Origin of the sequence: Catenulispora sp. MAP12-49 (genome assembly GCF_041262705.1) — a bacterium.
Lineage (GTDB): Bacteria > Actinomycetota > Actinomycetes > Streptomycetales > Catenulisporaceae > Catenulispora.
In genome coordinates this window covers 1-54965 of sequence record NZ_JBGCCP010000053.1, presented here as the reverse complement: position 1 = coordinate 54965, position 54965 = coordinate 1, and the positions used below count along the sequence as shown (strand labels likewise).

Below are 54965 nucleotides of genomic sequence, written 5' to 3'. Positions count from 1 at the left end.
TTTCGTTCGGCTGGACACCGCCCAGGCCGGGATGGTTGTGCAAGCACCGCCGAAGCGACGGGGAATCCGGGACAACCCCGGTCTGTGGTGTGGACGGGGTCCACTCGGTGAGGCACAGCGGCGGCCGGGCGGTGTGTGCGTGTGGTGTGGGAACTGTTCCCACAGGTGGGTTTGTCCCGGATTCCCCGTCGCGTCGGCGGGCGTAGCCAAGCAGGCCGGGCCGGTGGTGTCAAGTCGCTGATACCCGGCCACCAGCTGGGCGATCCGACTTGATACCACCGGACCGGTCTGCTTCCGTAAGGCGACGATGCGACGGGGAATCCGGGACAGAGGCGACCACAAGCAACAACCGGCAGCCGACTACGCGGCCCCCACTCCCCGGAGCGAGGCCGCTCGCCGCGCAGGCGCCGCCGGAGGCGCCCTTCAAGCCCTTGACCTTGCCCTTGACCTTCGCAGTTGCCCTTGACTGTCGCAGTAGACCCCACCACCTACCCACACCACCGCCGCCCCGCGAAACCAGCACCACCCCCGACCCGCGCCACCAACGGATCCCGCAAACCCTGCGCGAAGCCGTATAAAAAGCCTCTAAAACCCACCACCCAACCGCACCAACACCCCCACCCCGACCCACACAAAAGCCAGGGGCGCCTGTTATGGGGAACCATCCGCCGCCTGGGCCACCACGAGGGTGTCGATGGCCGGCTGCGGGGCGCGGTCGGTCTGCCGGTGGACGCGCTCGGCGCGGGCGATCTTCAGATCGCTGAAGTGCTCCAGGGCGCCGGTGACGCGCTCGGGCGTGTAAAGGATCGCAGGGTCCTGCGGGCCGCCCACGCCGTCGGCGATGTTGGTGACGTCGTGGCCGACGACGACCAGCGTGCCGCCGGGCGCCAGCGCCTTCGCGGCGTCGCGGAGGACGGCGGCCAAGGGTTCGGCGTCGAGGTGCAGGTAGGCGATCACGACGGCGTCGTAGGCGCCGTCCGGGGGCCGGTGGTCCAGCACGTCGGCGAGGACCCACTCGACGTCCAGGCCGTGCTCGGCGGCCTGGGCCCGGCCGCGCGCCAGGGCGTTCTCGGCGAAGTCGACGGCGGTGGCGTGCCAGCCCAGGCCCGCGAGCCACAGCGCGTTGCGTCCCTCCCCGGCGGCCAGGTCCAGCGCCCGGCCGGCGGGCAGCGGGCCGAGGACCTCGGCCACGAAGCGGTTCGGAGCCCAGCCCCACACGGACTGGGACTGGTCGTAGTACCGCTCCCACGTGTCGCGGTCCTCGGCGGCGGTCATCAGACGGCGGCGCTCTCGGCGTCGGCGCTCTCGGCGGCAGCGCCGGCGTCCGCACCCTCGGCGGCCCGCTCGGCCAGGGCCTTGCGCACCTCGTCCATGTCCAGGGCGCGGGCCTGGGCGATCAGGTCCTCCAGCGCCGACTCCGGCAGCGCGCCGGGGTGCTGGTAGAGGGTGACGCCGTCGCGCACGATCATCAGCGTCGGGATCGAGCGGATGTCGAACGCCATCGCCAGCTCCTGCTCGGCCTCGGTGTCGACCTTGGCGAAGACGATGTCCTCGTGCTTGTCGGCGGCCTTCTTGTACACCGGCGCGAACGACCGACACGGCCCGCACCACTCGGCCCAGAAGTCCACGAGCTTGATGCCTTCGCCCTCGATCGTCTCGGTGAAGGTGTCCTTGGTCAGTTCCACGACGGCCACAGCCGTGCCTCCTCGCTGCTCGACGGGGTCTCGGTCGGATACCCCGCAGGGTATAACCGGACGGGGGTGGGGAGTATTCCGGCGCGCCGCCGTCGCCGGAAGCGCCACGTCCGCCACAGTGAAAACGCCGAGCCGCGGACTCCCGAGGTGGGAATCCGCGGCTCGACGACCGGACCGTCTAGCTCTGGTGGTCCAACTCCAGCAGCATCGCCGCCGACCAGCTGAACCCGCGCGAGTTCATCGCCGAGCCGTCCGCCGGGTTGTAGTTCTCCATCAGCGGCCCGTCGCCCATCATGCCCTCGGCGTTGCCACGCAGCTTCGCCGCCAGCGCCGTCGCGTCGGCCGTGTAGCCGTAGCGCTTCAGGCCCTCCAGGGCGAAGTACGCCTGGTCCAGCCACACCGCGCCGCGCCAGTAGCCCGTCGGGTCGTAGTACGGCGAGCTCGCCCCGACCGTCGGGAACGGCAGCCGCGTGTCGAACTCGGTCGGCGACACCAGCTTCGCCCGTACCGCCGCCGCCTGCGCCGGGGTCGCGATGCCCGCCCACAGCGGGATCGCGCCCTCGATGCCCCGGCCGCGCGCGGTCAGGGGCTGGCCGGTGGTGAGGGAGGCGTCGTAGAACCAGCCGGTGGCCGGGTCGTACATCTTCTGCCGCACGGCCGCCCCGACCTGCTTCTCCGAAGCCTGATAGCGCGCGGCGTCTGCGGGGTGTCCCAGACGTGCGGCCATCTGCGCGAGGATGCCGTCCTCGGCGGCCAGGTAGGAGTTCAGGTCCACCGACTCCTGCGTCAGCGAGTAGCCGACCACCTTCCCGGCCGCGTCGGTGTTGTCCACCACACCGGCGCCAAGGGCGGCGTCGAAGCGCGGCGCGTTGTCCATGCCGCTCTCCCAGGCCGCGGCTTGGCGTTTGTCCTCCCCGGTCACGTTCTGCGGGTCGACCGTCGCGCCGTACTCCGCGAGGCCGTCGTTGTTGTGGTCGCGGTCGCGGTACCACCAGTCGTGGTACGCCACCAGCTTCGGATACATCTCCTTCAGGAAGCTGACGTCCCCGCTCTCCTCGTACACCGACCACACCGCCCACGCGGCCAGCGGCGGCTTGGAGTTGCGCTCGTTCCAGTTGCCGCCGCCTTGGGCCGGGTCGTTGTAGAAGATGCAGTCCGGGATCATGCCGGCGTCCTGGGGACGGTCCGCCGAGGCGCTGGTGACCTGGTAGTCGAACATCGACCGGATCTGCGACTCGGCCAGGGCCGGGTCGAAGACCGCCGTGCCGACCGCCTGTTTCCAGGTGTCCCAGGCCCAGAATCCGCTGAACCACTTGTTGGAGATCGACGGGGTGACTCCGTCGTGCTGCAACGCCCCGGCGGCGCTGCGCCAGTTCGTCGTCAGCGTCTCCACCGACTTCACCGCCAGCGCCTGGCGCGCGGCCGGGACGCCGCGGACCGCGGAGGCCACGTAGCCGCGCCAGCGCTGCTCGTCGGCCGCCACGACCGCGCCGGGGGAGCGCAGCGTCCTGGCGATCACCGGCTGCTCGGCGGCGTAGTCGGCGCCGGTGAAGGTGTAGGACTCGGTCCAGGTCAGCGTCTGCCGGCCGTGCGGGCCCAGCTTCAGCGGGGCGTCCAGCGCCGTGGTGTACGCGTCGCCGGCCACCGAGGTGGTCACCGGCTCGGCGTGCGTCACCTGGAACTTCTCAGTCCCGTCGGTCAGGTAGTCCCAGGTCTGCCGCACCTTCGCGAAGCCCACCGAGACGCCGGTGGACGTCGCGTGCAGCGAGGGCGCGCTCTTCATCGGCTCGGTGTCCGGGCGCAGCAGCGAGCCGGTCCAGCCCGCGCCGACCTTCCGGGCGTGGCCGCTGGTGTTCTCCACGAACGCCTGCACCAGCGCGGTCCGGTCGCTCGCGTAGCGCAGCTGCATCACCACGTGCAGGCCGTCCACGTCGAAGCTCTGCTGCAACATCCCCGGCAGCGAGGTGAACACCGGGTCCGTCGCCGAGGCCAGGTCGATGGCGCGGCCGTTCTCCGAGAGCGTCAGGTGGCTGATCCCCTTGCTCAGCCACCACGGGTACTCCTGGGCGATGTACAGCGGACCGGTGAAGGCCCCGTACGAGGACGTGTCCCCGGCCTTCGGCAGGGCGTAGGCGTGCCACGCGCCGCGGTCGGCGAACACGCCGATCGGGTTGACGTCGGTCGCCGGATCCCCGGGCAGCGCCACGCTCGGCACGCCCTGGAGGTCCAGCACGTTGGCGAAGGACCCAGGGGAATCGGGTTTCTGCGGCGGCCCGGCCGAGGCCGCGGTCACGGGAAGTACGAGACCCACGCCGAGCACCAGCCCGGCCAGGGCCCGCAGCGAACGGGACATGATCACCTTCCTACCTTCAGGACCGCGACACCCTGTGCGGCCAGATGGGCGGGACGACTGCCGGTCAGCAGGTTCACCGCGCCGAACGGCACGGCGGAGCCCAGGTCGACCTGCTTGTCGCCGTGGTTGAGAAGGAAGTAGTAGTGGTGCGACTCCGAGCTGCGGCAGACCACCTCGACCCCGCTGAACGCCAGCGACGAGGCCAGGGACGGCCACACCACGGCCGGGCGCACGGCCTCGGCGAGGACCTTCTCGATGTCCCCGCCCAGATCGCAGCTGACGTACCACGCCCGGCCCTCGCCGAAGTCGTTGCAGGTGACCGCCGGGCGGCCCTTCAGCGCGCCCTCGGTGTAGTGCGCGACGGCCCGGGCCGTGGTCGCGCCGATCCACTCGCTCCAGCGCACCGCCGAGGGCGTGCGGTGGTACCCGATGCTGTAGCTGTGCTTGTGTTTCTTCTTCGCCTGCGAGGATTCCTCGTCGGCGACGAAGGAGACCTCGACCGAGCGCCCGTCCGGGATCGGCCACCACTCGTCCACGGCCACCCCGAGCACGTCCTTCAGCGGCCCGGGGTATCCGCCGCCGGTTCCGTCGACACCCTGGTGGATGTGGTCGAGCTCGTCGACGATCCCGCTGAAGTAGCCGACGACGAGATACCCTCCGCCGTACACGTAGTCGGACAGCCGGGAAGCGTTCTCGGTGCTCACCGAATACAGGTTCGGCGCCAGCACCACCTTGTAAGGGCTCAGATCCGCGTCCGGCGGCACGAAGTCGACGACGTGGTTCCACCGGTGCAGCAGCGAGTACCAGCTCAGGATCTGCTCCTTGAGCCGTACCCGCGCCGAGGGGTGGTCCTCGGCCTCCAGCGCCCACCACGAGTTCCAGTCCAGGACGATCGCGACCGTGCTCTCGATCCGGCTCCCGGCGACCTCCGTCAGCTTCGCCAGCTCCTCGCCGAACTTGACCGTCTCGCGCCATCCCCGCGACTGCGTGCCGCCGTGCGGGAGCAGGGCGCTGTGGAACTTCTCCGCGCCGGCGCGCGAGGCCCGCCACTGGAAGTGCATGACGCCGTCCGCGCCGCGCGCCACGGTCTGCAACGACCACAGCCGCCGCTGGTCCGGGGTCTTCGGCACGTTCACCGCGCGCCAGCTCACCGCCGAGGGCGCCTGCTCCATCAGGAGCCAGGGCTTGCCGCCGCCGAGCGAGCGCATCAGGTCGTAGTTCATCGCCGCCTGGACGTGGGCGGAGGAGTCCGCCGGGTCGGGGTAGGCGTCGTCGGAGACCACGTCCTCGTGCGCGGCCCACTTCCAGTAGTCGAGGTCCTTCATCATCGACATGAAGTTGGTGGTGACCGGGATCTCCGGCGTCACCTCCTTCAGGACCGTGCGCTCGGCGAGGAAGCAGGCCAGCAGGGCGTCGGAGCTGAACCGGCGCCAGTCCAGCAGCTGCCCCGGATTGACCGGCCCCGGGGCCGTGCGCGGCGGCTCGATCTGCGCGAAGTCCGAGTACCGCTGGGACCAGAACTCCGCGCCCCAGGCGAAGTTCAGCTGCGCGATGTCGTCGCCGTAGCGCTCCCGCAGCCAGCGGCGGAAGTCCGCGGCCGACACGTCGCAGAAGCACTCGGTGACGTGGTCGCCGTACTCGTTGTGGATGTGCCACAGGGCCAGCGCCGGGTGCTCGCCGTACCGCTCGGCGATCGCGCGGGCCAGCTTGGTCGCCGCCTCGCGGTAGACCGGGGACGAGGGGCAGTAGTGCTGCCGCGAGCCGAACTCCAGGCGCACGCCGTCGGCGGTGACCGGCAGCGTCTCCGGGTACTGGCGCACGAACCAGGCCGGCGGCGAGGCGGTGGCCGTGGCCAGGTCCACCGCGATGCCCCGGCTGTCGAACAGGTCCATCAGCCGGTCCAGCCAGGCGAAGTCCCACTCGTTCTCGGCGGGCTGCAGCCGGGCCCAGGAGAACACCCCGAGCGTCACCATCGTGACGCCGGCGTCCCGCATCAGGTTGGCGTCCTGCTTCCAGACGGACTCCGGCCACTGCTCCGGGTTGTAGTCCGCTCCATACAAAAGACCTTCTACACGCGTGATCATTCCTTGACCGCTCCTCCCAACAAGCCGGATACGAACTGCTTCTGGAAGATAAAGAAAATGAGCATCAGAGGGAGGGTTGCCAGGAAACTGCCGAGGATCAGGCCCGAATAGTCCACATGCGTCCCGCCGACCAAGGTGTAGAGGGCGACCGGTGCGGTGTATTTGTCCTGGGAATCCAGCATCAGCAGCGGCCACAGGAAGGCGTTCCACTGGCTCATGAAGGTGAAGATCGCCAGGGCCCCGAGTTGTGGCTTCACCACAGGGAGCACGATCCGGTAGAAGGTGCGGATGTCGCCGGAGCCGTCGATGCGCGCCGACTCGATCAGCTCGTCGGGGAAGTCCAGGAAGGCCTGGCGCATCAGGAAGATGCCGAACGAGTTGGCCAGGAACGGCACGATCACCGCCTGGTAGCTGTTGACCCAGCCCAGGTTCGACATCATCTGGAACAGCGGGACCAGCAGCACCTGGAACGGCACCATCATGGTGGTCAGCACCAGGCCCAGGAGCAGCCCGCGGCCCCGGAAGCGGTACTTGGCCAGGCCGTAGCCGGCCATCGCCGAGATCAGGCCGCTGGCCAGCGTGTAGACGACGGCGATGCCGACGCTGTTCAGCATCACCCGGCTGAAGCCGATCGAGTGCTCCAGGGCCTTGATGTTGCTGATGAAGTGCCCGCCGGGGACGAACGGCGGCGGGGAGTGGAAGAGCTCGTCGTTGCTGTGGGTGGCGGCGACCACCATCCAGTAGAACGGCAGGATGCTGACCAGCGCGCCGACCGTCAGCAGCAGCAGGATGAACCAGCGGCGCAGGAGCTTCGGATCGACCGTCATCCCCGCCTCCTTTCCGACCTGGCCGTGCTCGCGGCGCGGTCCGACTGCCCGAAGAACCTGAACTGGAGCACCGACAACACACCGATGATCAGCACCACGGCCCAGGCGATGGCGGAGGCGTAGCTGAAGTCCATCTGGTCGAAGCCGACCTTGTAGAGGTAGAGGACCGGCGTCATGGTGGCGTTGTCCGGGCCGCCCTTGGTCAGGACGAAGTTCTCGTCGAACAGCTGGAGCGTGCCGATGGTCGAGGTGATGGAGCAGAACAGGATCACCGGCCGCAGCTGCGGTATCACGATCTTGCGGAACGTAGTCACGGCGCCCGCGCCGTCGATCGCGGCGGCCTCGTACTGCTCCTTGGGGATGGCTTGCAGCCCGGCGAGCAGGATCACCGCGTTGTAGCCGGTCCAGCGCCAGGTGATGGTGCCGATCAGCGCCACCCGCGCCCACACCGGGTTGTTCAGCCAGTCCACCGGGCTCACCCCGAACCAGCCGAGGGCCTGGTTGACCATGCCGCCGTCGGTCTTGAGCAGGACCCGGAAGACGACGGCGTAGGCGACCAGCATCGTGACCGAGGGCAGGAAGAAGGCGATGCGCCAGGTCCCCTTGAAGCGCAGCCAGGACTGGTTCAGCACGCAGGCCAGGACCAGCGCCAGCCCGATCATCAGCGGGACCTGGAAGACCAGGAGCAGGCCGGTGTTCCACAGCGACTTCCAGAAGACCGGGTCGTGCAGCATGCGGCGGTACTGGGCCAGGCCGGCCCACGTCTGAACGCCGCCGTCGTCGCTGGTGAAGCTCTGATAGAGGCTGGCGCCGAGGGGATAGGCGAAGAAGAAGACGAACAGGGCTGCTGCCGGGCCGGCGAAGGCCCAGTGGACGATCCGGAAGTGGGGAACTCCCCACTTGGTTGCGGGCTCGGTCGGCGAGCGGCGGCGCTGTTGTGCGGCTGTGGCGGTGGCCATGGCGCTACTGCGCGATCTGCCGGCCGGTCGCGGAGGCGATCTGCTGCGCGGCCGAGTCCAGTGCCGACTTCGGGTCCTTGCCGCCCTGCAGCACCGAGTTCGTGGCGTCGGTGACCAGGTCGCCGGCCTTGGAGTAGTCGCCGGTGTACTCCACCGGGGCGATGTCCTTGGCCAGATCGGCGAAGGTCTTGAAGGTGGTCTGGCCGCCGTAGTAGTCCTGGGGGCCGGTGATGTAGGGGTCTGAGAGGGCCGGCTCGAAGGCGGGGAAGATGCCTTCGTTCTTCAGCATCGAGACCTGGTTGTCGGCGTTCGCCAGACAGAACTGGATGAAGGCCCAGGCCGTCGCCGAGTTCTTGCTCTGCGCCGAGATGTTCAGCAGCGAGCCGCCGTTGTTGGAGGTACGCACGCCGCCGGAAGCGAAGGCCGGCAGTGGTATCGCGCCGAACTTGCCCTTCAGCTCGGGCATCTCGTCGGTGAGGGTGCCGGACCACCAGACCGCGGTCGGGGTGGTGGCGACCTTGCCGTCCTTGGTGGCCGCGACCAGCGCGTCCCAGCCCTTCTCGTAGTCGACCAGGCCCTTGTCGCTGAGCTCCTTCAGGACGCCCATCGCCTTGAGGGCCGCCGGGGTGTCCACCGCGATCTTGCCGTCGACGAAGTAGCCCTGGCCCTCCTGCTGGAGCATCATCGGGAACGTGCTGTCCCCGGTGGGGTCCATCACCAGCAGCTTCTTGCCGGTCTTGGCCTTGATCTGGACACCGGCCGCGACGTAGTCGTCCCACGTCCGGATCGACGACGGGTCGACGCCCGCCTGCTGGAAGATGTCGATCCGGTAGAAGACGCCGCAGGGCCCGATGTCCCACGGGAGCGCGTACACCTTGCCGGCGGTGTCCGTGCCGGTGGCCCAGGCGGCGGCGTTGAACTGGGACTTCAGCGGACCGGCCAGGGTGCTGAGGTCGTAGAAGCCGCTGGGGAAGGTGCCGATGTAGCTCTGCATCTTCGGTCCTTCGACCTGGAGGACGTCCGGGAGCCCGGCGCCCGACTTCAGCCCGACGGTGATCTTGTCGTAGGCGTTGTCGTAGCCGATGTCGACCACGTTCACCTTCACACCCGGGTGCTGCTGCTCGAAGGCCGGTGCCAGGCGCTTGAGGGCCTTGGCCGCCACGTCCCAGGACCAGACCGTGATGCTCCCGCCGACCTGGGCCTGTGCCCCGGTCTTGACCGTCGGCGCGGGCGTCTTCTTCCCGCCGCCGGTCGCGCATCCGCCGGTCACCGCGACCGCGAGGGCCCCGACGCCCGCTCGCAGCACCGAACGCCGACTTGTCCGCATTGACATTGACACCGTGCCCTCCCTTGCCGCAATACTGAATGCTGTATACAGCACACTGTATGACGGCCATCCGTCAAGAGGTAAGAGCGAGGCAACCTGTGGGCCACCCGTACATCCCCAACAGCGACCCCGAGATCAGAGCCCGGATGCTGGCGGCGATCGGCGCGTCGAGTGTCGAGGAGTTCTACGCCGACATCCCCGACGCGATCCGGCTGCACCGGCCCCTGGACCTGCCGGCGCCGCTGCGCTCGGAAGCCGAACTGGTCCGGCACATGGACCGTCTGCTGTCCCGCAACAAGCCGGCCGAGCTCAGCTTCCTGGGCGCCGGCTGCTACCGGCACCACGTGCCGGCGGTGGTGGAGGAGGTCGGCAACCGCAGCGAGTTCCTGACCGCCTATGCCGGCGAGCCGTACGAGGACCACGGCCGCTTCCAGGCGCTGTGGGAGTACCAGTCGCTGATGGGCGAACTGCTGGAGCTGGACGTCGTCAACGTCCCGACCTACGACGGCTTCCAGGCGGCGGGCACCGCGCTGCGCATGGCCGGCCGCGCCACCGGCCGCCGGCGGCTGCTGGTCGTCGGACCGGTCGACCCGGACAAGCTGTCGAAGATCGAGGACTTCGTCCGCCCCGACCACGACGTCGAGGTCCTGGACGGCACCCACGACGGCTGGCAGGCCGCCGACCTGGTGGTCGGCGCCGACGTCGCCGCCGTCTACATCGAGGCCCCGAACTACCACGGGGTGCTGGATCCCGCGCTGCCGCTGCTCTCCGAGCGGGCGCACGCGGTCGGCGCGTTGTTCGTGGTCGGCTGCAACCCGATCTCGCTGGGCGTGGTGGCCTCCCCGGCGTCCTACGGCGCGGACATCGTCTGCGGCGACATCCAGCCGCTGGGCATCCGCATGAGCTTCGGGGGCGGCGCCGCCGGGTTCATCGCCACGCGGGACGAGCAGCGCCTGGTGCGGGAGTTCCCCTCGCGGCTGTTCGGCGTGGTGCCGACGGTGGTCGAGGGCGAGTACGGGTTCGGCGACGTGTACTACGACCGGACGTCGTTCGCGTTGCGGGAACAGGGCAAGGAATGGGTCGGGACCGCGGCCGCCCTGAACGGGATCATGGCCGGCGTCTACCTCGCGTTGATGGGACCGCGCGGGATGCGGGAGATCGGGGAGACCATCCTCGCGCTGACGGCCTACGCCCAGGAACGGCTGGCGGCGGTGCCGTCCGTCTCGGCGCCGAATGCCGCGTCGGTGTCGTTCGCCGACTTCGTGGTCCGCTTCACCGGGTCGCGCACCGCGTCCGAGATCAACGCCCTGCTTCTGGAGCAGGGCATCCAGGGCGGCAAGGTGCTGTCCGAGACCGACGCGCTGTTCTGCGTGACCGAGATCCACACGCGCGAGGACATCGACCGCCTCGCCGCCGTTCTTGAGGAGATCGCCAAGTGAGCGCGCTGTCGCCGCACACCCCTGTTTCGCCCGCCGACGCGCGGATCGCGCCCAAGCCGCGGCTGCGGCGGTTCCACCAGGCCCGGTGGGACGAGCCGCTGATCTTCGAGCTGGACAGCCCGGGGGAGCGGGGGGTCGAGGTGCCCCGCACGGACCTTCCGGTGCCGGCGTTGCCCGCGGGGCTCGCGCGGCCCGCCGCGCCGGCGCTGCCGGAGATGTCGCAGCCGCACGTGCTGCGGCACTACATGCGCCTCTCGCAGGAGACGCTGGGCGTCGACCTGAACGTCGACATCGGGCAGGGCACGTGCACGATGAAGTACAGCCCGAAGGTGAACGACTCCTTCGTCCGGGACCCGCGCATCGCCGAACTGCATCCGTTGCAGGATGAGGGAACGGTGCAGGGCGTGCTGGAGATCCTGTACCGGCTCGAAGGGCTGCTGAAGGAGATATCCGGGATGGACCGGGTGTCGTTGCAGCCCGGGTCCGGGTCCTCGGCGATCTACGCGAACGTGTCGATGATCCGGGCATACCACGCCTCGCGCGGCGAGGACGGTGTGCGGGACGAGATCATCACGACCCAGTTCTCGCACCCCACCAACGCGGCGGCGCCGAAGACCGCCGGGTACAAGGTGATCACCCTGATGCCGGACGCCGACGGGTACCCCGACATCGAGGCGCTGCGGGCCGCTGTCGGGCCGCGCACGGCCGCGCTGCTGATCACGAACCCCGAGGACACGGGCATCTTCAACCCGCGGATCGAGGAGTTCGTGCGGCTGGTGCACGGCGTCGGCGGTCTGTGCTGCTACGACCAGGCCAACGCGAACGGGATCCTGGGCATCACCCGGGCCCGGGACGCCGGGTTCGACCTGTGCCACTTCAACCTGCACAAGACGTTCTCGACCCCGCACATGTGCGGCGGCCCGGCGGCGGGTGCGTCCGCGGTGACCTCGGCCCTGGTCCCCTTCCTGCCGCGGCCCACGATCGAGTTCGACGGGACCCGCTACCGGCTCGACGACGACCGGCCGGAGTCGATCGGCAAGATCCGGCCGTACTACGGCGTGGTGCCGAACCTGGTGCGGGCCTACGCGTGGATCATGGCCCTCGGCGGCGAGGGCCTGCGGGCGGTCGCCGAGACCTCGGTGCTGAACAACAACTACCTGATCGCGAAGGTGCTGGAGATCGAAGGGGTGTCGCTGCCGTACGCGCGCGGCCGGCGGCGGGTCGAGCAGGCGCGGTACAGCTGGGAGAAGCTGAACGCGGATACCGGGGTCCACTCCGAGCAGATCGGCTACCGGGTGTCGGACTTCGGCACGCACTACTGGACGAGCCACCACCCCTACCTCGTACCGGAGCCGATGACGCTGGAGCCGACGGAGTCGTACTCGCAGGCGGACCTGGACGAGTACGCGGCGATCCTGGCGGAGGTGGCGCGCGAGGCTTATGAGAACCCTGAGGTGGTGCGGACCGCGCCGCACAACGGGCCGATCCACCAGATGCGGGACGCGTCGCTGGAGGATCCGGGGACGTGGGCCGTGACGTGGCGGGCTTATCAGCGGAAGCTTGGGTGAGCGGCGTGCTGACCGACGCCACCCCGGTCGCCGACTTCCGGGCCGGCGTTGCGAACAATCAATCGGGACCGGGCTCGTGAGAGTCGGGCTCGTGGTGAACCCGGTCGCCGGCGTCGGCGGCCGGGTCGGCCTCAAGGGCAGCGACGGCGCGGAGGTGCAGGCACGGGCTTTCGCGTTGGGTGCGGTGCCCCGTGCCGCCGAGCGCGCGGCGGTCGCACTGTCCGAGTTGGCTGCGCGGCGGCGGGATGTCGCCGTGCTGACCGTCGCCGGGGCGATGGGCGAGGAGGCAGCGCGTGCTGCCGGGTTGGCGCCCGAGGTGGTCTTCTCCGCCGGTGAGCCGACCTCGGCCGCGGACACCGTCGCGGCGGCCCGGGCTTTGGCGTCGCGGGTCGATCTGCTGCTGTTCGCCGGCGGCGACGGGACGGCGCGCGACGTCTTGGAGGCGGTCGGCGATGCGGTGCCGGTGCTCGGGATCCCGACCGGGGTGAAGATGCACTCGGCGGTGTTCGCCGTGAATCCTCGGGCGGCCGGCGAGGTGGCCGCGATCGCGACGCGGGTGCGCGATGCCGAGGTCGTCGATCGGGTGGACGGTTCGCCGCGGTTGTTCGGCTACCTGCGTGTGCCCGATGTCCCGGCCCGCGTTCAGCAGCGCAAGATCGGTGGTTCGAGTGTCACGCCCGATGCGGTCTCCGGGATCGCCACCGAGCTTCGTGCGCTGCTGAGTCCCGGCGATCTGCTTGTCCTCGGTCCCGGGACGACCACCCGCGCGGTCGCTGCCGTCTGGGGCCTGGAGGTTCCGGTGCTCGGCGTGAACGTCATCGAGGGGGACGAGATTGTCGCCTCCGATGTCGGCGCGGACCGGCTTCTCGACCTCGTCTCCGGCCGGCCGGCGCACATCGCGCTGACCCCCATCGGCGGGCAGGGGTTCCTGCTCGGGCGGGGCAATCAGCAGCTCTCGCCCGAGGTGCTGCGGGCGGTGGGGCTGGAGCGGCTGCACGTCGTGGCGACCGAGGCGAAGGTCGTGGCGCTCGGCGGGCGTCCGCTGCTCGTCGACACCGGCGACGATGTGCTTGACCAGGCGTTCCCCCGGTATGTGCGGGTCATCACGGGGTGGCGCCGTACGATCCTTTATCCCCTGAGCAATCCTCTGAGCAATCCCCTGAGCTGTTCCCTGAGTGAAAGGCAGTCATGATGATCGACCTGACCGGCAAGAGCGCGATCGTGACCGGCGGGGCGTCGGGCATCGGGCGGGCCACCGCCGCGGTGCTCGCCGAACTCGGCGCGGGTGTTGTGGTCGCGGACCTCGATGCCGAGCGCGGGGAGGAGGCGGCGAAGGAGGTCGGGGGTGTGTTCGTGCGCTGCGATGTGTCGCGGGCGGCGGACTGCGATGCCGTCGTCGAGGCCGCGGTCGCCGCGTACGGGGGTGTCGACGTGCTCTTCAACAACGCCGGGATCATCCGGCGCTCGACCGTGCTGGACATCGCCGAGGACGACTGGGACCTGGTGATGGCGGTCAACGTGAAGTCGATCCTGCTGATGAGCCGGCGGGTGGTGCCGCTGATGGCGGCGGCCGGGGGCGGGAGCATCGTCAACACCGGGTCGGGGTGGGGGATCAAGGGCGGGGGGAGCGCGATCTCGTATTGCGCGTCGAAGGGTGCCGTGGTGAACATGACGCGGGCCATGGCCATCGACCACGGGCCGCAGAACATCCGGGTGAACTGCGTCTGCCCGGGGGACACGGCCACCGGGATGCTGGCCGACGAGGCGCGCCAGTTGGGGGAGGCGGTCGACACGTTCTACGCCGATGCCGCCGACCGACCGCTGGGACGGATCGGGCAGCCGCGGGACATCGCGCAGATGGTGGCGTTCCTGGCCTCGGAGGCGGCGGCGTTCGTGAGCGGCGCGGTGATCCCGGTCGACGGCGCCGGGACGGCCTGAGGCGGCGGCGCGGCGCCGACTTGAGCGCTTGACCAGGGTGCCGGTGCCGAAAACCGGCCGGAGTGCGGAACAATGTGAACGACGGGCTGTGCAGGAGAGGTGACATCGGGATGGCGATCGAGCGGCGGCCGCTCCGCGAGCAGATCAAGGACGTGCTCCTGGAACGCCTGGGCCGGGGCGAGTTCGACCCGGACCAGCCCATCAACGAGGTGCACCTGGCCGCCGACCTCGGCGTCAGCCGCACCCCGCTGCGCGAGGCCCTGATCGGCCTGGAGCGCGAGGGCATCATCATCAGCGAGCGCGGCAAGGGCTTCCGCTTCGCCCCGATGAGCCCCCAGGAGTTCCGCGACCTGACCACCATCATCGCCACCCTGGAATCCCTGGCCCTGGAACTCTCACCCCCCGAGCACCTGAAGCAGATCGCCCCCCGCCTCCTGGAGGAGGCGCACGCCTTCTCGGCGCCCCAGGCCGAACTCGGCGTGATCGAGCGCTACGACGACGAGTGGCACGACCAACTCCTCTCCGGCTGCGGCAACGACCGCCTGATGGACCTGATCACCACCCTGAAGCTGACGATGCACCGCTACGAGCGCGTCGTGGTCGGCGACCGCCAGGTCCTCGAGCGCTCGGCGGCGGAGCACGAGAAGATCGCGGAGTGCCTGGCCGGCGGCGACGTGGCGGGCGCGGTGGCGGCTTTGAAGGCCAACTGGGAGAGCGGGATGCACCGGATTTTGGAGAAGCTGGGGAGTTAGGCGCGGCGGGGCACGGATGGGGCGGTCGGCGGGTGGGTCGGCGGTCGGCGTTCGCCGGTCGGCAGGTCGGCGGGTCGGCGGTCGGCAGTCGGCGTTCGCCGGTCGGCAGGTCGGCGGGCCGGCGCCTAGGCGGCCCGATCGAGGCGGGCGCGAGCCGCGTTCCTGATGCGGCGGGTTCGCCCCTGGCCTGCGAGGACTGTCAGCGCGCGGTGGGATCCGGCGTGCTCGGCGGTTCGGAGTTGAAGCCAGTTCGAGGCTTCGCCCAGATCCGCTGTGCTCCAGGGGCGCCCGGCGTCGATGTCCGCGAACAGTGACCATTCGCGCAGCCGGCGCTCGAGCGGCTCGCGTCCGTTGATCGCCGTGGCGACCTGCCGGGACCAGGCGGTGAAGGCCGCGCCGCTACCCATCTGTGCCGCCCTGAGGTCCAGGTGGCGCAGGATCGCGGAATCGGCCATGACCTGGTCGGGATCGCCCAGCACCGCGCTGATCACGGAGCACTCGTCGGGGCCGCCCGCCTGCGACAGAGCCTCCAGGTAGCCGCGGTAGCGGGCGTGCTCGGCCGGTTCGGGAGTCATGCGCGCATCCTGAACTCACCCGTTCTGTGCAGCGGTGTCTGCTGAGAGCAGACAAGCGGGACTCCGCTCGCCTGGGATCCGTACGCTCGAAGTATGACCGAGCCTCTGAGACTGCACGTGATCCAAGGCGGCCGCACCGATCAGCCGGCAAAGCGCGCTCAGCCGCGGAAGCCCGAGCAGCCGGCTCAGCCCGAGCAGTCGGCAAGGCCCGAGCAGCCCGCGAAGCCGGAGCCGCTGTGGCGCGAGGTGCTGGGCGAGCAGTTGCGTGAGCTGCGGCGGCAGCATCGGGAGAGCCTGGCCGAGACGGCCGGCCGGGCCGGGATCTCGCCGCAGTACCTCTCGGAGGTGGAACGCGGGCTCAAGGAACCGTCGAGCGAGATGATCGCGGCGGTCGCCGGCGCGCTCGGGACGACGCTCGGCGGGCTCGCCGAGTCGGTGGCCTTCGATCTGCGGGCGCGGCGGGAGGCGGCGCTGGTGGCGACGCGGCAGGCCTGGGTGGCGCGGCGGGATCTGGCTGCACATCAGGATCTGGCTGCACATCAGGATCTGGCTGTGCGGCGGACGTCGGCGACGCGCCGCTCGGCGGGCGGGCCGGTGATGCTGGCGCTGGCTGCCTGAGCCGGCTGTTTCAGCCGGCGTCGGCGGCGTGGCCTGGAGCGAGGCCGGACTGGTTTCTGGCACGCAGTCCGGCCGGCGACGAAGCTCGCGCTGCTCCCGAGGGCGCCCGGCGCGCTGCTTCCGAGACCCCGCCCGCTGCTCCTGAGGCCCCAGCGCCCTACTCCCGAGGCCCCAGCACATGGTCGGCGAGCCCGTACTCCACCGCCGCGGCGGCTGTGAAGACGCGGTCGCGGTCGGTGTCGTGGCGGAGGCGTTCGGCGGTCTGGCCGGTGTGGCGGGTCAGGATCGTCTCCAGTTCGGCGCGCATGCGGACCAGTTCGTCGGCCTGGATGATCAGGTCGGGGATGGCGCCTTGGCCGCGGGCGGCTGGTTGGTGCAGGACCACGCGGGCGTGGGGGAGGACTGAGCGCAGGCCCGGGGTGCCGGCGGCGAGGAGGACCGCGCCGACGGCGATTGCCTGGCCGACGCAGGTGGTGCGGATCGGGGCCTTGATGTGCTGCATGGTGTCGTAGACCGCGAGCATCGAGGTGAGGTCGCCGCCTTCGCAGTTCACGTAGAGGCTGATCTCGCGGTCGGGGCCGTCGGATTCCAGGTGCAGGAGTTGGGCGATGAGGGCGTTGGCCACGCCGGCGTCGATGGCCGTGCCCAGGTAGATGATGCGCTCGGTGAGCAGGTGCGAGTAGATGTCGGTGACGCGCTCGCCGCCGGGACGCTGGGTGGTCACGTAGGGGATGGTGTAGTTCATGGTGGCCGCCGTGTTCATGCCGAGATCCCGATTCGCCGGCGTTCGGGCACGACCTGTCCGAACGAGTCCACGATGTGGTCGATGAAGCCGTAGTCCTTCGCCTGCTGGGCGGTGAACCAGCGGTCGTGCAGGGAGTCCTCGAAGATCCGGTCGTAGGGCTGGGCGGTGTCCGCGGCGATCAGGCCGAGCACGGTGTTCACCATGTGCCGCAGGTCGTCGGCCTGCACCTCGACGTCCACCGCCGTGCCCCCGATGCCGGCCGAGCCCTGGTGCATCAGGATCCTGGCATGCGGCAGGGCGAAGCGGCGGCCGTGCGTGCCGGCCGAGAGCAGGAACTGGCCGGCGCTGCACGCCAGCCCCAGCGCCAGCGTCGAGACCTCGCACGGCACCAGGCGCATCACGTCGCGGATGGCCAGCATCGCCGGGACCGAGCCGCCGGGGGAGTGGATCCACAGCGAGATCCCGGCCTCCGGGTCCTCGGTGGCCAGGGACAGCAGCTGGGTGGCCAGCAGCGTCCCGTTGTCGTCGTCGAGCACGCCGTCCAGGACCAGGATCCGCCGGCTGAACAGCTGCTCACGGGTGCGCCAACTGAAGTGGGGCGTCTTCTCTTCTTCTGCCATGCCTCCACCGTGCCCCGGCACAGGAGGGCAAGGAACGCCGCGCTGCTGTGGGCGGATCAGCCCACAGCGGATCAGCTGACAGCAGCGGCGAGCTGGCGGAGCAGTACGCGGGGGGCCTCGACGAGCGAGGGCCCGTACCAGGTGAGATGCCGGCCGGAGACCAGGGCGGACGGCAGTCCCGGGAACGCTTCGGGGCCGTCAGCGGCGCTGAACGCATACGGCTCATCGGGCAGCACGACAAGCTCGGCGCCGCCGGCCAACAGATCGGGCAGTGGGATCTTCGGGTAGCGCTCGGGATGGTCGGCATAGATGTTCCGCACACCGAGCCGCGCCAGCACGTCACCGGCGAACGTGTCGCGCCCCAGCACCATCCAAGGCCGCCGCCAGATGGGGACGAACGATGGGACAGGCGGTGGCGTCGGCCCCAGCTCCGTCGCCACCGCCCACGCGGCCTCCGCCTCGTCCAGCCACCGCGGCCGGGCGAGCCCACATCCATCGGTCAGCATCCGATCCAGCTCGCCGAATGCCTCGTCGAGCGTCCGGATCCGGGTCAGCAGAACCGCGATCCCGGCCTCGCGCAACGCAGCGAGATCGACCTCCCGGTTCTCCTCCTCGTTCGCCACCACCAGATCCGGGGCCAGCGCGATGATCCGCTCGACATCAGGGTTCTTCGTCCCGCCGATCCGCTCGACATCCAGCTCGGCCGGATGCGTGCACCACGCCGTCGCCCCGACCAGTAGCCCCGGCGCCGTCGTCGCGATCGCCTCGGTCAACGACGGCACCAGGGACACCACGCGCATCAGGGAGCCTTCCGGGATCAGAAGTCGTCGTCGAACGAGACGCTACCGCCGACCGCCACCTGGTAGGCCGAGACCCGCCGCTCGAAGAAGTTCGACAGCTCCTGCACGTCCTGCAGCTCCATGAACCCCAGCGGGTTCGCGGTCCCGTACACCGCCTCCAGCCCGAGCTGCTCCAGCCGGCGGTCGGCGACGTGCTCCAGGTAGGCCCGCATGTCCGCCACCGGCAGGCCCGGCACCCCCGCGCCGAGCAGGTCCTGGGCGAACTGCGTCTCGCACTCCACGGCCTCGGCGAGCATCTCGCGCACCTGGCGCGCCATCTCGTCGTCGAACAGGTCCGGCTCCTCGGCGCGCACCGTCTCCACGACGTCGAAGGCGAAGGCCATGTGCATCGACTCGTCGCGGAACACCCAGTTGGTGCCGGAGGCCAGGCCGTGCAGCAGGCCCCGGGAGCGCAGGAAGTACACGTAGGCGAAGGCCCCGTAGAAGAACAGCCCTTCGATGCACGCCGCGAAGCAGATCAGGTTCAGCAGGAACGCCCGGCGGTCGTCCCGCGTCTCCAGGCGCTTCACGTCGCCGAGGGAGTCGATCCAGCGGAAGCAGAACTCTGCCTTGCGCCGGATCGAGGGGATGTTCTCCACGGCCGCGAAGGCCGCCGTGCGCTCGTCCTCGTCGGGCACGTAGGTGTCGAGCAGGTTCAGGTAGAACTGGACGTGCACGGCCTCCTCGAACAGCTGCCGCGACAGGTACAGCCGGCCCTCGGGGCTGTTGACGTGCTGGTACAGGTTCAGCACGAGGTTGTTCGCGACGATGGTGTCGCCGGTGGCGAAGAACGCGACCAGCCGGGAGACCAGGTGCCGCTCGGCCGGCGAGAGCCGGTCCAGGTCGGTGAGGTCGCTGTGCAGGTCCACCTCCTCCACGGTCCAGGTGTTCTTGATCGCGTCGCGGTAGCGGTCGAAGAAGTGCGGGTAGCGCATGGGGCGCAGGGTCAGGTCCAGACCCGGGTCGAGCAGCATGAGAGCGGATTCCTTAGGTGGGGTCTGGCTTTACTGGCAGGCTTCGCAGGCTTCGGGGTTCTCCAGCGAGCAGGCGATGGCCGCGTCGTCGGCGATCACCGCGACCGCCTCCTCCGTGGTCACGGCCACCGTCGCCTGCTGGATGCGCGTCGCCGGCCGCGAGCGCAGGTAGTACGTCGACTTCAGCCCGGCCTTCCACGCGTACATGTACATCGAGGACAGCTTCCCGATCGTCGGCGCGGCCAGGAACAGGTTCAGCGACTGCGACTGGTCGACGAACGGCCCGCGCGCGGCGGCCAGGTCGATCAGCGCCTTCTGCGGCAGCTCCCACGCCGTCCGGTACAGGGCCCTGATCTCCGCCGGCAGCGCCTCGACGCCCTGCACCGACCCCTCGGCGCGCTTGATCGTCTCGCGCACCGCCGGGGTCCACAGCCCCAGCGCCTTCAGCTCGCCGACCAGCGCGCTGTTGATCTGCAGGAACTCGCCCGAGAGCGTCTCGCGCTTGAACAGGTTCGACACCTGCGGCTCGATGCACTCGTAGCAGCCGGCGATGGAGGCGATGGTCGCGGTCGGGGCGATCGCCACCAGCAGCGAGTTGCGAAGGCCGGTGGCCGCGATCCGGCCGCGGACCTCGGACCAGCGCGTGGCGAGTTCCGGGGAGGTGGCGACGTTCCACAGGTCGGGCTGGAGCGCGCCGCGGGCCGCGCGGGTGTCCGCGAACGCCGGGTGCGCGCCGAACTCCTCGGCCAGCCCGGCCGAGGTCTCCAGCGCCGTCAGGTAGATCTCCTCGGAGATCCGGGTCGACAGCTCCCGGGCCCGCGGGTCGTCGAACGGCAGCCGCAGGGCGAAGAACGCGTCCTGCAGCCCCATCAGGCCCAGCCCGACCGGACGCCAGCGCGGGTTCGACGCCGCGGTCTGCTCGCTCGGGTAGTAGTTGATGTCGATGACGCGGTCCAGGAAGACGACGGCGGTGCGGACCGTGGCGCGCAGCCGGTCCCAGTCGACCGCGTCCCGGGACGGCGTCAGGTGCGCGGCCAGGTTGATCGAGCCCAGGTTGCAGACCGCGGTCTCGGCGTCGGAGGAGACCTCGATGATCTCCGTGCACAGATTCGACAGGTGCACGGTGTTACCGGGAACGCCGGTCTGGTTGCACAGGTTGTTGGAGGCGTCCTTGAACGTCATCCAGCCGTTGCCGGTCTGCGCCAGCGTGCGCATCATCTTCCCGTACAGCTCGCGCGCCGAGACCTGGCGGGCGTAGCGGCCCTCGGCCTCGGCCTCGCGGTACGCCGCGTCGAACTCCGCGCCCCACAGGTCCGGCAGCTCCGGCACCTGATCCGGGTCCATCAGGGACCAGACGCCGTCGGCCTCGACCCGCCGCATGAACTCGTCCGGGATCCAGTTGGCCAGGTTCAGGTTGTGGGTGCGGCGCGCGTCCTCGCCGGTGTTGTCCCGCAGCTGCAGGAACTCCTCGATGTCCGGGTGCCACGGCTCCAGGTACACACACGCCGCGCCCTTGCGCCGGCCGCCCTGGTTGACCGCCGCGACCGAGGAGTCCAGCGTGCGCAGGAACGGCACGATGCCGTTGGAACGGCCGTTGGTGCTGCGGATCAGCGCGCCGCGCGAGCGGACGCGGGAGAAGCCGATGCCGATGCCGCCGGCGAACTTCGACAGCCGCGCGACCTGGTGGTAGCGGTCGTAGATGGAGTCCAGCTCGTCGCGCGGGCTGTCCACGAGGTAGCACGACGACATCTGGGTGTGCCGGGTGCCGGAGTTGAACAGCGTGGGGGAGCTGGGCAGGTAGGCCAGCGAGGACATCAGGCGGTAGAAGCCGATCGCCTCCTGCGGGTCCTGCGACAGCCCGGCGGCCACGCGCAGCAGGAAGTGCTGCGGCGTCTCGATGACGCGCCGGGTCACCGGGTGGCGCAGCAGGTAGCGGTCGTAGACGGTGCGCAGCCCGAAGTACTCGAACCGGAGGTCGCCGTCGGGGTCGATCGCCGCGTCGAACTCCGCCGCCGAGGCGGCGACCAGGTCCGCGGTCACGTCGCCGATCAGGCCCTCCCGATGCCCGACGGCGATGGACGCGCTGAAGGAGGTCGCGCCCTGGCCCGCGGCCTCGGCGGCGACGACCTCAGCGAGCAGGCGCGCTGCGAGCTTCGAGTACTGCGGCTCCTCGCCGATCAGCTCGGCGGCGCTCTGGACGGCGAGGTCGGCGATCTGCTCCGCGGTCGCGGCCGGCGGCAGGCCCGCGAAGGTCTTGCGGGCGACGCGGCCCGGGTCGACGTCGGGCAGGTCGGCGGACCAGACGGTGATCCGCTGTTCCAGAGCGTGCTCGGTTTCCGCGACCTGATCGGCCTCAGCAACCTGCGCACCAGCCGTGGCCTGCTCCAGGGTGACCGTCACAACCTTCTCCTCGCCAGTCGTAGGTCCGGTCCGGACCGATGGCGAGCAGACACCGGAAGGCGCGCTGAAGTCGCGACGCGTTCCGCCGTCAGCCGTCCCACGCGGCGTCGGACCAGCCGTGCCCCACGTCCGGGCACGGCACCGCTGGCAGGTCTTCGGACTCGCGGGCGTTCCCGGGGAGCCGAAAAGCGCTCCGGGACCCTACTGGCCGTCACTTCCCAGGCCCGCCCGAAGGCGTTCGGTGGCCCAGTGTGCACGACGGCGGTCGTTCCCACTCACCGCTGCGGGGCAGTCCCGGTTTCGCACCGGGTTCCCTCTTGCCTCGGCCGTCGCCCTGTCGGGGGAGGCGGCCGAACCAGCTGCGTCGGACACCATATCTTGTGGCGGGCCGGAATCTCCAATCAACATGCTGTATGTCAGAGGGCTTCTGCAAGATTCAGTCCACAATGCAAGGATGGAGCATGGCCAAGTTGATCTATTCGGCGATCGCCTCGCTCGACGGGTACGTGGAGGACGCCGGCGGCGCGTTCGAGTGGGCCGCGCCCGACGAACAGGTGCACATGTTCGTCAACGACCTCGAACGTTACGTCGGCACGTACCTCTACGGCCGCCGGATGTACGAGACGATGCGCTACTGGGAGACCGAGGGCGCGAGTCCCGGCGGATCCCCTGTGGCCCGGGACTATGCGGGGATCTGGCGGGCGGCTGAGAAGATCGTCTACTCGCGGACGCTCGAATCCGTGTCGACCGCTCAGACACGGCTGGAGCGGGAGTTCGACGCCGACGCCGTCCGGCGGCTCAAAGAGGCCTCGCCCTCGGACCTGACCATCGGCGGTGCCGAGCTGGCCGGCCAGGCGATCGCCGCGGGCCTGGTGGACGAGATCCAGCTGCTGCTGAACCCGATCCTGGTGGGCGGCGGCAAGCCCGCCCTGCCCCAGGATGTGCGCGTGTCGCTGGAACTGGTGGACGAGCGCCGCTTCGCCGGCGGCGTCGTGTTCCTGCGCTACGCCGTCGTGGGCTGACTACTGGAAGGTCGCGTGCGCCGGCCGCAGGTAGATCCGCACGCGGGCCGGCGCGTCGCCCACCGGGCCGTCCATCGGCAGCGCGTAGCGGTCGGCCAGGACGGCGAAGAACTCGCCCTCCGGGTCCGGCTCGATGCGCTCCACGGTGCCGCGCAGCTCCAGGTAGCGGTACGGCGCCTCGGGGTCGTTGATCGAGACCGCGGCGCTCGGGCGCTCGCTGAGCTCGCGGTACTTCGCGCGCTTGGTCGAGGTGGTGAAGGACAGGAACTCGCCGTCCCACAGGAACCACATGGGGTTCACGTGCGGGGTGCCGTCGGCGCGGATGGTCGCCAGGTGGCAGAAGACCGGGCGCTCGAGCAGGTCGGCGTGGGAATCGGGGATGACGGACATGCCTCTACTCCAACGCGGTGTGCGGGAACGGGCAAGGAGAGAGTCGGACTTGCTGCGATCACGAATCGTGATCGCCGGGGGCTGCGATGCCCGTGCGCATCACGGCCCACCACTCGGCGACCCGGTCGGCGACGTCGGCGTGGCCCGCCAGGATGCCGGACACGTGCTGGACGCCCTGGAAGCCGGCGATCGAGGCCCGGGCCAGGGCCGCGGGATCGGCGCCGGGGCGCAGTTCGCCCTGTTCGGCGGCGGTGTGGAAGAGCCCTGTCGCGGTGGCGATCCAGTCCACGAAGGGCAGGGGCACCGGCTCGGCGATCTGGGAGCGCTCGGCCTGCAGGCGGACGGTCGCGCGGACGACGGGGTCCTCGCGGATCTGCGCCGCCACCCGGGCGAAGATCTCGCCGAGCAGGTCCAGCACGCGGTCGTTGCCCGGCCGGGCTTCGGCGATCACCGCGGGCCACTGCTCGTAGCACTCGCGCAGGATCGCCACGACCAGACTCGCCTTGGCCGGGAAGTGGAACGCCAGCGCCCCCTTGGTGACGCCGGCACGCGCGGCGATCTCGCTGGTGGTGGCCGCCGCGTAGCCGACCTCCGCGAAGCACTCCGCCGCGGCCAGCACGATGGCACGGCGCGTGCGGCGGGCCCGCTCCTGCGTCGGCTCGGCGGGCGAGCGGTGGTCGGCCCGGGAGCGGGGGTCGGCCGGCGGCGGCGTCATGCGTTCAGCCCTGGACCGCGACGACGGTCTTGCCGGGGCTGCGGTTCTCGGCCTGCGCGACGTGCGCCTCGATCGCCTCGTCCCAGCCGATGACGCGCGGCGCCGGGATGGCCAGCCCCTCGGCGGTGAGCGCGAAGACCCCCGCGATGAGGGCGCCGACCGCGGTGGCGTCGCCCCGGGCCCGGTTGATGATGCTGAAGCCGGCCGTGGTCCAGTTGTTGCGGCGGAGCTCGGCCAGGGTGGGGGCGTCCGGGTCGGGCTGGCCGGCGGCGGCGCCGTAGCTGACCAGCCGGCCGCCGGGGGCCAGCAGGCCCGGCATCGCGGCGGACACGTCGCCGCCGATGGACTCCAGGACCACGTCGAACGGGGCGTCGTCGGCGGCCTTGCGGGCGTTGGCGGCGAAGGCGGCGTCGCGGATCGCCGGCCGGTAGGCGGCGGACAGGGAGCCGGCCGAGCGCGCGCTCGTGCCGCCGACCAGGGCCCGCGGCTGCCGCAGCGCCAGGACCGCGGCCAGCGCGTCGCCCACGCCGCCGCCCGCGCCGGTGACCAGGATCCGGTCCTCGGCGGCGACGTGCGCGGCCCGCGCCAGGCCGACCGCGGTGGCCCAGGTGAGCGGGACGGTGGTGGCGGCCTCCAGGGCCAGGCCGTCCGGCACCCGCGCGGCCAGCCCGGCCTCGGCGACCACGGTCTCGGCCAGGCCGCCGCCGTCCACGGTGAACGCCACGACGGTGTCCCCGACCGCGAACCCGCTCACGCCCTCCCCGAGCGCGGCCACCTCGCCGCCGACCTCCATGCCCGGCACGAACGGCCAGCTGCCGGCGTACCCCGGCGCCCCGCGCCGGGCCAGCACGTCCACGAAGTTCAGACCGGCGAAGCGCACGGAGATCGCGAGCTGCCCGGCGCCCGGAGCCGGCGCGGCGATGTCGACCTCTGCGACGTTCTCCGGGCCGCCGGGTGCGCTGAACTGGATGGCCTTCATGATGGGTCCCCTCCCGTGTCGGTGCCGCGGCAGCTGCCGCTTCAAGAAAAATACCGGCTGGCCGGTTTCTTGTCGACCATGGCAATGCCTTGAGAGGGGTGACCGCCGGGCTGATCTCAGAGATGACCTCGGAGACCACCTCAGCGGAAGGCTGCCGCGTTCCGCTCGGCCCACACCCCGAACGCCGCCGCCGGCCGGCCGAGCACCCGCTCGACGTCCGGGCTGACCTGCTGCTCCTCGGCCGTCGGCGCGCCGAGGATGGCCAGCGTCCCCTCGACCACCGCCGGCGGCATGAACTGTGTCATCTGGGCCTTCGCCTCCTCGCGCGACATCTCGACGAACGTCACCGGCGCGCCGATCGCCTCGGCGATGGCCGCCGCGCGCTGGCGCGGTGTGGTCGGCGCGGGGCCGGTGAGGACGTATGTGGCGCCGGTGTGGCCGTCCTCGGTGAGCACCGCGGCGGCCACCGCGGCCACGTCGTCCGGGTCCACGAACGGCAGCCCGACCTCGGCGAACGGGGCCGGGGCGATGCGCTGGGCGCGGATCGGCTCGGCCCAGGCGAAGGCGTTGGAGTCCAGGCCGCCCGAGCGCAGGATCGTGTAGTCGAGTCCTGAGGCGGCGACGGCGTGTTCGAAGCGCTCGGCGTGCTCGTAGGCGCCGCCGGGGCGGGTGCCGACGCCCTGCGAGGAGACCAGCACCACCCGGCCGACACCGGCGGCTCGGGCCTGGGCCAGCACGCCGGCCGGGTCGTCGCCCGCGACCAGCAGGAACAGGGCCTTCGCGCCCTGCAGCGCCTCCTTCAGTTCGGCCGGTGTGCCGAGGTCGGCGGCCGCGGCGCGGACGCCGGCCGGGACGTCGGCGCCGGCATCCTGGATGTGCCGCGAAACGGCGGTCACCGGGTGTCCGGCGGCGGCCAGCGTCCGGACCAGGGTCCGGCCGACGTTCCCGGTGGCACCTGTCACAACGATCATTTCTGTCCCCAATGCAGCAGCTCAGACCGTGTTCCACGGAATGAGTCAGTGGTGAGTCGGTTGTGAGTTAGTTGGCTAACTGAGTTGAACGCTAGCCGATCCCGGCGCGGATTGTCTATCCTCAGTTAGGTGACTGACTCAGAGCCGCGGAAGACGGCCTCCCGGGGCGGCAAGCGCGAGCGGCTGGCGTCCGCGGCCGCCGAGGTGTTCCACCAGCAGGGCGTCGAGCGCACCACGCTCAACGACATCGCGCAGGCCGCCGACGTCCCGCTGGGGAACGTCTACTACTACTTCAAGACCAAGGACCAGCTGATCGAGGCCGCGCTCGGCGCGCACCGCGGCCGGCTGGCCGACCTCACCGCGCAGCTCGACCAGCTGCCCGACCCCGCCGCGCGGCTCAAGGCCCTGATCGCCGGGTGGGTGGAGCAGCGCGAGGTCGCGGCCCGCTACGGCTGCCCCTTCGGCACCCTGGCCGCCGAGCTCGACAAGCGCGAGGACGGCCTGGACCAGACCGCCGCCGGCGTGCTGCGCGCGCTGATCGACTGGGCCGAGGAGCAGTTCGTCCAGCTCCGCCGGGCCGACGCGCACGATCTGGCCGTCGAACTCGTCGCGGCCTATCAGGGCATGTCGATGCTGGCCAACGCGCTGCGCGACCCCGAGGTGATGGCGACGCAGGGCCGCCGTCTCGCAGGCTGGATCGACACGCTCGCCTGATCGGGTCCCGGCGGGAGAAGATCGGATGTTCCATTCCCCTCGCGCACCGGAAGGCAAGACCTGTGTTCTTCAAGGACGGCCAGCACATCCTTCTCATCGGCGACAGCATCACCGACTGCGGGCGCCGCGAGGAGCACGCCCCCTACGGCGGCGGATATGTCAGCCTGCTGCGGGCGTTCACCACCGCCCGGCACCCGGACGCCCGCCTGACCTGGACCAACCGCGGCATCAGCGGGAACACCGTCCGCCACATGGCCGGCCGCTGGGAGGACGACGCGCTGGCGCCGCGTCCGGACTGGCTGTCGGTGATGATCGGGATCAACGACGTCTGGCGCGCCTTCGACGGCCACCCGGAGAACGCCGTCCCGCTGGACGAATACATCCAGACTCTGCGCACGCTGCTGCGCCAGGCGGTCGAGGAGACCGGCTGCCGCCTGATCCTGGCCGACCCCTACATCATCGAGCCCGATCCCACCGAGCCGCAGCGGGCCGCCAGCGACACGTTCGTGACCGCCGTCGCGGGCCTGGCCGAGGAGTTCGACGCGGTGCACATCCCCACGCAGCGGGTCTTCGACGCGGCGCTGAAGACCACGGGGTCCAAGGACTGGGCGAACGACCGCATCCACCCGAACCTGGCCGGCCACGCGCTGATCGCCGACGCCTTCATGAAGGCGCTGGAGATCTGACAAACCGAGGACCCGACGGCGCGGGGCCAAATCACCGCCCATCGGTAGTCATCGGGATGAAATGGTCCCATGGCGAGTGCGAACGTTGATGATTCCGGTGTGTCGCGGCGCCGACTGCTGACCTCTTTCGGCACCGCGACGCTGGTGAGCGCGGCAGGCGTCCGGCCGGCGAGCGCGGACTCGGTGCCCGGGCCCCGGCAGGCGCAGGATGTGCCGGTGCCGGTCGCGATCGGACTGGACTACGCCTGGGCCCCGTATCCCTCCGTCGGCGCGATGACCGCCGCCGGCTATACGTTCGCGATCCGCTACCTGAGCTACAGCCCCGCGAAGAACCTCACCGCCGACGAGGCCCGGGCGCTCGCCACGGGGGGCATCGCCGTGGTCTGCAACTGGGAGGCGACCGCTGACGGTCCGCGCCAGGGCTTCGGGCAGGGGGCTGAGGACGCCGCCGAGGCACAGCGGCAGGCGGCGGCGTGCGGGATGCCGGCGGACCGGCCGATCTACTTCAGCGTGGACTGGGATGTGCAGGCCGGGGACATGGACGCGGTCACCGCGTACTTCGACGGCGTCGCCTCGGTCATCGGCCTGGCGCGTACCGGCGCCTACAGCAGCTACGACGCACTCGGCTGGCTGCTGGCCTCCGACCGGATCCGGTGGGCCTGGCAGTCGTGCTCGACCGCGTACTCCGAGGGCCGCAACCGTCAGCCGTATCCCGGCATCCAGCTGTGGCAGAACCGGACGCCGTTCACCTTCGACGGCGCCGACGTGGACGGCGACCAGGCCCTGGCCCCGGACTTCGGGCAGTGGGGCGCCGGGGCGTTCGTCTACCAGGCCGGGAGCGGGGGCCGGATCGCCGGCGGCGTGCACAGCGACGGCCGGGTCGAGCTGTTCGCGGTGACGCCGGCCGGCGGGATCGCGAACCGGTGCGAGCCCGCTCCGAACGCCCCGTGGACCGGCTGGGGCGACTTCAGCCCGGCGAAGGGGTTCGGGTTCGCCGCGCTCACGAGCTCGGTGGCGACCGGTCGGCACGCCGACGGCCGGCTGGAGGTCTTCGCCGTGATGAGCGACGGCTCGGTGCAGAACCGCTTCGAGATCACGGCGAACGGCGCGTGGTCGGGCTGGAACCTGTTCGCGCCGTCCCAGACCGCCAGGGCACTGACCGTCGGGGTGCACGCCGACGGGCGCTTGGAGCTGTTCGCGGTGACCCCGACCGGAGCCGTGTCGAGCAGGCGCGAGACGGCGCTGAACGGTCCGTGGTCGGGCTGGAACGAGTTCGGGACGCAGGGCGTCACGGACACCTTGAGCACCGCCGGGCACGCCGACGGCCGCATGGCGGTGTTCGCGGTGATGAGCGACGGCTCGATGCGGAGCCGGTCCGAGACGGTGCCGAACGGCCCGTGGTCCGAGTGGGACGTCTACGGCCCGACCGGTGGTGCGAACGGGTACGGGATCCCGGGCACCGTCACGGCTGCCGCGCACCAGGACGGCCGGGTGGAGGTCTTCGCGGTCACGCCGGCCGGCGCGATCCGGAACCGGTTCGAGACCGCGCCCGGCGCCGCGTGGTCGGGGTGGGGCGAGGGGTTCGGCCCGGCTGGGCCGGTGACCGCCGCCTGCGCGACCCGGCATGCCGACGGCCGTATGGAGGTCTTCGCGGTGCTGGCCGACGGGTCGGTGCGGAACCGGTCCGAGGCCGCGGCGAACGGGCCCTGGTCCGAGTGGGGCGGGTTCGCCCGGGCGGGGACGGTGAAGCCGTGAGCCACGGTGTGAAGCCCTGAGCTACGGTGTGAAGCCCTGAGTCAGGGTGTGAAGCCCCGAGTCACATCGTCGCCAGGTCGAAGACCAGCGCCGCGGCGATGGCGAGTCCGTAGGCGGACGCTGCCAGCTTGACCGTCCGCGTGCGCTTCGCCTCCGGCCAGCTCGTCAGGGTCAGCGCCCAGGCCAGCGTGGGGAGGACCAGGACGCCGTGCAGGCTGATCCCGTGCACCAGCTTGAGGAAGCCGAGGTCGTGGTAGGCCTGCTGCTGGTGCCCGGTCTTGGCCTCGGAGGTGCCGCGGGCGATCATGGCCGCGCCGGAGAGCAGCCCGATCATCAGCGTCGCGAACCCGGCGCGCAGCGCCAGGCGCATGGACGGCGCCTGGTCCGGATCGCCGCGGAAGGCCGCGAACGCCAGCCGGCCCAGCACGACGACCAGGATCCCGCCGCCGACGGCCAGGGTCATCGACACCCCGGTGTTGAAGGAGCCTTGCATGTCGATGTGCGACGGGACGTGGCGCCAGGCCTGGAGGGTGATACCGCCGACCTCGACGAAGCAGTCGGCGGCGAAGACGCCCAGGGCCAGGGTGCGGGTGCGCTCGGAGAGCTTGAGGGAGGAGGCGACCCAGGCGACGGCGATGAGCGTGAGGCCGAAGGACAGGCCGAAGGTGGTCGGCTTGCGCCAGGAGACCGGTCCCTCCCACGGTCCGCCGCGGACGAAGAACACGGCGAAGTGGAACGTGCCGGAGGCGATGAGGACCAGGCCGAGGACGTAGCAGACCTGCTCGACGCGTCGGCCGCGCGTCCAGATCTCGCGCACCGCCACCGACCACGATGGCGGCACAGGACGCAGTGGGGCGGCGGATGTCGCGGCGGTCACGGTGGCTCCTGGAGGGACGGCGGCTGGGGCACCTTCATCCTCGGCACCGGCGGCAGCGCTGCCATCCGACGGGGAGCGACACCGTGACTACGCCGGCGGGAGTACGGCGGAGCCGGTGCCGCGGTCGCGGCGGCGAATGCGCGGGCGAACAGGGTCGCGAAAAGCGGATGCGTGGCCGCACCTGTTGCGCCAAGGGGCTGATGTTCGTGCGCCGCCCGCGTGGCGCATTGCTCAAATACGGCGTGGTTTCGCGATGATTTCCGCGAATGGTCCAATTATTCGTGAAAGGCGTGAAATCACCATGCATCTCCGAATCGGGCTGCGCGCCCTCGGTATGACCGCCGCGCTCCTGGGCACCGCGCTGGGCGTCGTCGCGCCTTCGCAGGCCGCCAACGCGTCCCCTCAGGCGGAGGCGTACGTCGTCTCCGCCGATGCCCTCGCCGGGCTGGTCAAGGTGGACCCGACGCCGGACTCGAAGTTCCCGCCCGGCGGCACCCAGACCGTGGTGGGGCTGAACGTCGGTTCCATCGCCACCGACGCCGCGCTCACCGCCACCACCGCCGGCGACGCCAAGGCCGGCACCGCCTCCGCGTCGGCGACCGGGGATCACCTGACGCTGAACGTGCCGCTGGTCGGCACGCTGGTCGTCACCGGGGTCAAGGCGACCTGCGACGCCCCGGCCGCGCCGGGCACCGCCACCGGCGACGGGATCATCGCCACCGCGGTGTTCACCCCGGTGGCGCCGGCACCGCCGCTGCCGCCGCTGCCCCCGGTGACGATCACCATCACGCCCGGGAAGAACCAGGCGGTGACCGTGCAGGGGCTGGGCGCGATCGTGTTCAACAAGCAGAGCACGGACAAGGACGGCAACCTGACCGTCGAGGCGGCGGACGTCACGCTGGCCGGCGGGCAGGAGGTCGTGCTCGGGTACGCGATGTGCGGCGGCGCGGCGCCGAGCTCGAACGCGCCGATGCGGCACACGCGCTGAGATGCGCTGAGGTGCATTGAGGTGTGCTGAGGTGCGCTGACGTGTTGTGAGGGTCGCTGGGGAGCGCTGCGGGTCCCGGTTCAGGTCACTGGGCCGGGACCCTTTGCTGTCTGCTCAAGCCCATTGGTCCAGCTCATTGGCCCAGCTCATTGGTCCAGCGGGGTGGGGCTCCACTTCGAGCCGTCGTAGAAGTAGGCCGGCTTCCCCTCCAGCCCGATGGTGCGGAACGGCTTGCCGTGGTCGTCGACGGTCAGCGTGCCCTGCTCGTCGCCGCAGCTCCAGACCAGCACCAGGTCCCAGTCGATCTCCTGGTTCGCGGAGTGGGCGTCGACGTCGAGCACCTGCGAGTCGCTGCCGGAGACCTGGAACGGGAAGTCGGCCAGCCCCACGTTGTCCCCCGAGGTCTGCCCGGCGACCGCCTTGATCTTCGGCGCGGCGGCGTCCAGATCGATGGCGAACGACGCCGGATCCAACCCGCCCCCGCAGCCCGAGCCCATGGTGTAGCCGTAGCCGCCCTTCGGAGCCGGCTTCGCGCCGACGATGTGGACGTACAGCGTGTGCAGCACCACCGGAGGACGCCCCGACGTGCCCTGTGCGGTGAGCTGAAGCCGCAGGTCGGCGCCGGGCACCGCGCCGAGGGGCTGTGCCCAGAGGCCGACGTCCGGCAGGCCCGGCGGCGGCGGGACCCTGGACGGCGGCTGGGAAGCGTAGAACCACTGGCCGCACTCGGTGTCCCAGTTGTCGGCGAGGACGTTGACGGTGACCGGGGGCGGGGTCGGCGCCGCGGCGGAGGATGTGGCGGAAGCGGCGGAGCCGGGGGAGTCGGGAGAGTTGGGGGAGGCGCCTGCCGGGGCGCTGCCTGCGGAGCGGGTCGGGGTGCCGGAGTCGCGGGTCGCGTAGATGGCGAGCGGGACCAGGACGGCGGCCGCGGCGAGTCCGGCGAGAGTGGGCTTCAGCCAGCGGGAGGTGCGACGGGCGGGGGCGTCGCTGGGACGCGGGCTGATGATGACGGGCTTCTCGGGATCGGCGGCGAGATCTTCTCCGGAGCTGCTGGACGCGCTCGGAACCGATTCACTTAGAACCGGTTCGCTAAGAGTTGAATCCGCCTCCCCCGCCCGCCCCGCCGCGGTCTCGGCGCGCCGCTCGGCGTCGGCGAGCAGCCACAGCCGGTGCAGGGCCAGCACCTCCTCGGGCGTGGCTCCGCAGGCGCGGGCGAAGCGTTCGGCGGGGGCGAATTCGGCGGGGACCGTTGTGCCGTTGCAGTAGCGGTGCAGGGTGGAGGTGCTCGTGTGGAGGCGTTGGGCCAGGGCTCCGTAGCTGCGGCCCGAGCGGTCCTTCAGGTCGCGCAGGCGTGCCGCGAACGCGTCCGTGTGCCTGGCCACGCTGGTCCTCCCCGTTCCGTGCCGCCGTTCCAGGAACGGGTGATGTCGCAGCTCAGGGTACCTGGAATCGTTCCAGCGTCCCGCATCGGCGTTGAGGGGTGGTGCGTGGGACGGGGTGCCCGGCACGGTGGCGTCATGTCCAAGAACAAGATCACGCTCTCGTCCGCCGCCGTCGCGCTGTGTGTGCTTTCGCTGAGTGCGTGCCAGTCGTCGAAGCCTGCCGCGTCGGGGGCCGGTCCGGCCGCCGGGAGTGCGACCTCCGCGACCTCCGCGGCTGCCACCGGTACCACCGGCTCGGCCACGACCGGTGCGAAGTCCCCGAGCACTGCCAAGAGCGCCACCAGCGCCACCAGCGCCACCAGCACTACCAGCGCCCCGGCCGCCGCGCACGACGACGACAGCTACGCCTTCGCCCACCGCTGCGACAGCTCCCAGGTGACGCTCCAGGTCACCCGCATGAGCGACGTCCCGACCCGCCGCCTCATCACGGTCCGCAACACCGGCGCCACCTCCTGCGGCTTGAGCTACTTCCCGCTGGTCGACCTCGGCGACTCCAAGTCCGCCGACCGCAGCGCCGACCTCAAGCCGCTGATCCCCGGCGGCCTCGGCGGTCCGCCGGCCTATGTGCTCCACGCGGGCAAGACCGCCTACGCCGTCCTGGACCTCAACCCCGGCGGCTCCGGGTCCGGCCCGGCCACCACGCTGGACGAGATCAACGTCCTGGCCTCGGACTCCCTGCCGAACGCGGCCACCAAGAACTTCCCGCTCGGCGGCGGCTCGGTCGGCAAGCCGAAGCTGGGGCTCTACGAGGCCGCCGTCGCGGACGCGGTCGCCTCGATGCAGGGCGCCAACACGCCGCAGTAGGCGGGGAGGCGGGGGAGCGGGGGGACGAGCGCGGGGCCCGGCTCTGCAGGGGTGAGCCGGGCCCCGCGCTCAGCAGGCTCAGCCAACTTGGGGGTGGATGAATGCGACCGGCCTACTGCTGCGGCGCCCACATCTCATTCGGCCCGCCGTTGCACGGCCACGCCGTGACGTTCGCCCCGGCCTTGATCGGCACCGGCCCCGCGGCGTCCAGGCACAGCCCGGTGTTGGCCACCGGCGACACCGTCCCGTTGGCGTTCCACACCCAGTCCTGATTCGGCCCGCCGTGACAGCTCCACGCCGAGACCTGGGCCCCGTTCGAGACCTTGCCGTTCGGCGCGGCCGCGTCCAGGCACAGGCTCGCGTCGGCCACGGAGTGGATCGTCCCGTCGGCGTGGATCTGCCACGCCTGGTTCGGGCTCCCCTGGCAGTTCCCGGCGGAGACCTTGGCGCCCGAGTGCAGGCCGCCGTCGGCCGCCGCGTTCAGGCACAGCGACATCGACACCAGGGCGGTCGGATTCGAGACCGTCGAGGCGGGCGTCGGGGTGGTCGGGGTCGGACTCGGGGTGGGGCTCGGCGTGCTGGTGGTCGCCGATGGCGTGGCCGAGGTGGCCGAAGCCGCGGCGGCGGGCGTGGTGGGGACGGACGCCGCCGACGGCACCCCCGGCACCGTCGAGCTGCTGGTGTCCGTCCGGTGCCACGGCCTGGTCACGCCGAGCGTCACCCCGGCGACGACCACGACCGCCGCGAACGCGCCGCCGATGAGCAGCGCCCTCCGGTTGGCCTGCGGATAGCCGTCGTACGCCGCGTAGCCGGACGCGCTGTAATCCGCGGACGCGGCAGAACCAGACGCGGCAGACGCGGCAGAAGCAGACACGCGCGGCGAGGCCGGACCAGCCGGACCGGCCGGACCAGCCGGAGCAGCAGCACCGACCGGACCAACCGGACCGACCGGACCAGCCGCACCGACCGCACCAACCGTCGGCACCAACGCAGTGGGCGTCGGCCCCGCCGCCACCCGCGGCAGCACCGAAGTCTCCGCCGCATCAGCGGCCGGCACCTGCGGCAGCGTCCTGGTCTCGGTGGCGTCCGGCGAAGGCGGCGCCGTCGCCTCCCTGAGCAGCGCCAACGCTCCGGCCGCGTCGGGCCGCTCCCTCGGGTCCTGCCGCGTCAGCGCGTCGATGACCGGGGCGAGCGCTCCGGCACGCCGCATCGCCGGCAGCGGCTCCGCCGGATGCGGCGCGTAGCCCTCCACCGCCTCGAACAGCGCCATCCCGAGGGCGAACAGGTCGTTCGCCGGCGTGGCGCCGGGCGCGACGCGGTCCCCGACCAGCAGCGCGTTCCCGTCGTCGGTCAGCAGGATGGTGTGCGGGCTGATGTACCCGTGCACCGCGCCGGAGGCCAGCGTGTTGAGGATCCCGCGGGCGATCAGCGCCACGCGGCTCGGGTCCAGCGGGATGACCGCCTGCTGCGCGATCCCCGTCCCCGGGTCGTGCAGGACGTCGTGCAGCGGGCGTCCGCGCACCTGGCGCCCAGTGCTCTGGTAACCGGGACTGGACCCACTGGCGTCCATGGAAGCTCGACACCCCCGCTAGATGGTCGGAATGGAACAGGATACTGACTCCGGCTCTGCTCGTTACGCCACCCGTGTGATCCCCATCCGGCTCTGTGAACCTGCGCCGGGGCGCCGAGCCCGCGATGATTCCTGAGAGTAAGCGATCGATCATCAGGAGCGACGTGGTGGGAAACTCGGACGCCGGGAAGACGGGCACCGGCTGTGCCGTGCCCGACGAGGACGACTACGAGGACCCGCCGCCGACGCGCCGCGACCGGCTGCGGTCCTGGGGGCCGCTGCTGGTGCCGGTGGTGGTGTTCGGGGGCATCGCGGCCTTCGTGTTCGCCGGCATCGCCGGCCTGGCCGACACCTCGCACGCCCCGGACTACTCGGCGAGCAGCTGCTCCCCGAGCGACCCGCACAAGGTCCTGGTGGAGGTCCAGACCGGGGCGACCGGCAAGGACATCGGCGACGCCCTGTTCAACGCCGGCGTCGTGCGCAGCACGCAGGCCTTCGTCGACGCCGCCGGGCACAACCAGTCGGCGCGCGACATCAGCACCGGCACGTACCTCGTCTGCCCGAAGATCAGTGCCGCGACCGCGATCACCGAGCTGCTGAAGTCCTCCAACCTGTCCCCGGACTCGCTGGTCGAGGTCCGGCCCGGCGACTACAGCTGGGAGACGGTGCGGCAGCTGGCCAAGAAGCGGGAGTGGAGCCTGGACGACCTGCGGCAGCTCATCGACACCAACCAGATCGGCCTGCCGGCCTGGTCCAAGAGCGCTGACGGCCACTGGACCGCCGAGGGCATGCTGGAGCCCGGCCGCTACACCCTCACCAGCAGCGACACCCCGCAGGGCGTGCTGACCGCGATGGTCAAGGCCCGGGTCGCCGAGCTGACGGCCCTCGGGCTGCCGGAAAAGGCCGGCGCGCTCAAGTGCGCCCCGGCGCGGGCCTGCACCCCCGAGGAGGCCCTGACCATCGCCTCGCTGGCCGAGGCCGAGGTCACCAAGGCCACCCCGGACGGCCGCGAGGTCTCCGAGGCGGTCCAGAACCGGCTGGGCCGGGGCGACTTCGTCGGCGTGGACGCGACCACCAAGTACTGGCTGAGCCTGCAGGCCGGCAAGCGGGTCACGGTGACCGCCAAGGAGGTCTCCGACCCGACCGACCCCTACGCCACCGGCGGCCACAAGGGTCTGCCGCCGACCCCGGTCAGCATCCCCTCCAAGGACATGATCGCGGCGGTCCTCACCCCGGCGACAGAGCGTTGGTACTACTGGTGCGCCAGCGGGGACGGCACGAAGTTCTTCAAGGAATCCGAGAAGACCCAGTTCGAGCAGACATGTCTGTCCCACTGAGCGAGGTGAGGTGACGATGGAGAAGGCAGATACAGATACAGATACAGACACGGACGCAGGTCACGCCCGGGCCGTCGCCGCGGGCTACGCCTTCGACGGCCCGACCCTGGACCTCGGCGCGCTGATGGTCGACGGCGCGCCCGATCCGAGTGTCCAGATCCGCATCCCGCTGGGCATGCTGACCCGGCACGGCCTGGTCGCCGGGGCCACCGGCACCGGCAAGACCAAGACCCTGCAGGGCATCGCCGAACAGCTCTCGGCAGCCGGGGTGCCGGTGTTCCTGGCCGACATGAAGGGCGACCTGTCGGGGATGGCCGCGCCCGGGCAGGGCGGCGAGAAGCTGACCGCGCGGACGCGGGCGCTGGGCCAGCAGTGGTCTGCGAAGGCCTTCCCGTGCGAGTTCTACACCCTCGGCGGCGAGGGGACCGGCGTCCCGGTCCGGGCGACGGTCTCCGCGTTCGGGCCGACGATGCTGGCCAAGGTGCTCGGGCTGAACGCCACCCAGGAGTCGTCCCTGGGTCTGGTCTTCCACTTCGCCGACACCAAGGGCTGGCTGCTGCTGGACCTGAAGGACCTGCGCAGCGTGCTGCTCTACCTGACCGGCGACGAGGGCAAGGCCGAGCTGAAGGCGATCGGCGGGCTGTCGCCGCAGACCGTCGGGGTCATCCTGCGCGAGCTGACGGCCTTCGAGGCCAAGGGCGCCGAGCCGTTCTTCGGCGAGACCGAGTTCAACGCGCTGGACCTGATCCGGAGCACGCCGGACGGCCGCGGCATCGTGTCGCTGCTGGAGCTGCCCGGGGTGGCCAGCCGGCCGGAGCTGTTCTCGACGTTCCTGATGTGGCTGGTCGCCGAGCTGTTCGAGCGGCTGCCGGAGGTCGGGGACGTGGACCGGCCCAAGCTCGTGTTCTTCTTCGACGAGGCGCACCTGCTGTTCACCGGCGCCTCCAAGTCCTTCGTCTCGGCGATCACGCAGGCGGTGCGGCTGATCCGGTCCAAGGGCGTCGGGATCTTCTTCGTCACGCAGACGCCGAAGGACGTGCCCGGCGACGTGCTGGCGCAGCTAGGCAACCGGGTGCAGCACGCGCTGCGCGCCTACACCCCCGATGACGCGAAGGCACTGAAGGCGACGGTGTCGACGTTCCCGAAGTCGCCGTACGACCTCGGCGAGGTGCTGCAGAACCTCGGCATCGGCGAGGCCGTGGTGACCGTGCTGTCCGAGAACGGGGCGCCGACGCCGGTGGCCTGGACCCGGCTGCGGGCCCCGGAATCGCTGATGGCCGAGGCGGAGCCGGCGGTGGTGCAGGGGATCGTGAACGCCTCGCCGCTGCTGGCGACCTATGGTCCGGCGATCGACCGGGAGTCGGCGTACGAGGTCCTGGCCGCCCGCGAGTTGGAGGCGCAGACGGCCGCCGAGGACGCCGCCGCCGCCAAGTCCGCCGAGGACGACGCGAAGCGGCAGCAGGCCGAAGTGGCGAAGGCCGAGCGCGAATCCCGGGGCCGCGCGAGCCCCGCCAAGGCCCCGCCCAACCTCATCGACCAGGCCTTGGGCTCGGCCACGATGAAGCGGGCGGTCAACACTGCTGTTCGGGAGATCACTCGTAGTATTTTCGGTACGCGCAAACGGGGGTAGCGGGGCGCGGCCCCGGCGTTTGTGTGGGCGCCGGGGCCGTTCGCCTCTCAGATCTCACCCGCTGTGGGGGTCAGCACCTTGCCGGGCTTGCCGGGCTGCTCGTTCGCGGGCAGCTCGGCAGTGGCCTGCTCGGCGGTGGGCTGCGCACCGCGCTCCAGCGCGGCCGACCACAGGGCCAGGAGCAGCGCGGAGCCGGCGAGCGCCGCCCCGACCCAGTTCGGCGCGGTGTACCCGAAACCGGCGGAGATCACGACGCCGCCGAGCCAGGCCGACAGCGCGTTGCCCAGGTTGAAGGCGCCGATGTTGACGGCCGAGGCCAGCGTCGGGGCGCCGTGCGCCTGGTCCAGCACCCGCTTCTGCAGCGGCGGGACGGTCGCGAAGCCCAGCGCCCCGATCAGCAGGATGGTGAGCGCGGCCAGGATCTTGTCGTGCGCGGTGACCGTGAACAGCGCCAGCACCACGGCCAGGCCGCCGAGCGCGGTGAACAGCATCGGCATCAGCTTGCGGTCCGCGTACCGGCCGCCGACCAGGTTCCCCAGGAACATGCCGATGCCGAACAGCACCAGCAGCCACGTCACGGTGCCGTCGGAGTAGCCGGCGACCTTGGTCATCATCGGCGCGATGTAGGTGATCGCGGCGAACACCCCGCCGAAGCCGAGCACGGTCATCGCCATGGCCAGCACGACCTGCGTGTTGCGGAAGGCGGCGAGTTCGCGCCGCAGGTGCGCGCCCTGCGGCCGGGGCAGTGGCGGGACCAGCTTGGCGATGCCGAGCAGTCCGGCCACGCCGAGCGCGGCCACGATGGCGAACGTCACGCGCCACCCGACAGCCTGCCCGACGAAGGTGCCCAGCGGCACGCCGACGATGTTGGCCACGGTCAGCCCGGTGAACATGGCGGCTATCGCCCCGGCCTTCTTCTCCGGCGCGACCAGTTCGGCGGCGACCACCGAGCCGATCCCGAAGAAGGCGCCGTGCGCCAGCGCGGTCACGATGCGCCCGACGAGCATCACGCCGAAGGACGGCGCCGCCGCCGAGAGCAGGTTGCCGAGCACGAAAAGGCCCATGAGCAGCATGAGCATGGTCTTGCGGCCGAGCTTGGTGCCCAGCGCGGTCATCACCGGGGCGCCGGCGACCACGCCGAGGGCGTAGCCGGTGACCAGCAGCCCGGCCGAGGGGATCGAGACGCCGTAGTCCCCGGCGATCTCCGGCAGCAGCCCCATCGGCACGAACTCGGTGGTGCCGATGCCGAAGGCCCCGATGGCCAGGGCGAGGAGCGCGAGAGGCATGAGTGGCCCTCCAGGGGCGTCGAGCGGGCGGTTGAGCGTTGTTGGAGCGGCTTACGGGCTCCTACAATAATTGCAAGCGCATGTACTTGCAAACGCAACGATTGCACGCGCGGTATATTGCATGGTGAGACCGGGTCCCCGGCCGGAAGGAGAACCGCAGCCATGACCGCCGCCACGGACACCACTTCGATCGGACTGGCCCACGGCTGGTACGCGCTCTCACTCCTGCACGGACGCATCGAGACCCACATCGAGCGGGCCCTGCAGGCCGGCCACGACCTGAGCGCCCGCGAGTACTCCCTGCTGGACGTGCTGAGCGACCAGCACGACGGCGACGGCGGCCACCTGCGGATGACCCAGGTCGCCGAGGCGGTCGTGCTCAGCCAGAGCGCGACGACCAGGCTGGTCACCCGCCTGGAGGACCGCGGCCTTCTGGAGCGCTACCTGTGCCCCACCGACCGGCGCGGGATCTACACCAACGTCACCGCCGCCGGGCTCGCGCTGCTGGCCGAGGCGCGGCCCACGCACGACACCGCGCTGCGCGAGGCGCTGGACGCCGCCGGGGCCGATGCGCGGCTGGCGCCGCTGGTGGAGACCGTGGAGCGGATCAACCAGACGTCGGCGGAGTGAGGTCCCTGACGGCTTCACTCGTTGGCCGGCTGGTAGTCGCTCACTGATTCGCCCGGACATCGCGCACGAACCGGAACGCGACCACCGCCCCGGCGAACTCCACCGCGCACCCGATCGTCACCGCCGCCCGCAGCCCGTGCACGAAGTGCGGTCCGCTCGCCGCTCCGCCCGACGCGATGGCCATGACCGTCCCCTGCACCGCGACGCCCAGCGTGGCGCCGAACATCCGCGCCAGGTTGGCGATGCCCGAGGCCAGTCCGGCCAGTTCCGGGGCCACCGCCGACACCGCGACCCCGACCACCGGTCCGGTGTTCAGGGCGAGTCCGACGCCGATGACGGTGAACGCGATCTCCAGGACCAGCAGGTTCGCGTCGGCGCCGGCGATCGCGAAGATCAGGACGCCCGTTCCCATCGCGGCCATGCCGGCGGTCATCGGCAGGCGCGGGCCGTGGCGCGTGACCAGGCGTCCGGTCAGCGGCGACAGGGCCGTGGCGGCCACGGCAGCCCGAAGGCCAAGCTGCCCAAGCTGGGACAGAAGGAGGTGTCGGCCTCGACGTGGATCGAGGGCACCGCCGAGACGCTCGCGGTGCTGGCCGTGACGGCGGGCGGCTACCGCTTCTCCGGCAAGCTCGCCCGGCGCCGGATCGCGCAGGCGCTTCCGACTGAGGTGACGGCGACGGCACTTCCCGCAGAAGCCTGACCCCTAGCATCGGATCGCCCCGCCGAAGCGTGCAACCGAACCGCCGGCTCGGGAGTGTCTTCCCGAGCCGGCGGTTCGGAAGCCGGACTGACGGAGCGAGGGGTGCCGTGGCCGAAGAAGCTGATTCGACCGATTTCGCAGGGTTCTACACAGCGTCGGCGACACGTGTCGTGGGGTACCTCTACGTGGTGCTGGGCAGCCTCGCCGAAGCCGAGGACGCGGCGCAGGAGGCGTACACCCGGGCCTGGCTGCGCTGGTCCCGGGTCCGGGGTTACGACGATCCCGAGGCCTGGGTCCGCACGGTCGGTTTCCGCGTCGCCATGAGCGCCTGGCGCAAGACGCGCAACCGGCTCAGTGCGCACCGCACGAGCGGCGGCTCCAGCGTGCATGTCCCGGACCTGTCGCCGGACCGCCTCGTCGTGGTCGACGCGCTGCGCCGGATCCCGGCCGAGCAGCGGCGCGCCCTGGTCCTGTTCCACATGCTGGGCCTGACGGTGACCGAGATCGCCGACGAGACCGGCGCGCCGGTCGGGACCGTCAAGGCGCGGCTGTCGCGCGGACGCAAAGCGCTCGCGCCGTACGTATCAGAGTTCGCCGACGACGAGGACGACAACCAGCAGTCGACAGGCTTCGCCAAGAAGGGAATGGTCTCCGGTGCCTGAGAACTTCGCCTCCCTGCTCGAAGCCCTGAACGATCAGGGCCGTGCGCTGGCCAAGCCGGCGCCCGCGGCCGCGATCGAGACCCGGGGCCGGTCCCGGCGCCGCAAGCACCGGTTCACCGCCGCCGGCTCGGCCGTCGCGGTCTGCGCGCTGGCCGCCGGGGTCGCGCTGAGCGCGGGCGGCGCCGCGAGGCACCCGGCTCCGACCATGCCGGTCCCGACACCGCCGTCCGCGCCCACCTCGGCATCGGCATCAGCGTCGGCGCCGGCGTCGCACACGGCCACGACCACGGCGAACCGCACCGGCGTGGCCGCCTTCCTGCAGAGTTCCGAGCTTCCGCAGCCGGCGCTCTTCCAGTGGAACGCGGGCGAGGCGCACCTCGGCACCGGGGCCGGCGGCACCCTGCCTGCCACCTGTGGCTTCGACCCGACATTGAAGAACATGCAGAAGGTCCATTCACAGCAGCAGGACGAAAGGGACTACACCTCCGTCGCCGACGAGTCGAGCTCAACGGAGACCATCTACCACTACGGCTCGGCGGCCGCGGCCCGCGCGGACTACGACCTCCTCAAGCCGAACCCGGCCACTTGCTCCAGCGCGCACGTCACCGCCACGATCACCGACGGCGCCGCCTGGCAGGACGCCGCCTCGGGGACGACGTCCCTGCACAAGATGATCGTCTTGTCCGGCAGCGACATCGCCTACTGGTTCTACGACTACGAGAACAGCGCCAAGCCCTACGACACCTCCGACGACCAGGCCGCGCTCCAGCGCATGGCCGACCGCCTCGGCGGCCGGGCCGTCGTGCCGGACCCGGTCGCGGCCCCGCCCGCGGGCACGCTTCCGGCCTCGGCCTGGCTGGACCCCTCGCAGATCCCGTTCGGCACCGCCGACCGGTCGCACGGCTGGGTCCCGTTCGGCGGCCAGCAGGAGGCTCCTTCGGGCCAGAAACCGGCGAACCTCTGCGCGGCCATCCAGGACGGCGAGGATCTCGTCACCCAGGACGGCGCCGACGTCCTGACCCGCAGCTATCACGGAAGCCCGTCGACCACGCCGGTCTACCCGGGGTCGAACTACCTGTATTCCGGTGCGGACGAGCACATCGTGTCGTTCCCGGGCGGTGCGGGGCAGGCGCAGGCGGCGTTCGCCTCGGCCCGGGTGGTCACCATGCTGCACGGCTGCCAGTTCAAGGACGGCTCCGGCGAGCAGACCAGGCGCACGATCACGGTCGGCGCTGAGACCGACACCGGGTTCTCGCTGCTGGCCACGGACACGCCGGGGCCGAGCTATGAGCACCTGTACTGCGTGATCAAGGGCTCGCACGTGGCCTGGATGGTGATCGGCTTCGAGCAGGGCGACACCTCGACGGGCGGCGACGCCGCGATCCTGGCGACCATGGCGGCGCGGTTGCCGTAGCGCGGCGGGCCGACACGCCGAGCCGGCGCCGGGACGTGGGATCCCGGCGCCGGTTCAGCGTCGCAGCGGTTCAGCGGTTGAGCGGCTCAGCGCGTCAGCTCAGGCACCCGACATGCGCCAGCGCCTGCCGCAGCAGCGTCCCCTGCCCGCCGTGCATGTCCTGCAGCACGCTGTCCGAACTCGCCTCCTGCGGCGTGAGCCACACCAGGTCGAGCGCGTCCTGCCGGGGCGAGCAGTCGCCGTTCACCGGCACCACGTACGCCAGCGCCACCGCGTGCTGCCGCGGGTCGTGGTACGGCGTGACGCCCGCGGTGGGGAAGTACTCGGCCACGGTGAAGGGCTGCAGGGACGCCGGCACGTTCGGCAGCGCGACCGGCCCGAGGTCCTTCTCCAGGTGGCGCAGCAGGGCGTCGCGCAGCCGCTCGTGGTGCAGCACGCGCCCGGAGACCAGGCTGCGGGTGATCTCCCCGTCGGGGGAGATGCGCAGGAGCAGCCCGACGCTGGTCACCTCGCCGGCGGCGTCGACGCGCACCGGCACCGCCTGGACGTAGACGATCGGCAGGTGGGCGCGGATCTGCTCCAGCTCGCCCGGGGCGAACCAGCCCGGGGTCGTCTCGATCATTTCGGACATTCGTTGATCGTACTAGCGCCGGGGCTCGGCGGGTCCATCCCTGTTCACGATCCGAGCCCGGCTTCGGCCGGGAAAGTGCCGATTGCGCCGAATGTCGGATGGCGGCGCGCCTACTTCGACGGCACGAAAAGGCGGATCACCGTTGCGCCGCTGGTGGTGAATGCCTTGTCGAAGCCGGTGAGGACCACCTCGACGACCGGGGCCAAGGGCGCCAGCACTCCGAGGAGAAGTTCGCCGACGATGCCGGGGTTGTCCGGCGAGGCGGTGGTCGAGGGGCGGATCGCCGCGTGTGCTCGGGGTGTGGCGGCCGCGCCGACCGGGCCGGCGACGGCGCCGAAGGTCAGGGCGGTGAGGAGGGCGACGATCCGCACCATTCTGATCATGTTCTAGTCGTACGCCGCTCCAGGTCGTGCGGCATCGCGGGCTGGTCCGTTAGAGCCGGACACCGTGCCGGACAGCGCCGGACACAGCCCCGGACACCGAGTCAGGGGCCGTGTCAGGCCGGTGTCAGGGGCGCGTCAGGCCCGCTGGCGATGGTTGAGCCATGGAAAACGCAGGAAGCGCAGAGAACGCAGCGATCGCAGTCAGCGGACTGCACAAGACGTACGGCGACAAGGTCGTCCTCGACGGCATCGGCTTCGAGGTCGCCCCGGGATCGGTCTTCTCGATGCTCGGCCCGAACGGCGCCGGCAAGACGACCACGGTGAACATTCTGACGACCCTGATGAAGGCGGACGCCGGAACCGTGCGGGTGGCGGGTTACGACGTCGCCACCCACACCAAGCAGGTGCGCTCGGCGATCGGCGTGACCGGGCAGTTCGCCGCGGTCGACGAACTGCTGACCGGCCGGGAGAACCTGCGGATGATGGCCGACCTGAAGCGCGTCCGCCCCGCCGGCGAGCTGGTCTCGCAGCTCCTGGAGCGCTTCGAGCTCACCGAGGCCGCGGACAAGCAGGCCTCGACCTTCTCCGGCGGCATGCGCCGCAAGCTCGACCTGGCCATGACGCTGGTCGGCAGCCCGAGCATCATCTTCCTCGACGAGCCGACCACCGGGCTGGACCCGCGCAGCCGGCGCACCATGTGGGAGATCGTCCGCGAGCTGGTCGCCGAGGGCACCACCATCTTCCTGACCACCCAGTACCTGGACGAGGCCGACCAGCTGGCCGATCAGATAGCGGTGCTCGACGGCGGCCGCATCGTCGCGCAGGGCACCGCCGAGGAGCTCAAGCGCCAGATCCCCGGCACCCATGTGCGCCTGAAGTTCGCCACCGCCGCCGAGCTCGACAGCGCGGCGCGGATCCTGGACGGCGCCACGCGCGACGAGTCCGAACTGTCCCTGCGCGTGCCCAGCGACGGCACCTCGCGCTCCCTGCGGGCCCTGCTGGGCCGGCTCGACGAGCACTCGATCGACTCCGAGGAGTTCTCGGTGCACACGCCGGACCTCGACGACGTCTTCCTGGCCCTGACCGGCCACGCCACCACCGATTCCGCAGCTAACACCGATTCCGCAGCTAACACCGATTCCGCAGCCAACACCGATTCCGCAGCCAACACCGATTCCGCAGCCAACACCGTCACGACCGTCACGACCGCCACCACCGAGGGGAACTAATCATGAGCAGCATCTCCACCGCGTTCGGCGACTCCGCGATCATGCTCCGCCGCAACTTCCGCCACACCGTCCGCAACCCGGTCACCGTCTTCAACGCGATCCTGTTCCCGGTCGTCATGATGCTGATGTTCGTGTACGTCTTCGGCGGCGCGTTCAAGGTCCCCGGCAGCTACGTGGACTACGCGGTGCCCGGCCTGATCGTCATGGCCATCACCTACGGCCTGGGACCGACCGCGGCTTCCGTGAACGACGACCTGACCAAGGGCATCATCAACCGGTTCAAGACCATGGACGTCTCCCGGGGCGCGGTCCTCACCGGCCACGTGGTCGCCACCACCTTCCGGGCGGTGATCGCCGTCGCGGCCATCATCGGCGTCGGCTTCGCGATGGGCTTCCGGTCCCACGGCAGCGCGCTGGGCTGGCTCGCCGCGATCGGGCTGGTGCTGATGCTGGCCTTCGCGACCAGCTGGCTCACCGTGGCCATGGGCCTGTCCGCCAAGTCGGTGGAGTCCGCCGGGCTGGCCACCGTGCCGCTGATCATGCTGCCCTTCCTGAGCAGCGCGTTCGTCCCGGCCGCCACCATGAAGACCGGGATCAGGCAGTTCGCCGAGTACCAGCCCTTCACCCCGATCATCGAGACCCTGCGCGGGCTGCTGTCCGGCGGCCACGTCTCGACCAGCCACACCGTGCAGGCGCTGGCCTGGTGCGTCGGGTTCACCCTGATCGGCTACCTGTGGGCGGTGTCGACCTTCAAGAAGCGAGCGTGACGCTGGTGAGCTCGGCCGGGTCGGCCCGCGTCCCCTCCAGAACCGCCTCGGCGAACCTCGTGTCGCCGAGGCGGTTCCGTGCTTCGGCCTCGATGTGCGCCACGTCGGGATGCGCGCTGTCCGGCAGTCCGCGCAGGGCCGCGGCTGCGCCGAGCAGCCGCGCCGCCTGCTCGGGCTGGTCGCGGCGCAGCGCCAGGTCCGCCAGCCCGACCACCGCCATGGCGGTCAGCAGAGGGAGCCCCACCTCGTTCGCCGCCGCCAGCGCCGCCGCGCCGTGCGCCCGGGCCTCGTCCAGGTCGTCGGTGACCCGGGCGAGCAGGTCCAGCCGCAGCGCGCGGTAGTGCGTCTGCTCCGACTCCGCGCCGAGCAGGGACGTGGCCGCCTCGATCTGGCGCCGGGCCTCGGCCGGGTCGCCGGCCCAGCGGGCCAGGTCCACCTTCGCCAGGGCCAGCTCGGCCAGCGCGCCGGGCCAGGTCACGCGCTGCGCGCTCCGCTCGCCGTCGGCGATCGCGGCCGCGGCGGCGTCCCGGTCCCCGGCCATCCAGAGCATCAGGGCCTGCCGGGCCCGCATCCGGATGACCTCCTCGGGGGCGCCGACCTCGGCGATGACCGCGACCGCCTCCGCATAGAGCGTGGCCGCCCTGGCGAACTCGCCGCGCACGGCGATCCGGTCGGCCAGCTCGGTCAGGCCCAGGGAGATCCCGAACCGCTCGCCGAGCGCGCGGAACTCCCGCAGCGCCGTCTCCAGATGCTCGTCCGCGTCGAGCCCGCCGTGGCCGTACATGACCCGGATCTTCCCGGTCTGGAGCCGGGCCAGCGCGCGCACCCAGGGATCGTCGTCGTCCAGCTGCGGCTCGAACGCCGACAGCGCCTCGGCCGGGTCCTGGAGCATGCGCTCCAGCGGCTCGACGAGCGCCATCCCGGGGTGCTTGCGGGTCCCGGGCTCGACCTGGCGGCCGGCCTCGTAGGCCTTGTGGATCCACTCCTCGGCGGAGTGCTCGTCACCCCGGCCGGAGGTCACGAACATCACGATCATCGCGGAGACCAGGGCCCGGACCTCGGCCGAGGTCCGGCCGGGCATCGCGGCGGCGGCGGTCAGCAGCTCCAGGCCCTCGGTCCGGTACCCGGCCAGCCACCAGTACCAGCCGCAGGCGGCCCCGAGGCGCATCGCCGGCTGCGCGTCGCCGGCCGCGAGCGCGCCGCGCATCGCGGCGGCGATGTTGTCGTGCTCGGTCTGGAGCACCGCGAGCCACGCCACCTGTTCGCGCAGCCGCAGGCGGGGCTCGGCGGTCTCGGCCAGCAGGGTGAAGAAGTCCAGGTGGGCCAGGCGCGCCGATTCGGCCTCGCCGGCTTCGGCGAGCCGCTGCGCGGCGTACTCCCGGATCGTGCCGCTCATGCGGAAGCGCGAAGTGTCGCTTTCCATATCGTCCGCCACCAGCAGCGACTTCTCGGTCAGCGTGGTCAGGTGCTCCAGGACGAAGTCCGGCTCGATCTCCTCGCCGGCGCAGACGTGCTCGGCCGCTTCCAGGCCGGCCCCGCCGGCGAACACCGAGAGCCTGCGCAGCACTCTGCGTTCGTCGTCGGACAGCAGCTCCCAGCTCCAGTCGACCACCGCGCGCAGCGTCCGGTGCCGGGGCAGCGCGATCCGGCTGCCGCCGGTGAGCAGCCGGAACCGGTCGTCCAGGCGGCCGGCCAGCTGGTCCACCGACATGGTCCGCAGCCGGGCCGCGGCCAGCTCGATGGCCAGCGGCATGCCGTCCAGCGCCCGGCAGATCCGGGCCATCGTCGCGAGCTGCTGCGCGTCCACGGTCAGGTCCCGGCGCACGGCCTGGGCCCGGTCCCGCAGCAGCAGGACGGCCGGGGAGGCCTCGATCTCCTCAGGCGTCGCGTCCTGGGCCGGCAGCTCCAGCGGCGTCACCGGCCACAGCACCTCGCCGGTGATGCCGAGCGGTTCGCGGCTGGTGGCCAGGATCCGCAGCCCCCGGCACTCGCCGAGGACCCGGTGCGCGAACAGCGCCGCCGACTCGATGACGTGCTCGCAGTTGTCCAGGACGATCAGGGCCCGCCGTTCGCGCATCGCCGCGATGAAGCGCTCCGTCGGCCCGGCGCTGGGGTTCTCGCCGTGCAGGGTGTCGCGCAGGCCCAGCCCGGACAGCGCGGCCTGGGCCACGTCGCCGTCGGGGCCGATCGCCGCGAGCTCCACCAGCCAGGCGCCGTCCGGCAGTCCGCCGAGCGCCGCGCGCGCGGTCTCCACGGACAGCCGGGTCTTCCCGGCGCCGCCCGGGCCGATGACCGTGGCCAGCCGGTTCCCCTCGACCAGGTCGCGGACCGCGGCCACCTCGGATTCCCGGCCGACGAAGCTGGTCAGCTCCGAGCGCAGGTTGGTCTTGCGGTTCTCCTCCCGGCGGCCGCCGAGTTCGCCGCGCAGCAGGGAGACGTGCAGCGCCGACAGCTCCGGCGAGGGGTCGGCGCCGAGCTCGTCGGCCAGCGCCTCCCTCGTGCGCTGATACACCTGGAGCGCCTCGTTGCCGCGGCCGGCGGCGTTGAGCGCGCGCATCAGGGCCGAGGCCAGCCGCTCCCGGGTGGGATGCGCGGCGGCCAGGTCGGTCAGCTCGGTCACCAGGTCGGCGCCGCGTCCGAGGGCGAGTTCGGCGTCGAAGCGATCCTCGCCGGCGCTCAGGCGCAGCCCTTCCAGCCGGACCACGACGGCCTCGAACGCGCCGCTTTCCTGCAGGCCCACGTCCTGCATCGCCTCGCCCCGCCAGAGCGCGAACGCCTCGCGCAGCAGCCGGGCCCGCTCGGAGACGTCCTGCCCGGCCGCCTGGCTCGCGGTCACCAGGCGCTCGAAGCGCACGGCGTCCACCGAGTCGGGGTCGACGGCCAGGCGGTAGCCGTCGCTGAGCCCTTCGATCGCCGTGTCCGGCAGGGCCTTGCGCAGCCGGGAGACCAGCCGCTGCAAGGCGTTGGCGGCGTCGGCCGGCGGATTCTCGCCCCAGATCCAGTCCACCAGCGAGGCCTTGGGCACCACCTGGTTCGGCCGGAGCGCGAGCGCGATCAGCACTCCGCGCAGCCGCGCGCCGGGCACGTCGGCCAGGCCGCCGGCCTCGGTGCGAACCTCCAAAGGCCCCAGCATCGCGATCTGCACGCGCCGATCCTGTCACGTGCAGCCGGTGTGGGCATCCAGTCGCTGTGCGTGGTCAGCTCACCGTCCCGGCGGCTCCGTCGGCGGGCTTATGCCCGACCGCGCCGGCCAGCGCCGCCCGGGCCAGATCGCGCAGCCAGGCGTGCGCGAGATCGGTGTCATAGCGCTGATGCCAGGACAGGTAGACGGCCACCGGAGGCAGATCGAGCGGCAGCGGGAGCGCGATCAGGCCGAGGCCGGCGATCGCGTGGCGCGTGGTGGCCTCCGGGGCGGTGACCACGAGGTCGGAGTCCCGGACGAATTCCAGCGCGGCGGCCTCGGAGGGTGCGGTCGCCACGACGCGCCGGGCCAGGCCGAGCCCGGCGAGCCTCTCGTCCAGGCCTCCACTGAAGTTGCCCCGGCGCGAGACGGCGACGTGGTCGGCCGCGGCGTACCGCTGCGCGCTCGGCGCTTCGCCGCGGGCCAGCGGATGATCCGGCCGCACCACGACCACCTGCGCGGTCTCGGCCACCTTCTCGGCGCGGACGTCCGCGGCGGTCGGCGGGTTCGCGTTGGCTTCGAGGTCCACCTCGCCGCGCCGCAGCCCCGGGGCGTCGCCGCTGGATTCGGCGACGAACCGCAACCGCACCGCCGGCGCCTGCTCGCGCACGGCCGCCAGCAGCGCGGCGCCGCCGAACGCGACGAGCGAGTCGTGCCAGCGCAGCGTGAAGGTGCGCTCCAGGGTGGCCAGATCCAGCTCGCGGCTCGGCGCCAGCACCCCCTGGACCTGCTGCAGCAGCGCGTGCACCTGCTCGCGGACGGCGAGCGCGTACGGCGTCGGCGTCATCGACCGGCCGGTGCGCACCAGGATCTGGTCGCCGGTGGTCTTGCGGATACGGCCCAGGCTCCGGCTCATCGCGGGCGCGGTGACGTGCAGGCGGTCGGCCGCTCCGGCCACGCTGCCCTCCTCGAGCAGGGCGTCGAGGGCGGCGAGCAGGTTCAGGTCCAGCTGCATGGGATTCATCTTAGGAGTGGCTGACATGCGCTCGACGTCAACGATGAGCGCTCCCGCAACGCCTACCCGACCGGCACCCCCACCCGGGCCTCCTCCAACGCCCGCCGCAGCTCGCCGAGCGCCGCCCCGACCGCGTCGACGCGCTCGGGGCCGAGGGTCGCGGTGATCAGTTCCTCCAGGTGCCCGTGGAACGTCTGCTCGGCCTCAGCGACCAGCGCGGCGCCGCGGTCCGTGAGGCTGATCAGCGACGAGCGGCGGTCGGCGGGGTTCGGCAGCCGCGTGACCCAGCCGGCCGCCTCGTGCCGGTCCACGCCCTTGCTGGCCGCGCCGATGCCGATGGCGAAGGCGGTGGCGAGGTCGGCGACGCGGGCCTTCGGGTGGTCGCGCAGGAAGCGGAGCATCTCGAACTGCGAGGCGACGATGCCGTGCTCGGCGCGGAGCCGGTCGGTGACCGCGTTGTAGATCCGGGTCTCGCAGCGCACCAGGTCGTCGAAGAACGCCGGGAGGTTGGAGAAGCCCGAGCGGCCGCCGGTTGCCGAAGTAGATGCCACGGCATATATTTTCTCATACATGCCTGGGCATGTACTTCCTGGGCATGTACATGGTGACGATTTCGAGGAGACCCCCGATGACCTGGGCACAACGCCGCGACCTGGACACGATGCTGCGCAAGGAGACGAACGGCTTCACACCCCTGCCCGTGGAGCGGATGCGGGCCGGCTTCGCCGCGATGATGGCGGGTTTCCCGGTCCCGGCCGGCGTCCGCCGCACCCCGACCGAGCTGGCCGGACGTCCCGCGATCCGGGTCGAGCCGGAAGGCCCGGCGCGGCCGGGGACGATCCTGTACTTCCACGGCGGATCCTTCGCGCTCGGCTCGCCGGAGACCGGCATGGTGAACACCGCCAACCTGGTCCGGCGGACCGGGATCCCGGCGATCTCGCTCGACTACCGCCTGGCCCCCGAACACCCGTTCCCGGCCGCCATCGAGGACTGCCTCGCCGCCTACCGCAGCTTGTTGGACGCCGATGCCGACGCCGGTACGGACCCGGCCCCGATCGCCTTCGCCGGCGACTCGGCCGGCGGCGGCCTGGCCGTGACCACCAGCCTGGCCGCCCGCGACGCCGGGCTGCCGCTGCCCGCGGCGCTCGTGGCGTTCTCCCCGGGCCTGGACCAGACGCGCACCGGCTCCTCGATGACCGCCAAGCAGGGCCGGGACCCCTACTTCACCCCGGAGGGCATGGCCTACACCGGCGCGATGTACCTGGCCGGGCAGGATCCCGCGCAGCCGCTGCTCTCCCCGGCGGTCCACGGCGACCTGGCCGGCCTGCCGCCGGTCCTGATCCAGGTCGGGACGAACGAACTGCTGCTCGACGACGCTGTGCGCTTCGCGGCGCGGGCCACCGCGGCGGAGGTCGACGTCATCCTCGACATCACCGCCGGGGTCCCGCACGTGTTCCAGGCCTTCGGCGACGCGCTGGACGAGGCGGGTCAGGCCCTTGACCGCGCGGCGTTGTTCCTCGCGCAGCACCTCGGGCCGGCGGCGCCGGTGCGGTGATCGCGACCCGTTCGGAGTATCCGATTGTGTGACCTGCGCACGGCGGTGGAAGCGCTCACGTAACGGTTCACGATTGCGCGCCCGCCGTACGGAGGCTCACCATGCCGCGAAATACCGAAAGGACTTTGTCAAAGAAGCCAGCGTGCGCGCCCAGTCCCTCTTAGGCGGACTACCCCGATGCGCCGACGCGGATTAAGACCCCATTGCGACCCGCAGATTACCGAGAGTCTGGCGCCGAAGCCGGGAATGGATTTAACTACTCCTCAGATTTCCTGGCTACGGTCCCTCGCATCGCCGTCGCCGCATCAGCGACGCACCTCTCAGCAACGGATCGGCATGACGGGAATTCGTGAGTCCAGGGCCGGCAAGCCCATCGTCGCGGCGGCTGTCACCGTGACGCAGCCGAGCGCGTTCGAGGGACCTCGCGATGGCGGTAACGGCGGGGGCGGCGGTGCGCGGGTCGCGGCGGGGCGGTGGACCGTACGCTGGCGCGCCCGGGCCTGGAAGCGCCGGCCGCGTGCGCTGACGATCGTGGCGGTGATCGGCGTCCTGCTGTTCTCGCTGTGGGGCATCGGCGGCCCGCTGTTCGGCACCTCCACGCTGACCCCCACCGACGAGATGGTCACCAACGGGCCGTGGGTGAGCACCGGCTTCGCCGGGACCGTGCCCTCCAACACCTACCTGGACGACATCTACACCTCCGAGCTGCCCAGCGAGATGCTGTTCAAGCAGCAGCTCAGCCACGGCAACGTGGCGCAGTGGAACCCCTACGGCGCGGCCGGCAGCGCGCTCGGCGCCATCCCGGACTACGCGTTCTACTCGCCGCTGACCCTCCCGTTCTACGTGATGCCGAGCTGGCTCGCCCCGGCGTACGAACGGCTGCTGGAGATCGTGTGCTCGGTCGGCGGGACTTTCTTGTTCCTGCGCCGGGTCTCGCTCTCGCGGCCGGCCGCGTTATTGGGCGGCATCACCTTCGCCGGCAGCGGTTTCATGGTCGCGTGGCTGGGCTTCCCGCAGACGCGCGTGGCCGCCTTCATCCCGGCGCTGTTCTGGACGGTCGAGCGCTTCGTCCAGAAGCGCCGGCCCCGGGACGCGGCGCTGGCGGCGCTGCCGGTGGCGGCGCTGTTCCTCGGCGGCTTCCCGTCGGTCGCCGGATACGCGCTGCTGACCTCCGTCGCCTACGCCCTGGTCCGGCTGGCCGGCGAGCACCGCTCGGAGCTGCGGCGGGTGGTGCGGCCGGTGCTCTATCTCGGCGCCGGGATGACCGCGGGCATCGGGTTGGCGCTGTTCCAGCTGTTGCCCTTCCTGCGCTTCTTCGGGACGTGGCTGATCGAGGGCCGGAGCCAGTCGGCGGCGGCCACCCTCCCGGTGTCCAGCGCGCTGACGATGGTCGCGCCGTGGTCGCTCGGGACGGTCGACGAGCACGATCCGGTCCAGTTCGTGCTGAAGACCAACATGGTCGAGGCCGTCGCCTACCTCGGGGCGGCGGCTGTCGTGCTGGTGGTGGTGGCCATCGCGATGCCGCGCCGGGGCCGCGGGCTGATGCCCACCGGCACGTGGGTGTTCTTCATGGCGGCCACCGTGGCGTGGATCGAGCTGATCTACATCGGCGGGCCTCCGCTGGAGCTGTTCCAGAAGCTGCCGGGTCTGAAGACGCTGTTCGAGCAGAACTTCATAGGCAGAGCCAGAAGCATCCTGGGGTTCCTGCTCGCGGTGCTGGTCGCGGTCGGCTTCGAGGTGCTGGTCCGGAGCCGGTCGCAGGAACCCGCGACGGCTGCGGCGGCGGCCCCGTCGAAGCTGTCGAAGCCGTCGAAGCCCCGGCGCCTGGCGACGGTGCTGACGGCGTGGCGGGCCTGGCCCAAGCGGCGGCTGTGGACCGCGGCGGTCGTGGCCGTCTTCACCGCGTTCGCGGTGGTCATGGTGGTCTACGGCCACAGCACGGTCCGCTACTCCGCCGGCACGTCCGGGCAGGACGTCGGCAAGGCGGCGGACCTGTACTGGAGCCAGATCCGCAGCGCGGGCGTCATCGTCGTGATCGCCGTGGCCTGCGTGATCGCGCTGGGCGTGGCCGGCCGCCAGGCGTTCGCCGGCCGGCGGGAGGCCTCGGTGCTGCGCTTCGGCGCCGCGGCCACGCTGATCGTGATGACCGCCGTTCAGGGCGCGCAGTTCATGGACGGCTACTACCCGAAGTCCGACAAGGCCATGTTCTACCCGGTCACCGACACCCACACGTTCCTGGCCGACAACCTCGGCGAGCAGCGCTACGCCTCGTCCTACGACGCCGTCACCTTCGGCACCTCGACCGCGTACGACCTGCGGTCGGTGAACGGCCACAACTTCCTGAACGCCGACTTCGCGGCGCTGATGCAGGGCGTGCCCGACGGCGCGGTGCCCTACCCGACGTACGTCGACTTCCAGGCGCACGACGTCAAGCAGGTCACCAGCCCGGTGCTGGACCGGCTGGGCACCAAGTACTGGGTCGCGGGACCGACCGACGGCGTCTTCGGCACCGTCATCGACGCGGCGCGCAGCGGCACGACGCAGCTGATCCCGGGCAAGCCGGTGACCGTCCCGATCACCGGCCCGGTGCGCGGCATCGGGTTCACGCCGGAGGGCTTCGTCCCCTGGAGCATCGCCGGGCTGACCAAGGACACCACGGTCGACGTCGTGATCCGGGACGCGAACGGCAAGCAGGTCGCCGCCTCCAGCCGGCTGACCGGCGCCAAGGCCGGCTCCCCGTTCCAGGTCGCGGTGGCCGCCGACACCCTGCCGGCGGGCACCCCGCTGACCGCGACCATCACGCTGCACGCCGATTCCCCGCTCACCGTGGACGCCGACAACGGCGTCCCGGCCATCGACACCATCAGCCCCGCCGACGACGGTCTGCGCCTGGCCTACGTCGGCTCGTCGGTGATCTACGAGCGGCTGAACGCGTTGCCGCGCATCCGCTGGGCGTCGCAGAGCACCGTCGTCCCCTCGCAGGACCAGCGGGTCACGATGCTCGCGTCCGGGGCGGTGGCGGACAACGCGGTCGTGCTGTCCGACCCGGGTCCGGCGGCGTCCGGCCGGCCGGCGACGGTCCAGGTGCTCGCGGACGGTACGGACGAGATCACCACGACGGTCGTCGCGCAGGGTTCGGGGTACCTGGTGGTCGCCGACGCCGACCAGGTCGGCTGGCAGGCCACGGTCGACGGCCGGCGCGCTGATCTGGTGAAAGCCGACCAGGGACTGGTCGCGGTGAACGTCCCCGCCGGCACGCACACGGTTGCGCTGCGGTATAGCCTGCCGCAGCAGACCGTCGGTACCTGGGCCTCAGGCGCCGTCGGTCTCTCGCTGGCGGCGGTGCCGGCCGGCGAGTGGTGGTGGCAGCGTCGCCGACGCCGACCGGGGGATCCCGGCGCCGTCGAAGCCGGTCCGGGGGATGAGGCGTGATGAGAGATTTCCGGGGCACGTTGGTTTTCTGTATATGAGGAAAGGTTTTACTCCGTGACGATCGCAGACTTGGACATGGCTGCCGCTCAGGACCTCGAGGATGCGATAGTCCGGCCGCATGTCAGTGTGGTCCTGCCGTGTTACAACGAGGAAGCGCACGTTCTGCTGGAGATCCAGCGGATCTGCGCGGCGTTGGACGCGACGGACTACCCCTATGAGGTGCTGGCGGTCGACGACGCTTCCACGGACAAGACGTTGGAGGTGTTGCGCAAGGCGGAGATCGAGTATCCGTCGGTGAAGGTGGTCGCGTTCAACCGGAACGGCGGGGCCGGGACGGTGCGCCGGATCGGGTCGAAGATGGCCCGGGGCGACGTCGTGGTGTGGACCGATGCGGACATGTCGTATCCGAACGAGCGGATCCCCGAGTTGGTGGAGATGCTTGATTTCAACGCTGACATCGATCAGGTGGTGGGTGCGCGCAAGGCCGAGATGGGTTCGCACCGGTTGTTGCGGATCCCGGCCAAGTGGGTGATCCGCAAGATCGCGGA

At 71.3% G+C, this 54965-nt stretch carries 50 protein-coding genes and 1 riboswitch; of the genes, 23 read left to right on the top strand and 27 right to left on the bottom strand.

Annotated elements, in window-relative coordinates; genetic code table 11:
* Nucleotides 1-651 precede the first annotated feature (651 nt).
* From ABIA35_RS45980 to ABIA35_RS45950, 7 genes are all read right to left on the bottom strand, one after another.
* Nucleotides 652-1275 carry a class I SAM-dependent methyltransferase gene (locus tag ABIA35_RS45980; protein ID WP_370362219.1) on the bottom strand — a complete coding sequence of 208 codons (624 nt, stop codon included), beginning with the start codon at nucleotides 1273-1275 and terminating at the stop codon, nucleotides 652-654.
* Nucleotides 1275-1694 (bottom strand): thioredoxin, encoded by a 420-nt coding sequence (gene trxA / locus ABIA35_RS45975; protein ID WP_370362218.1) that lies wholly within the window; start codon nucleotides 1692-1694, stop codon nucleotides 1275-1277. The genes ABIA35_RS45980 and trxA overlap by 1 nt, the downstream gene beginning before the upstream one ends.
* Nucleotides 1695-1872: 178 nt before the next feature.
* The gene (locus tag ABIA35_RS45970; protein WP_370362217.1) at nucleotides 1873-4047 is read right to left on the bottom strand and encodes a trehalase family glycosidase; all 2175 of its coding nucleotides are present in this window, start codon (nucleotides 4045-4047) and stop codon (nucleotides 1873-1875) included.
* 2 nt (nucleotides 4048-4049) lie between these two features.
* Nucleotides 4050-6131: a beta-galactosidase gene (locus ABIA35_RS45965; RefSeq protein WP_370362216.1), complete on the bottom strand. Its 2082-nt coding sequence runs from the start codon at nucleotides 6129-6131 to the stop codon at nucleotides 4050-4052.
* Entirely contained in the window at nucleotides 6128-6958 is an 831-nt protein-coding gene (locus ABIA35_RS45960; RefSeq protein ID WP_370344754.1) for a carbohydrate ABC transporter permease, read from the bottom strand. The genes ABIA35_RS45965 and ABIA35_RS45960 overlap by 4 nt, the downstream gene beginning before the upstream one ends.
* Nucleotides 6955-7917 carry a carbohydrate ABC transporter permease gene (locus tag ABIA35_RS45955; RefSeq protein WP_370362215.1) on the bottom strand — a complete coding sequence of 321 codons (963 nt, stop codon included), beginning with the start codon at nucleotides 7915-7917 and terminating at the stop codon, nucleotides 6955-6957. The genes ABIA35_RS45960 and ABIA35_RS45955 overlap by 4 nt, the downstream gene beginning before the upstream one ends.
* A gap of 4 nt (nucleotides 7918-7921) precedes the next feature.
* Complete coding sequence (locus ABIA35_RS45950) at nucleotides 7922-9250, bottom strand: sugar ABC transporter substrate-binding protein (protein ID WP_370362214.1); 1329 nt, start codon at nucleotides 9248-9250, stop codon at nucleotides 7922-7924.
* Nucleotides 9251-9342: 92 nt separating this feature from the next.
* Between ABIA35_RS45950 and gcvPA the strand changes: the two genes are divergently transcribed.
* The 5 genes from gcvPA to ABIA35_RS45925 all read left to right on the top strand — a co-directional run bounded on the left by gcvPA (nucleotide 9343) and on the right by ABIA35_RS45925 (nucleotide 14941).
* Nucleotides 9343-10683 (top strand): aminomethyl-transferring glycine dehydrogenase subunit GcvPA, encoded by a 1341-nt coding sequence (gene gcvPA / locus ABIA35_RS45945; RefSeq protein ID WP_370344757.1) that lies wholly within the window; start codon nucleotides 9343-9345, stop codon nucleotides 10681-10683.
* 5 nt (nucleotides 10684-10688) lie between these two features.
* Nucleotides 10689-12251, top strand: coding sequence for an aminomethyl-transferring glycine dehydrogenase subunit GcvPB (gene gcvPB, locus ABIA35_RS45940; protein ID WP_370362222.1), 1563 nt, complete (start codon nucleotides 10689-10691; stop codon nucleotides 12249-12251).
* A gap of 76 nt (nucleotides 12252-12327) precedes the next feature.
* On the top strand, nucleotides 12328-13443 hold the full coding sequence (locus ABIA35_RS45935) for an ATP-NAD kinase family protein (RefSeq protein ID WP_370362213.1): 1116 nt from the start codon (nucleotides 12328-12330) through the stop codon (nucleotides 13441-13443).
* Nucleotides 13443-14189, top strand: a complete 747-nt coding sequence (locus ABIA35_RS45930; protein WP_370362221.1) for an SDR family NAD(P)-dependent oxidoreductase — start codon at nucleotides 13443-13445, stop codon at nucleotides 14187-14189. Before ABIA35_RS45935 ends, ABIA35_RS45930 begins: the two co-directional genes overlap by 1 nt.
* Before the next feature lie 110 nt (nucleotides 14190-14299).
* Nucleotides 14300-14941: a GntR family transcriptional regulator gene (locus ABIA35_RS45925; protein WP_370344759.1), complete on the top strand. Its 642-nt coding sequence runs from the start codon at nucleotides 14300-14302 to the stop codon at nucleotides 14939-14941.
* Between the two features lie 125 nt (nucleotides 14942-15066).
* On the opposite strand, the gene ABIA35_RS45920 is transcribed toward ABIA35_RS45925, so the two are convergent.
* On the bottom strand, nucleotides 15067-15516 hold the full coding sequence (locus ABIA35_RS45920; protein ID WP_370362212.1) for a hypothetical protein: 450 nt from the start codon (nucleotides 15514-15516) through the stop codon (nucleotides 15067-15069).
* Nucleotides 15517-15609: 93 nt separating this feature from the next.
* Here ABIA35_RS45920 and ABIA35_RS45915 point away from each other — a divergent pair, with 93 nt between their 5' ends.
* On the top strand, nucleotides 15610-16134 hold the full coding sequence (locus tag ABIA35_RS45915; RefSeq protein WP_370362211.1) for a helix-turn-helix domain-containing protein: 525 nt from the start codon (nucleotides 15610-15612) through the stop codon (nucleotides 16132-16134).
* A gap of 157 nt (nucleotides 16135-16291) precedes the next feature.
* Here ABIA35_RS45915 and ABIA35_RS45910 read toward each other — a convergent pair whose 3' ends face one another.
* From ABIA35_RS45910 to ABIA35_RS45890, 5 genes are all read right to left on the bottom strand, one after another.
* Nucleotides 16292-16897: a ClpP family protease gene (locus ABIA35_RS45910; RefSeq protein WP_370344762.1), complete on the bottom strand. Its 606-nt coding sequence runs from the start codon at nucleotides 16895-16897 to the stop codon at nucleotides 16292-16294.
* Complete coding sequence (locus ABIA35_RS45905; protein ID WP_370344763.1) at nucleotides 16894-17499, bottom strand: ClpP family protease; 606 nt, start codon at nucleotides 17497-17499, stop codon at nucleotides 16894-16896. The genes ABIA35_RS45910 and ABIA35_RS45905 overlap by 4 nt, the downstream gene beginning before the upstream one ends.
* Nucleotides 17500-17570: 71 nt before the next feature.
* Complete coding sequence (locus tag ABIA35_RS45900; protein WP_370344764.1) at nucleotides 17571-18299, bottom strand: helical backbone metal receptor; 729 nt, start codon at nucleotides 18297-18299, stop codon at nucleotides 17571-17573.
* A 17-nt stretch (nucleotides 18300-18316) separates the two neighbouring features.
* Entirely contained in the window at nucleotides 18317-19312 is a 996-nt protein-coding gene (locus ABIA35_RS45895; RefSeq protein ID WP_370344765.1) for a ribonucleotide-diphosphate reductase subunit beta, read from the bottom strand.
* A 30-nt stretch (nucleotides 19313-19342) separates the two neighbouring features.
* Nucleotides 19343-21712, bottom strand: a complete 2370-nt coding sequence (locus ABIA35_RS45890) for a ribonucleoside-diphosphate reductase subunit alpha (protein ID WP_370362210.1) — start codon at nucleotides 21710-21712, stop codon at nucleotides 19343-19345.
* Nucleotides 21713-21840: 128 nt separating this feature from the next.
* A riboswitch (cobalamin riboswitch) is annotated at nucleotides 21841-22087 on the bottom strand.
* Nucleotides 22088-22173: 86 nt separating this feature from the next.
* Between ABIA35_RS45890 and ABIA35_RS45885 the strand changes: the two genes are divergently transcribed.
* The gene (locus tag ABIA35_RS45885) at nucleotides 22174-22734 is read left to right on the top strand and encodes a dihydrofolate reductase family protein (RefSeq protein ID WP_370362209.1); all 561 of its coding nucleotides are present in this window, start codon (nucleotides 22174-22176) and stop codon (nucleotides 22732-22734) included.
* Here the strand turns inward: ABIA35_RS45885 and ABIA35_RS45880 are convergent, their stop codons facing one another.
* The 4 genes from ABIA35_RS45880 to ABIA35_RS45865 form a co-directional block, all read right to left on the bottom strand.
* The gene (locus ABIA35_RS45880; RefSeq protein ID WP_370344768.1) at nucleotides 22735-23124 is read right to left on the bottom strand and encodes a PPOX class F420-dependent oxidoreductase; all 390 of its coding nucleotides are present in this window, start codon (nucleotides 23122-23124) and stop codon (nucleotides 22735-22737) included.
* A 58-nt stretch (nucleotides 23125-23182) separates the two neighbouring features.
* Nucleotides 23183-23839 carry a ScbR family autoregulator-binding transcription factor gene (locus tag ABIA35_RS45875; protein WP_370344769.1) on the bottom strand — a complete coding sequence of 219 codons (657 nt, stop codon included), beginning with the start codon at nucleotides 23837-23839 and terminating at the stop codon, nucleotides 23183-23185.
* A gap of 4 nt (nucleotides 23840-23843) precedes the next feature.
* The gene (locus tag ABIA35_RS45870) at nucleotides 23844-24818 is read right to left on the bottom strand and encodes a zinc-binding alcohol dehydrogenase family protein (RefSeq protein ID WP_370362208.1); all 975 of its coding nucleotides are present in this window, start codon (nucleotides 24816-24818) and stop codon (nucleotides 23844-23846) included.
* Nucleotides 24819-24958: 140 nt separating this feature from the next.
* Nucleotides 24959-25789 (bottom strand): SDR family oxidoreductase, encoded by an 831-nt coding sequence (locus ABIA35_RS45865; RefSeq protein WP_370362207.1) that lies wholly within the window; start codon nucleotides 25787-25789, stop codon nucleotides 24959-24961.
* 129 nt (nucleotides 25790-25918) lie between these two features.
* Here ABIA35_RS45865 and ABIA35_RS45860 point away from each other — a divergent pair, with 129 nt between their 5' ends.
* From ABIA35_RS45860 to ABIA35_RS45850, 3 genes are all read left to right on the top strand, one after another.
* Nucleotides 25919-26503, top strand: a complete 585-nt coding sequence (locus tag ABIA35_RS45860) for a TetR/AcrR family transcriptional regulator (protein WP_370362206.1) — start codon at nucleotides 25919-25921, stop codon at nucleotides 26501-26503.
* A 62-nt stretch (nucleotides 26504-26565) separates the two neighbouring features.
* The gene (locus tag ABIA35_RS45855; RefSeq protein ID WP_370344773.1) at nucleotides 26566-27189 is read left to right on the top strand and encodes an SGNH/GDSL hydrolase family protein; all 624 of its coding nucleotides are present in this window, start codon (nucleotides 26566-26568) and stop codon (nucleotides 27187-27189) included.
* Between the two features lie 69 nt (nucleotides 27190-27258).
* Entirely contained in the window at nucleotides 27259-28944 is a 1686-nt protein-coding gene (locus tag ABIA35_RS45850; protein ID WP_370362205.1) for a glycoside hydrolase domain-containing protein, read from the top strand.
* Between the two features lie 61 nt (nucleotides 28945-29005).
* Here the strand turns inward: ABIA35_RS45850 and ABIA35_RS45845 are convergent, their stop codons facing one another.
* The gene (locus ABIA35_RS45845; RefSeq protein ID WP_370362204.1) at nucleotides 29006-29821 is read right to left on the bottom strand and encodes a hypothetical protein; all 816 of its coding nucleotides are present in this window, start codon (nucleotides 29819-29821) and stop codon (nucleotides 29006-29008) included.
* 301 nt (nucleotides 29822-30122) lie between these two features.
* Here ABIA35_RS45845 and ABIA35_RS45840 point away from each other — a divergent pair, with 301 nt between their 5' ends.
* Nucleotides 30123-30809, top strand: coding sequence for a choice-of-anchor P family protein (locus tag ABIA35_RS45840; protein WP_370362203.1), 687 nt, complete (start codon nucleotides 30123-30125; stop codon nucleotides 30807-30809).
* A gap of 146 nt (nucleotides 30810-30955) precedes the next feature.
* On the opposite strand, the gene ABIA35_RS45835 is transcribed toward ABIA35_RS45840, so the two are convergent.
* Nucleotides 30956-32191 (bottom strand): helix-turn-helix domain-containing protein, encoded by a 1236-nt coding sequence (locus tag ABIA35_RS45835; RefSeq protein WP_370362202.1) that lies wholly within the window; start codon nucleotides 32189-32191, stop codon nucleotides 30956-30958.
* 135 nt (nucleotides 32192-32326) lie between these two features.
* Here ABIA35_RS45835 and ABIA35_RS45830 point away from each other — a divergent pair, with 135 nt between their 5' ends.
* Nucleotides 32327-33055, top strand: a complete 729-nt coding sequence (locus ABIA35_RS45830; RefSeq protein WP_370362201.1) for a DUF4232 domain-containing protein — start codon at nucleotides 32327-32329, stop codon at nucleotides 33053-33055.
* 112 nt (nucleotides 33056-33167) lie between these two features.
* Here ABIA35_RS45830 and ABIA35_RS45825 read toward each other — a convergent pair whose 3' ends face one another.
* Complete coding sequence (locus tag ABIA35_RS45825) at nucleotides 33168-34625, bottom strand: ricin-type beta-trefoil lectin domain protein (RefSeq protein WP_370362200.1); 1458 nt, start codon at nucleotides 34623-34625, stop codon at nucleotides 33168-33170.
* A 167-nt stretch (nucleotides 34626-34792) separates the two neighbouring features.
* Here ABIA35_RS45825 and mltG point away from each other — a divergent pair, with 167 nt between their 5' ends.
* Complete coding sequence (mltG, locus tag ABIA35_RS45820; RefSeq protein WP_370344781.1) at nucleotides 34793-35962, top strand: endolytic transglycosylase MltG; 1170 nt, start codon at nucleotides 34793-34795, stop codon at nucleotides 35960-35962.
* A gap of 16 nt (nucleotides 35963-35978) precedes the next feature.
* Complete coding sequence (locus tag ABIA35_RS45815) at nucleotides 35979-37592, top strand: helicase HerA-like domain-containing protein (protein ID WP_370362199.1); 1614 nt, start codon at nucleotides 35979-35981, stop codon at nucleotides 37590-37592.
* A gap of 47 nt (nucleotides 37593-37639) precedes the next feature.
* On the opposite strand, the gene ABIA35_RS45810 is transcribed toward ABIA35_RS45815, so the two are convergent.
* On the bottom strand, nucleotides 37640-38878 hold the full coding sequence (locus ABIA35_RS45810) for an MFS transporter (protein ID WP_370362198.1): 1239 nt from the start codon (nucleotides 38876-38878) through the stop codon (nucleotides 37640-37642).
* A 162-nt stretch (nucleotides 38879-39040) separates the two neighbouring features.
* Between ABIA35_RS45810 and ABIA35_RS45805 the strand changes: the two genes are divergently transcribed.
* A complete protein-coding gene (locus ABIA35_RS45805; RefSeq protein WP_370362197.1) occupies nucleotides 39041-39508 on the top strand; it encodes a MarR family winged helix-turn-helix transcriptional regulator in 468 nt (155 codons plus the stop codon).
* Nucleotides 39509-39548: 40 nt separating this feature from the next.
* Here ABIA35_RS45805 and ABIA35_RS45800 read toward each other — a convergent pair whose 3' ends face one another.
* On the bottom strand, nucleotides 39549-40007 hold the full coding sequence (locus tag ABIA35_RS45800; protein ID WP_370362196.1) for an MFS transporter: 459 nt from the start codon (nucleotides 40005-40007) through the stop codon (nucleotides 39549-39551).
* Between ABIA35_RS45800 and ABIA35_RS45795 the strand changes: the two genes are divergently transcribed.
* From ABIA35_RS45795 to ABIA35_RS45785, 3 genes are all read left to right on the top strand, one after another.
* Nucleotides 39957-40208 carry a hypothetical protein gene (locus ABIA35_RS45795; protein WP_370362223.1) on the top strand — a complete coding sequence of 84 codons (252 nt, stop codon included), beginning with the start codon at nucleotides 39957-39959 and terminating at the stop codon, nucleotides 40206-40208. The genes ABIA35_RS45800 and ABIA35_RS45795 overlap by 51 nt on opposite strands.
* 107 nt (nucleotides 40209-40315) lie before the next feature.
* Nucleotides 40316-40870, top strand: coding sequence for a sigma-70 family RNA polymerase sigma factor (locus tag ABIA35_RS45790; protein ID WP_370362195.1), 555 nt, complete (start codon nucleotides 40316-40318; stop codon nucleotides 40868-40870).
* Nucleotides 40863-42284 carry a hypothetical protein gene (locus tag ABIA35_RS45785; RefSeq protein WP_370362194.1) on the top strand — a complete coding sequence of 474 codons (1422 nt, stop codon included), beginning with the start codon at nucleotides 40863-40865 and terminating at the stop codon, nucleotides 42282-42284. Before ABIA35_RS45790 ends, ABIA35_RS45785 begins: the two co-directional genes overlap by 8 nt.
* A gap of 94 nt (nucleotides 42285-42378) precedes the next feature.
* Here the strand turns inward: ABIA35_RS45785 and ABIA35_RS45780 are convergent, their stop codons facing one another.
* Both ABIA35_RS45780 and ABIA35_RS45775 read right to left on the bottom strand, forming a co-directional pair.
* On the bottom strand, nucleotides 42379-42906 hold the full coding sequence (locus ABIA35_RS45780) for an NUDIX hydrolase family protein (RefSeq protein WP_370344802.1): 528 nt from the start codon (nucleotides 42904-42906) through the stop codon (nucleotides 42379-42381).
* Between the two features lie 119 nt (nucleotides 42907-43025).
* Entirely contained in the window at nucleotides 43026-43298 is a 273-nt protein-coding gene (locus tag ABIA35_RS45775; RefSeq protein WP_370344789.1) for a hypothetical protein, read from the bottom strand.
* A gap of 161 nt (nucleotides 43299-43459) precedes the next feature.
* On the opposite strand from ABIA35_RS45775, the gene ABIA35_RS45770 reads away from it, so the two are divergent.
* Complete coding sequence (locus ABIA35_RS45770) at nucleotides 43460-44527, top strand: ATP-binding cassette domain-containing protein (RefSeq protein ID WP_370362193.1); 1068 nt, start codon at nucleotides 43460-43462, stop codon at nucleotides 44525-44527.
* Between the two features lie 2 nt (nucleotides 44528-44529).
* Complete coding sequence (locus ABIA35_RS45765; protein ID WP_370362192.1) at nucleotides 44530-45294, top strand: ABC transporter permease; 765 nt, start codon at nucleotides 44530-44532, stop codon at nucleotides 45292-45294.
* On the opposite strand, the gene ABIA35_RS45760 is transcribed toward ABIA35_RS45765, so the two are convergent.
* The 3 genes from ABIA35_RS45760 to ABIA35_RS45750 all read right to left on the bottom strand — a co-directional run bounded on the left by ABIA35_RS45760 (nucleotide 45278) and on the right by ABIA35_RS45750 (nucleotide 49981).
* Nucleotides 45278-48439 (bottom strand): BTAD domain-containing putative transcriptional regulator, encoded by a 3162-nt coding sequence (locus ABIA35_RS45760; protein ID WP_370362191.1) that lies wholly within the window; start codon nucleotides 48437-48439, stop codon nucleotides 45278-45280. The two genes, ABIA35_RS45765 and ABIA35_RS45760, sit on opposite strands and share 17 nt — an antisense overlap.
* Before the next feature lie 52 nt (nucleotides 48440-48491).
* A complete protein-coding gene (locus ABIA35_RS45755; RefSeq protein WP_370344793.1) occupies nucleotides 48492-49430 on the bottom strand; it encodes a LysR family transcriptional regulator in 939 nt (312 codons plus the stop codon).
* A 62-nt stretch (nucleotides 49431-49492) separates the two neighbouring features.
* Entirely contained in the window at nucleotides 49493-49981 is a 489-nt protein-coding gene (locus tag ABIA35_RS45750) for a MarR family winged helix-turn-helix transcriptional regulator (protein ID WP_370344794.1), read from the bottom strand.
* A gap of 77 nt (nucleotides 49982-50058) precedes the next feature.
* Between ABIA35_RS45750 and ABIA35_RS45745 the strand changes: the two genes are divergently transcribed.
* The 3 genes from ABIA35_RS45745 to ABIA35_RS45735 form a co-directional block, all read left to right on the top strand.
* The gene (locus ABIA35_RS45745) at nucleotides 50059-50985 is read left to right on the top strand and encodes an alpha/beta hydrolase (RefSeq protein WP_370362190.1); all 927 of its coding nucleotides are present in this window, start codon (nucleotides 50059-50061) and stop codon (nucleotides 50983-50985) included.
* 336 nt (nucleotides 50986-51321) lie between these two features.
* On the top strand, nucleotides 51322-54417 hold the full coding sequence (locus ABIA35_RS45740; RefSeq protein WP_370362189.1) for a YfhO family protein: 3096 nt from the start codon (nucleotides 51322-51324) through the stop codon (nucleotides 54415-54417).
* 75 nt (nucleotides 54418-54492) lie between these two features.
* Nucleotides 54493-54965: glycosyltransferase family 2 protein (locus tag ABIA35_RS45735; protein WP_370362220.1), on the top strand; the 473-nt coding region annotated here is incomplete at its 3' end.

Coding starts and splice junctions, on each gene's coding strand:
- ABIA35_RS45980 (WP_370362219.1), bottom strand. CDS start 1,275: ATGACCGCCGCCGAGGACCGCGACACGTGGGAGCGGTACTACGACCAG.
- ABIA35_RS45970 (WP_370362217.1), bottom strand. CDS start 4,047: ATGTCCCGTTCGCTGCGGGCCCTGGCCGGGCTGGTGCTCGGCGTGGGT.
- ABIA35_RS45965 (WP_370362216.1), bottom strand. CDS start 6,131: ATGATCACGCGTGTAGAAGGTCTTTTGTATGGAGCGGACTACAACCCG.
- ABIA35_RS45960 (WP_370344754.1), bottom strand. CDS start 6,958: ATGACGGTCGATCCGAAGCTCCTGCGCCGCTGGTTCATCCTGCTGCTG.
- ABIA35_RS45955 (WP_370362215.1), bottom strand. CDS start 7,917: ATGGCCACCGCCACAGCCGCACAACAGCGCCGCCGCTCGCCGACCGAG.
- ABIA35_RS45950 (WP_370362214.1), bottom strand. CDS start 9,250: ATGTCAATGCGGACAAGTCGGCGTTCGGTGCTGCGAGCGGGCGTCGGG.
- ABIA35_RS45930 (WP_370362221.1), top strand. CDS start 13,443: ATGATCGACCTGACCGGCAAGAGCGCGATCGTGACCGGCGGGGCGTCG.
- ABIA35_RS45925 (WP_370344759.1), top strand. CDS start 14,300: ATGGCGATCGAGCGGCGGCCGCTCCGCGAGCAGATCAAGGACGTGCTC.
- ABIA35_RS45920 (WP_370362212.1), bottom strand. CDS start 15,516: ATGACTCCCGAACCGGCCGAGCACGCCCGCTACCGCGGCTACCTGGAG.
- ABIA35_RS45915 (WP_370362211.1), top strand. CDS start 15,610: ATGACCGAGCCTCTGAGACTGCACGTGATCCAAGGCGGCCGCACCGAT.
- ABIA35_RS45910 (WP_370344762.1), bottom strand. CDS start 16,897: ATGAACACGGCGGCCACCATGAACTACACCATCCCCTACGTGACCACC.
- ABIA35_RS45905 (WP_370344763.1), bottom strand. CDS start 17,499: ATGGCAGAAGAAGAGAAGACGCCCCACTTCAGTTGGCGCACCCGTGAG.
- ABIA35_RS45900 (WP_370344764.1), bottom strand. CDS start 18,299: ATGCGCGTGGTGTCCCTGGTGCCGTCGTTGACCGAGGCGATCGCGACG.
- ABIA35_RS45895 (WP_370344765.1), bottom strand. CDS start 19,312: ATGCTGCTCGACCCGGGTCTGGACCTGACCCTGCGCCCCATGCGCTAC.
- ABIA35_RS45885 (WP_370362209.1), top strand. CDS start 22,174: ATGGCCAAGTTGATCTATTCGGCGATCGCCTCGCTCGACGGGTACGTG.
- ABIA35_RS45880 (WP_370344768.1), bottom strand. CDS start 23,124: ATGTCCGTCATCCCCGATTCCCACGCCGACCTGCTCGAGCGCCCGGTC.
- ABIA35_RS45875 (WP_370344769.1), bottom strand. CDS start 23,839: ATGACGCCGCCGCCGGCCGACCCCCGCTCCCGGGCCGACCACCGCTCG.
- ABIA35_RS45870 (WP_370362208.1), bottom strand. CDS start 24,818: ATGAAGGCCATCCAGTTCAGCGCACCCGGCGGCCCGGAGAACGTCGCA.
- ABIA35_RS45865 (WP_370362207.1), bottom strand. CDS start 25,789: ATGATCGTTGTGACAGGTGCCACCGGGAACGTCGGCCGGACCCTGGTC.
- ABIA35_RS45850 (WP_370362205.1), top strand. CDS start 27,259: ATGGCGAGTGCGAACGTTGATGATTCCGGTGTGTCGCGGCGCCGACTG.
- ABIA35_RS45840 (WP_370362203.1), top strand. CDS start 30,123: ATGCATCTCCGAATCGGGCTGCGCGCCCTCGGTATGACCGCCGCGCTC.
- ABIA35_RS45830 (WP_370362201.1), top strand. CDS start 32,327: ATGTCCAAGAACAAGATCACGCTCTCGTCCGCCGCCGTCGCGCTGTGT.
- ABIA35_RS45825 (WP_370362200.1), bottom strand. CDS start 34,625: ATGGACGCCAGTGGGTCCAGTCCCGGTTACCAGAGCACTGGGCGCCAG.
- ABIA35_RS45815 (WP_370362199.1), top strand. CDS start 35,979: ATGGAGAAGGCAGATACAGATACAGATACAGACACGGACGCAGGTCAC.
- ABIA35_RS45810 (WP_370362198.1), bottom strand. CDS start 38,878: ATGCCTCTCGCGCTCCTCGCCCTGGCCATCGGGGCCTTCGGCATCGGC.
- ABIA35_RS45805 (WP_370362197.1), top strand. CDS start 39,041: ATGACCGCCGCCACGGACACCACTTCGATCGGACTGGCCCACGGCTGG.
- ABIA35_RS45780 (WP_370344802.1), bottom strand. CDS start 42,906: ATGATCGAGACGACCCCGGGCTGGTTCGCCCCGGGCGAGCTGGAGCAG.
- ABIA35_RS45775 (WP_370344789.1), bottom strand. CDS start 43,298: ATGATCAGAATGGTGCGGATCGTCGCCCTCCTCACCGCCCTGACCTTC.
- ABIA35_RS45770 (WP_370362193.1), top strand. CDS start 43,460: ATGGAAAACGCAGGAAGCGCAGAGAACGCAGCGATCGCAGTCAGCGGA.
- ABIA35_RS45765 (WP_370362192.1), top strand. CDS start 44,530: ATGAGCAGCATCTCCACCGCGTTCGGCGACTCCGCGATCATGCTCCGC.
- ABIA35_RS45755 (WP_370344793.1), bottom strand. CDS start 49,430: ATGCAGCTGGACCTGAACCTGCTCGCCGCCCTCGACGCCCTGCTCGAG.
- ABIA35_RS45745 (WP_370362190.1), top strand. CDS start 50,059: ATGACCTGGGCACAACGCCGCGACCTGGACACGATGCTGCGCAAGGAG.
- ABIA35_RS45740 (WP_370362189.1), top strand. CDS start 51,322: ATGACGGGAATTCGTGAGTCCAGGGCCGGCAAGCCCATCGTCGCGGCG.